The 55,782-nt window shown below is 45.9% G+C and carries 40 protein-coding genes (1 of these 40 running past the window's edge); 32 read left to right on the top strand and 8 right to left on the bottom strand.

Annotated features, from left to right (window positions below; genetic code table 11):
• From DW183_RS11115 to DW183_RS11105, 3 genes are all read left to right on the top strand, one after another.
• Positions 1-966 (top strand): putative PEP-binding protein (locus DW183_RS11115; protein WP_305793759.1); only part of this gene is annotated, 966 nt, incomplete at its 5' end.
• Positions 967-1,457: 491 nt separating this feature from the next.
• Positions 1,458-2,828, top strand: coding sequence for a TrpB-like pyridoxal phosphate-dependent enzyme (locus tag DW183_RS11110; RefSeq protein ID WP_118282094.1), 1,371 nt, complete (start codon positions 1,458-1,460; stop codon positions 2,826-2,828).
• A gap of 143 nt (positions 2,829-2,971) precedes the next feature.
• Positions 2,972-3,523, top strand: a complete 552-nt coding sequence (locus tag DW183_RS11105; RefSeq protein ID WP_118282091.1) for a GNAT family N-acetyltransferase — start codon at positions 2,972-2,974, stop codon at positions 3,521-3,523.
• 175 nt (positions 3,524-3,698) lie between these two features.
• Here DW183_RS11105 and DW183_RS12705 read toward each other — a convergent pair whose 3' ends face one another.
• Positions 3,699-4,568, bottom strand: a complete 870-nt coding sequence (locus DW183_RS12705; RefSeq protein WP_243069568.1) for a chaperonin — start codon at positions 4,566-4,568, stop codon at positions 3,699-3,701.
• A gap of 265 nt (positions 4,569-4,833) precedes the next feature.
• Here DW183_RS12705 and DW183_RS11090 point away from each other — a divergent pair, with 265 nt between their 5' ends.
• Both DW183_RS11090 and DW183_RS11085 read left to right on the top strand, forming a co-directional pair.
• Complete coding sequence (locus tag DW183_RS11090; RefSeq protein WP_118282088.1) at positions 4,834-7,512, top strand: glycoside hydrolase family 3 protein; 2,679 nt, start codon at positions 4,834-4,836, stop codon at positions 7,510-7,512.
• A 79-nt stretch (positions 7,513-7,591) separates the two neighbouring features.
• Positions 7,592-8,212: an ECF transporter S component gene (locus tag DW183_RS11085; RefSeq protein WP_118282085.1), complete on the top strand. Its 621-nt coding sequence runs from the start codon at positions 7,592-7,594 to the stop codon at positions 8,210-8,212.
• Positions 8,213-8,331: 119 nt separating this feature from the next.
• Here DW183_RS11085 and DW183_RS11080 read toward each other — a convergent pair whose 3' ends face one another.
• Positions 8,332-9,972: an ABC-F family ATP-binding cassette domain-containing protein gene (locus DW183_RS11080; RefSeq protein ID WP_118282082.1), complete on the bottom strand. Its 1,641-nt coding sequence runs from the start codon at positions 9,970-9,972 to the stop codon at positions 8,332-8,334.
• A 252-nt stretch (positions 9,973-10,224) separates the two neighbouring features.
• Between DW183_RS11080 and nifJ the strand changes: the two genes are divergently transcribed.
• From nifJ to DW183_RS11060, 4 genes are all read left to right on the top strand, one after another.
• A complete protein-coding gene (nifJ, locus tag DW183_RS11075; protein ID WP_118282080.1) occupies positions 10,225-13,773 on the top strand; it encodes a pyruvate:ferredoxin (flavodoxin) oxidoreductase in 3,549 nt (1,182 codons plus the stop codon).
• A gap of 167 nt (positions 13,774-13,940) precedes the next feature.
• On the top strand, positions 13,941-14,570 hold the full coding sequence (locus tag DW183_RS11070) for a hypothetical protein (RefSeq protein WP_118282077.1): 630 nt from the start codon (positions 13,941-13,943) through the stop codon (positions 14,568-14,570).
• A 72-nt stretch (positions 14,571-14,642) separates the two neighbouring features.
• Entirely contained in the window at positions 14,643-16,292 is a 1,650-nt protein-coding gene (locus DW183_RS11065) for a putative manganese-dependent inorganic diphosphatase (RefSeq protein WP_118282074.1), read from the top strand.
• A 19-nt stretch (positions 16,293-16,311) separates the two neighbouring features.
• Positions 16,312-16,878, top strand: a complete 567-nt coding sequence (locus tag DW183_RS11060) for a flavin reductase family protein (RefSeq protein ID WP_118282071.1) — start codon at positions 16,312-16,314, stop codon at positions 16,876-16,878.
• Between the two features lie 60 nt (positions 16,879-16,938).
• On the opposite strand, the gene DW183_RS11055 is transcribed toward DW183_RS11060, so the two are convergent.
• A complete protein-coding gene (locus tag DW183_RS11055; protein WP_158573076.1) occupies positions 16,939-17,454 on the bottom strand; it encodes a DUF4364 family protein in 516 nt (171 codons plus the stop codon).
• Positions 17,455-17,509: 55 nt separating this feature from the next.
• On the bottom strand, positions 17,510-18,664 hold the full coding sequence (locus tag DW183_RS11050; protein WP_118282066.1) for an NAD(P)-dependent malic enzyme: 1,155 nt from the start codon (positions 18,662-18,664) through the stop codon (positions 17,510-17,512).
• A gap of 218 nt (positions 18,665-18,882) precedes the next feature.
• On the opposite strand from DW183_RS11050, the gene rho reads away from it, so the two are divergent.
• The 14 genes from rho to DW183_RS10985 all read left to right on the top strand — a co-directional run bounded on the left by rho (position 18,883) and on the right by DW183_RS10985 (position 34,706).
• Entirely contained in the window at positions 18,883-20,343 is a 1,461-nt protein-coding gene (gene rho, locus DW183_RS11045) for a transcription termination factor Rho (RefSeq protein WP_118282063.1), read from the top strand.
• A gap of 153 nt (positions 20,344-20,496) precedes the next feature.
• Entirely contained in the window at positions 20,497-20,700 is a 204-nt protein-coding gene (gene rpmE / locus DW183_RS11040; protein WP_118282061.1) for a 50S ribosomal protein L31, read from the top strand.
• 90 nt (positions 20,701-20,790) lie between these two features.
• Entirely contained in the window at positions 20,791-21,717 is a 927-nt protein-coding gene (locus tag DW183_RS11035; RefSeq protein ID WP_118282058.1) for a DUF1385 domain-containing protein, read from the top strand.
• Entirely contained in the window at positions 21,707-22,543 is an 837-nt protein-coding gene (gene prmC, locus DW183_RS11030) for a peptide chain release factor N(5)-glutamine methyltransferase (RefSeq protein WP_118282056.1), read from the top strand. Before DW183_RS11035 ends, prmC begins: the two co-directional genes overlap by 11 nt.
• A 59-nt stretch (positions 22,544-22,602) precedes the next feature.
• Complete coding sequence (prfA, locus tag DW183_RS11025) at positions 22,603-23,679, top strand: peptide chain release factor 1 (protein WP_118282055.1); 1,077 nt, start codon at positions 22,603-22,605, stop codon at positions 23,677-23,679.
• 202 nt (positions 23,680-23,881) lie between these two features.
• Positions 23,882-24,142 (top strand): type II toxin-antitoxin system Phd/YefM family antitoxin, encoded by a 261-nt coding sequence (locus tag DW183_RS11020; protein WP_118282054.1) that lies wholly within the window; start codon positions 23,882-23,884, stop codon positions 24,140-24,142.
• On the top strand, positions 24,132-24,269 hold the full coding sequence (locus DW183_RS12550) for a hypothetical protein (protein WP_178010479.1): 138 nt from the start codon (positions 24,132-24,134) through the stop codon (positions 24,267-24,269). The genes DW183_RS11020 and DW183_RS12550 overlap by 11 nt, the downstream gene beginning before the upstream one ends.
• Positions 24,270-24,457: 188 nt before the next feature.
• Complete coding sequence (locus DW183_RS12930; RefSeq protein ID WP_243069571.1) at positions 24,458-24,724, top strand: restriction endonuclease; 267 nt, start codon at positions 24,458-24,460, stop codon at positions 24,722-24,724.
• A 54-nt stretch (positions 24,725-24,778) separates the two neighbouring features.
• The gene (locus DW183_RS11010) at positions 24,779-25,582 is read left to right on the top strand and encodes a DUF975 family protein (RefSeq protein ID WP_118282053.1); all 804 of its coding nucleotides are present in this window, start codon (positions 24,779-24,781) and stop codon (positions 25,580-25,582) included.
• 17 nt (positions 25,583-25,599) lie between these two features.
• The gene (locus DW183_RS11005; protein ID WP_118282052.1) at positions 25,600-29,106 is read left to right on the top strand and encodes a PD-(D/E)XK nuclease family protein; all 3,507 of its coding nucleotides are present in this window, start codon (positions 25,600-25,602) and stop codon (positions 29,104-29,106) included.
• Between the two features lies 1 nt (position 29,107).
• Positions 29,108-32,740, top strand: a complete 3,633-nt coding sequence (addA, locus tag DW183_RS11000) for a helicase-exonuclease AddAB subunit AddA (protein WP_158573075.1) — start codon at positions 29,108-29,110, stop codon at positions 32,738-32,740.
• A gap of 105 nt (positions 32,741-32,845) precedes the next feature.
• Positions 32,846-33,112, top strand: a complete 267-nt coding sequence (locus DW183_RS10995) for a glyoxalase (protein ID WP_118282050.1) — start codon at positions 32,846-32,848, stop codon at positions 33,110-33,112.
• Between the two features lie 4 nt (positions 33,113-33,116).
• On the top strand, positions 33,117-34,115 hold the full coding sequence (locus DW183_RS10990) for a peptidylprolyl isomerase (RefSeq protein ID WP_118282049.1): 999 nt from the start codon (positions 33,117-33,119) through the stop codon (positions 34,113-34,115).
• 78 nt (positions 34,116-34,193) lie between these two features.
• Positions 34,194-34,706 carry a DUF6465 family protein gene (locus tag DW183_RS10985; protein ID WP_118282048.1) on the top strand — a complete coding sequence of 171 codons (513 nt, stop codon included), beginning with the start codon at positions 34,194-34,196 and terminating at the stop codon, positions 34,704-34,706.
• Between the two features lie 84 nt (positions 34,707-34,790).
• On the opposite strand, the gene DW183_RS10980 is transcribed toward DW183_RS10985, so the two are convergent.
• The gene (locus DW183_RS10980) at positions 34,791-35,318 is read right to left on the bottom strand and encodes a TetR/AcrR family transcriptional regulator (RefSeq protein ID WP_158573074.1); all 528 of its coding nucleotides are present in this window, start codon (positions 35,316-35,318) and stop codon (positions 34,791-34,793) included.
• Between the two features lie 202 nt (positions 35,319-35,520).
• Here DW183_RS10980 and DW183_RS10975 point away from each other — a divergent pair, with 202 nt between their 5' ends.
• The 3 genes from DW183_RS10975 (at position 35,521) to DW183_RS10965 (ending at position 40,257) form a co-directional block, all read left to right on the top strand.
• Complete coding sequence (locus DW183_RS10975) at positions 35,521-36,852, top strand: MATE family efflux transporter (protein ID WP_118282046.1); 1,332 nt, start codon at positions 35,521-35,523, stop codon at positions 36,850-36,852.
• Positions 36,853-36,989: 137 nt separating this feature from the next.
• Positions 36,990-39,077 (top strand): molecular chaperone HtpG, encoded by a 2,088-nt coding sequence (gene htpG, locus DW183_RS10970; protein WP_118282045.1) that lies wholly within the window; start codon positions 36,990-36,992, stop codon positions 39,075-39,077.
• A gap of 139 nt (positions 39,078-39,216) precedes the next feature.
• Positions 39,217-40,257, top strand: coding sequence for a DUF2804 domain-containing protein (locus tag DW183_RS10965; RefSeq protein WP_118282044.1), 1,041 nt, complete (start codon positions 39,217-39,219; stop codon positions 40,255-40,257).
• A gap of 46 nt (positions 40,258-40,303) precedes the next feature.
• Here DW183_RS10965 and DW183_RS10960 read toward each other — a convergent pair whose 3' ends face one another.
• Positions 40,304-44,563 (bottom strand): 2-hydroxyacyl-CoA dehydratase, encoded by a 4,260-nt coding sequence (locus DW183_RS10960; protein ID WP_118282043.1) that lies wholly within the window; start codon positions 44,561-44,563, stop codon positions 40,304-40,306.
• 252 nt (positions 44,564-44,815) lie between these two features.
• On the opposite strand from DW183_RS10960, the gene DW183_RS10955 reads away from it, so the two are divergent.
• Genes DW183_RS10955 through DW183_RS10940 form a run of 4 tightly spaced genes read left to right on the top strand, consistent with a single transcriptional unit; the run spans position 44,816 to position 50,328 of the window.
• Positions 44,816-45,685, top strand: coding sequence for a hypothetical protein (locus DW183_RS10955; RefSeq protein WP_118282042.1), 870 nt, complete (start codon positions 44,816-44,818; stop codon positions 45,683-45,685).
• Between the two features lie 56 nt (positions 45,686-45,741).
• Positions 45,742-47,415: a glutamine--tRNA ligase/YqeY domain fusion protein gene (locus DW183_RS10950; protein WP_118282041.1), complete on the top strand. Its 1,674-nt coding sequence runs from the start codon at positions 45,742-45,744 to the stop codon at positions 47,413-47,415.
• Positions 47,416-47,442: 27 nt separating this feature from the next.
• Positions 47,443-48,303: a DUF2225 domain-containing protein gene (locus tag DW183_RS10945; protein WP_118282040.1), complete on the top strand. Its 861-nt coding sequence runs from the start codon at positions 47,443-47,445 to the stop codon at positions 48,301-48,303.
• A 51-nt stretch (positions 48,304-48,354) separates the two neighbouring features.
• Positions 48,355-50,328 carry a fructose-1,6-bisphosphatase gene (locus tag DW183_RS10940; protein ID WP_118282039.1) on the top strand — a complete coding sequence of 658 codons (1,974 nt, stop codon included), beginning with the start codon at positions 48,355-48,357 and terminating at the stop codon, positions 50,326-50,328.
• Here the strand turns inward: DW183_RS10940 and DW183_RS10935 are convergent, their stop codons facing one another.
• Positions 50,329-51,126: a helix-turn-helix domain-containing protein gene (locus DW183_RS10935; RefSeq protein WP_118282038.1), complete on the bottom strand. Its 798-nt coding sequence runs from the start codon at positions 51,124-51,126 to the stop codon at positions 50,329-50,331.
• A gap of 184 nt (positions 51,127-51,310) precedes the next feature.
• On the opposite strand from DW183_RS10935, the gene DW183_RS10930 reads away from it, so the two are divergent.
• Entirely contained in the window at positions 51,311-53,176 is a 1,866-nt protein-coding gene (locus DW183_RS10930) for a family 43 glycosylhydrolase (protein ID WP_118282037.1), read from the top strand.
• Positions 53,177-53,244: 68 nt separating this feature from the next.
• Here the strand turns inward: DW183_RS10930 and DW183_RS10925 are convergent, their stop codons facing one another.
• Positions 53,245-54,471: an argininosuccinate synthase gene (locus tag DW183_RS10925; protein ID WP_118282036.1), complete on the bottom strand. Its 1,227-nt coding sequence runs from the start codon at positions 54,469-54,471 to the stop codon at positions 53,245-53,247.
• Between the two features lie 313 nt (positions 54,472-54,784).
• Between DW183_RS10925 and argC the strand changes: the two genes are divergently transcribed.
• Positions 54,785-55,782 carry the 5' portion of an N-acetyl-gamma-glutamyl-phosphate reductase gene (gene argC / locus DW183_RS10920; RefSeq protein ID WP_118282035.1) on the top strand. The gene runs 70 nt beyond the window's last position, so the window shows 998 of its 1,068 coding nt (coding positions 1-998); the start codon lies at positions 54,785-54,787; the stop codon falls past the right edge of the window.

The raw sequence follows: 55,782 nt of genomic DNA, 5'->3' as shown, positions 1-55,782 counted from the left end.
GAAGGCATCGGACTCTGCCGTACAGAGCATATGTTCTTTGAAGAAGACAGAATCGCAGCATTCCGTGAGATGATCTGTTCTGATACAGTAGAAGAAAGAGAAGCAGCACTTGAGAAGATTCTTCCATATCAGCAGGGAGATTTCAAGGCTCTTTACGAAGCATTGGAAGGATGCCCGGTTACCATTCGTTTCTTGGATCCACCTCTTCATGAGTTCGTTCCTACAGAGGAAGCAGACATCAAGAAGTTAGCAGATGCTCAGGGCAAGACTGTAGAGCAGATCAAGACAATCATCGATGGACTCCATGAGTTCAACCCAATGATGGGTCACAGAGGATGCCGTCTTGCTGTTACTTATCCTGAAATCGCCAAGATGCAGACAAAGGCTGTTATCCGCGCAGCAATCGAAGTTCAGAAAGAGCATGCTGACTGGAACATTAAGCCTGAGATCATGATCCCACTTGTATGTGAAGTGGAAGAATTGAAGTATGTTAAGAAAGTCGTTGTTGAGACAGCAGACGCTGAAATTGCAGCAGCAGGCGTCACATTAGAATACGAAGTTGGTACTATGATTGAGATCCCAAGAGCAGCACTTACTGCTGACGAGATCGCTAAGGAAGCAGACTTCTTCTGCTTTGGTACAAACGATCTGACACAGATGACATTTGGATTCTCTCGTGATGATGCCGGTAAGTTCTTAGATGCTTACTATGACAAGAAGATCTTTGAGAACGATCCATTTGCTAAGTTAGACCAGACAGGTGTTGGTAAGTTGATGGAGACTGCTATCAAACTTGGTAAGCCAGTCAACCCGGCACTTCATGTTGGTATCTGTGGAGAGCATGGTGGAGATCCTTCTTCCGTTGAGTTCTGCCACAAGATCGGTCTTGACTATGTATCTTGCTCACCATTCCGTGTACCTATTGCACGTTTGGCAGCAGCACAGGCAGCTATTGCTAATAAGTAATTGCGGATTCATATGTAATTTATCTCCCTACCGTATGGTGGGGAGATATTTTTTTAGAAACCTCTTGACTTTACCGCACTAATGTATTATCCTGTCACTATATTAAAACCGATGATGCAGACGAGTATAGCATTTGGAAGTGCACAGAGAACTGTTGGTGGTGGGATAACAGTGGTGAAAGGGTGCTAGAATGGACTGCAGAGGGCGAACTGAAAGCACAGGCGAGTAGGGGAGACGTGGGATGCACGTTACAGCAGATTATGTATGTTGGTACATAAATGAGGGTATTCTGTCCGAAGCAGGATGAAATTAGGTGGCACCGCAGGAGTATAACTTCTGTCCTATGTATTTAGGACGGGAGTTTTTTTGTTATGGCAACGAGGAAAATACACGCATTTATATGGTGTATTTGACGACCGCTAATCAGATCAGGTAAGCGCACACTCTCATTCCATGTAAATAAATTTCGCAAAGCAAGGAAAGGAAGAAACATGAACAAGACAACAATTCCCTACAAGATTTATCTGGATGAACAGGAGATGCCAAAGCAATGGTATAACGTTAGAGCAGATATGAAGAAGAAACCTGCACCACTCTTAAACCCTGCAACCTTGCAGCCTATGACCGTTGAGGATCTGGAAGCGGTATTCTGCACGGAACTGGCAAAGCAGGAACTGGATGATACGACAGCGTATTTTGATATCCCGGAAGAGATCCGGAATTTTTATAAAATGTACCGCCCATCGCCTTTAGTAAGAGCCTATTGCCTGGAGGAAAAACTTGGCACACCGGCACATATTTACTATAAGTTTGAGGGCAACAATACATCCGGCAGTCACAAGTTGAACTCCGCCATAGCCCAGGCATATTATGCTAAGAAGCAGGGTCTGAAGGGCGTGACGACAGAGACCGGAGCCGGACAATGGGGAACAGCACTTTCCATGGCATGCTCTTATTTTGATCTGGATTGTCAGGTCTATATGGTGAAATGTTCTTATGAGCAAAAGCCATTCCGCCGGGAGGTAATGAGAACCTATGGTGCGACGGTAACACCTTCCCCTTCCATGACAACGGAGATCGGAAGAAAGATCAATGCAGAATTTCCGGGAACGACCGGAAGTCTGGGATGTGCTATTTCCGAAGCAGTCGAGGCTGAGACCAAGCAGGAAGGTTACCGATATGTGTTAGGCTCCGTTTTGGCACAGGTTTTGTTACATCAGTCTGTCATTGGTTTAGAGACCAAAACAGCTCTGGATAAATATGGCGTCAAAGCAGATGTTATCATCGGATGCGCCGGAGGCGGTTCCAATCTGGGCGGTCTGATCTCCCCATTTGTGGGCGAAATGTTAAGGGGCGAGAATGATTACCAGATCATCGCAGTGGAGCCGGCAAGTTGTCCGAGCCTGACAAGAGGTAAATATGCATATGACTTCTGCGATACCGGAAAGGTTACCCCGCTGGCAAAGATGTACACCTTGGGAAGTGAATTTATTCCGTCTGCCAACCATGCCGGTGGCCTGCGTTATCATGGCATGAGTTCCATCGTATCCGAATTATACGATCAGGGATTGTTGGAGGCCCGTTCCGTAGAGCAGACTGAAGTCTTTAAAGCAGCAGAGCAGTTTGCCAGAGTGGAGGGTATTTTACCGGCACCGGAAAGCAGCCACGCCATCAAGGTTGCTATTGATGAAGCCCTGCGCTGCAAGGAGACCGGAGAAGAAAAGAATATTGTCTTTGGCTTGACGGGAACCGGTTACTTTGATATGGTGGCATACCAGAAATACAATGACGGCGAGATGGGCGATTACATCCCGACCGATGAAGAACTGGCAAAATCATTGGCTGACTTACCACAGACCTAAAATATTTGTAGGAAAATCGTAAGATTTCACGGAGAAAAAACGAGGAAAAAGCATTGATGATCTTGATAAAATAGAGAACTCACCAATGCTTTTATTCTTTGTGTTATGATGGATAAAAAGTACATGACACGAAAGGAACAGGTATGCAATACAGAAAAAATTTGATCATGAAAAATGGACAGGCGGCAATTTTAAGAAGTGGAGTGGCTTCTGATGGGCAGGCAGCGCTGGAAGTTTTTAACCTTACGCATGAAGAAACAGATTTCCTTCTATCTTATCCGGATGAGTCCTCTATGGATGCTGAACAGGAAAGCGAGTTTTTGGAAAGAAAAACAGCAAGTGCAAATGAGGTGGAAATCCTTGCGTTGGTGGGAAATCAGGTGGTAGGAATGGCAGGGATCGATGCTGTGGGCGCATGTCACAAAGTCAGCCATCGGGCAGAATTTGGTATTTGCCTTGTAAAGGAATACTGGGGACTGGGGCTTGGAAAGGCTATGACAAAAGCCTGTATCAAGTGCGCCGAAGAGGCTGGCTACGCACAGTTAGAACTAAATGTGGTTGCGGACAATCAATCTGCCATCCGCTTATATAAAAAAATGGGATTTGTGGAATATGGACGCAATCCCAAAGGTTTTCGTTCGAGAAGGAGCGGCTATCAGGAACTGATCTATATGCGCCTAGATCTGGAGGGATAGGTTTTTTCATTAAGAACCAATCTGATCAATTTTTCTGTATTTGTTGTATGAGATGAGTAGAATATTACTATCGCAACTATTTCAAGGAGGTGCCAATATGAATATTCGTCCATCAGCAGCAATCCGCCAGAACTACAGTAGCCTCTGTCTACGCCGACATGGAATATCGGTAGATTTATAAATTCTCCGGTGCAATCCAGTTGTCATCGATCCCGTCATGCAGCCAGGTATTGTCTGCCTCTGCGTAATCATCGACCAGTAGGTATTGAAACTTGCTGGTCGTTTTTAGTGCGTCATAAACGTAGGATAGGGGAACGCGCGACCGGTTGTTGGTCGGAGATCCCGGGTCACCTAGGAGAATCGTGTCATCCGTGGGGTTATAGAGGCAGAGCGTCACATAGTGACCCGGAACTCTTTGCCAGAGTTTGTCATCATTGGCACTGCTGACGAGGGCGATGGTCATCTTGCTGGTCTTTACCTGCTTTTGAAAATCTGCATAGTCGTTCGCCTTATAATACACATCGCAGTCCATTCCCATATCTCGAAGAATGACTTTCATATTGCCCCAATCCAAAGCTGCGGATGCCTTGGTAGGAGCATAGCCGGTTTCCTTATAGGCATAATCGTAGACGTCAAGGGGAGAGCAAGTGTAAGGCGAAAGGGTACTATAGACATTGGCAACACAGCAGAAACCACAGCCAAAACCACTGAAATACTGTCCCTTGGCGTATTTCTGACACCATTGGCCAGACCATGTGGCACCGGCGCTCCAGGCACGGTGTCCCTGTAAAAAGGTGTAGACCTGGTCTTCGGAAAAAGGAGCAATATCATCGAGAGAAATCTCTCCGGTTATGATTTTGTGGTTGTATTGATAGGTCTGGGAAACAATGCCGGCATACAGTGAATCTGGCAAGAAATCCTCGGCAGCGTTTACATTTTGTGCATGCAGATGCGGTATTTTTTCTTCCAAATGCTCATGGAAAATAAGAGTAAGAGCGATGGTGGCGACGCAGAGAAGTATGCTGATTGTATTTTTTATCTTCATGTGTTTTTCTTTCTGTTAAAATGTGTTTTGGTTCAGTAATCTATGATAGCACAATGTGCATGGGAATACTACCGGGTCAATAGTGAATCATAAACATAGGGGCGTGCATGAGTGCTTATGATGATATTTTCCGATGCAGATAATCCCGGATAGAGTCTTTAAGTATACATTATGTTTATTAAGTAAATCAATCATATAAAATGAATATTCTTTTTGTATCTTTAAGATGTTAAAATAATAAAAAAACAGGCAGGAGGTTTTTATTATGGATATTCGACAGGCGATTGGCTTTATCACCGGAAAAGCAGCAAAACATCCATATCCGGAGCATATGCAGGATGCAAGAAAGATCGCAGCAGACGGTATTGTGCTGTTGAAGAATGAGGGGGATCTATTGCCGCTGGCTGAAAAAGAACTGGCACTTTTTGGGGCGGGCGCAGTGGATACCATTGTGTGCGGATCCGGCTCTGGTTATGTTATGGCACCTTATACGATAAATGTCATGCAGGGATTGGAAAATGCAGGCATTCAAATTACATCAAAAAACTGGTTAAAGCGTTATCAGGAGGCCAGTAAAAAAGCAAATAAGGAAGATAAGACTTTGTCCAAACTGGATCGGTCATGGTCTGGCCTTAGCATTCTGATTGATGATATTGAAGTGACAGATGCAGATATCAAAGAAAGTAGTAGTGCAAAGACGGCGCTTTATGTTGTCCGAAGAAATGCCGGAGAGAATCATGATCGACGTGCAAAAAAAGGGGATTATTATCTGTCTGATCGGGAAATGGATAACATAAAAAAGATTGCAGCATCCTTTGAACATACCATTATCGTACTGAATACCTGTGTGATTGACGCTAATTTTATCGAGGAGATCGAAGGAATTGATGCGGCACTTCTTTTAGGACAGGCAGGTATGGAGGCCGGAAATGCGCTGGCAGATATTCTGACAGGAAAAAGCAGTCCATCCGGTCATCTGACCGATACCTGGGCCAAAAATTACCAGGATAATCCGGCAAGTGCTACTTTTGGTTCCAATGACGGCAACAATCTGCAGGAAGATTACGTGGAGGATATCTTTGTCGGTTACCGCTATTTTGACAGTTTTGGCGTAGAGCCGCTTTATCCGTTTGGCTATGGACTTTCTTATGGCAAACCGGAGTATGAACTGGTGGAGATCGCAGCAGATTGGAAAGAGGTCACATTAAAGGTTAAGGTAAAAAATGTTGGCCCTATAAGATCACGTTTTGTGGCACAGGTCTATGTGAGTGCACCAAATGGTAAACTTTGCAAACCATATCAGGAATTAAAAACTTATGGTAAGACGAAAGCACTTGCAGTAGGAGAAGCAGAGGAACTTACCCTTAAAATTCCAACGGAATCTTTAGCAAGTTATGATATGGAAACCGCAGCTTTTATCATGGAAGCCGGAGATTATCTGATCCGTCTGGGAAGCGATTCTAAGAATACGGCAGTGGTGGCATTACTTTGCCTAGATGCGACAGCAAGACTGCGTCAGGTAAGCAATCAATTGCAGGCAGATCATGAGATGGATGTCCTTACGACACCACAGGCATGTATAGAACGTGTACAAAAGGAAGCGGCAGAAGCAAGAACACGGGCAGAGAGCGGAAACTTGAAAATGATCCAACTATCAGCGGCAGATTGTCAGACTGTTGACGGTGCAGCCAAGCCGGTTGCAAAACGCGTTTCCGGCAAAGGCAATGCCAAGGCTACTTTTATCGATGTTGTGGAAAAACGTGTGCCTATGGCTGATTTTGTGGATTCCTTGGACGAGGAAGTGCTTTTTCGTCTGGTAGCAGGTGCAGCTGACGAAGTGCCACATTCTGTTCCAAAGAGAACCAACAGAAAGTATAAGCCGGTAGGTGGTCCGACTTCTTCCGGCTCTACCACGGCATTGTATGTAGATTCTCTTGGTATTCCAAACTGGAAAGTGACGGATGGTCCGGCGGGCTGTCATCTGCCGTTTATGGGCGTGACAGGATATCCGGTAGGTATGGTTCTAGCACAGACATGGGACAACGACCTGTCAGATCTGATGGGAAGTGGCATTGGAAAAGAGTTGGAAGCATACAGCCATAGCATTATTTTAGGTCCTGGTATGAACATTCACAGAGATCCTTTAGGCGGTCGTGCCTTTGAATATTTTTCTGAAGATCCGCTTCTTTCCGGTAAAATGGCTGCTGCCATGACGATCGGTGTGCAGAAGACACCGGGTGCAGGTGTTTCCATCAAACACTTTGCAACAAACAATCAGGAGGAGGATCGAACGCAGGAAAACAACACGGTGACAGAGCGGGCGCTGCGTGAGATTTATCTCCGTGGTTTTGAAATCTGCGTGCGCGAAGCAGATCCAAAGACAGTGATGACCAGTTACAACTGCTTAAATGGCACGCACACATCATCAAGTTATGAACTGATCACAAATGTGCTGCGCGGTGAGTGGGGATTCCGAGGACTGGTTATGACAGACTGGGGTTCAAAGAGTCAAAAACATCTTGACCTTGCAGCAGGAAATGATCTGATCATGGGAGGATACCGCAGCCAGTTTTTAAAGGTAGCCGTACACGGAACGCCGGCAGAGTTTGCAGACAACGGCTATGTGCGTGAACAGGAATTTAAGGTCTATGGTGGATTCTTTAAAAATGTAGTTGAGTTCTGGAATGCCTTTGAACCGGATGCACAAGGCCCAGACTGGGTCGCAACGACGGTTGCTCCTGGTGTGGAACTTTCCGACAAAGTGCAGAAAAAAATAGAAGAAGGAATCGCTACGGTGACAGAAAATGCAGACGGAAGTAAGACGGTTACTTATCGCGGTTACAACAGAGGACAGTATCTGGATATGGAGGATGTCAAGACCTGTGCTACAAGAACTTTAGAGCAGTTGGCGGATTCGGTATCTTATCGTCTGATGACCAAATAAAGTTCTTCCTTGCGGTGTGCCTTGTGCTGTGGTACTATCTCTATGGTAAATATTAACATTCAGCATAAGGGATAGAGAAATGAAAACAAAAAAATTATCAACAAAACAGTTGACGGTATTAGGACTCATGATCGCAGTTTTGGTACTTATGTCATACACGCCGCTAGGATATCTTAATATCGGACCACTTGCGATCACATTTAATATGATTCCGGTGGCAATCGCAGCCATTGCCTGTGGCCCATTGGGCGGAGCCGTGCTTGGAGCCGTATTTGGACTGACCAGTTTTGGACAGTGTATCGGTATCGGTGGTGTCAGTGCCATGGGGGCAACACTTTTTAGTATTAGCCCGGTACTTGCTTTTATCCAGCGTTTTGTACCAAGATTTTTAGATGGCTGGCTTTTGGGCTATCTGTTCCGTTGGCTTCGTAAAGCAACCAAGAATACGACACTGGCCGGCTATATCACAGGTTTTTTGTCCGCCTTTTTAAACACGGTATTTTTCATGGTGGCATTGGTTGTTCTGTTCGGAAATACAGACTATGTGAAGAATCTGATCGGTGGACGTAACATCATCGTATTTATCTGTGCTTTTGTAGGTGTCAATGCCATCTGTGAGATGATCTCTGCAACCATTTTAACAGGTGTGATCTCCGTAGCACTCAAAAAAGCGCGGCTGATCTTACAGGAAGAAAAATAGCGCATAAAGTGTGTCACAATTGAAAAAAGTTATTGGAAAAAGCCATCCAGTGTCGATTTTGTAATCGTGGCACTGGATGGCTTTTGGCATACAAGGGCTAGAAAGCATGTTAAAATCTATTAGTTGTCGGCAGCGTCATCATCGCTCATGGCGTAGACCTGACGTTTACGTGCCATCTCATCACTTTCGAGATATTCGTCGTAGGTTGTGATCTTATCGATGATCTGACCATTTGGCATGATCTCGATGATACGGTTTGCGGTAGTCTCTACAAACTGATGATCGCGGGAAGAAAAGATTACAACACCCGGGAACTTGATGAGACCGTTATTTAAAGCTGTAATGGACTCCATATCCAGGTGGTCTGTCGGCTCGTCGAGCATGAGGACGTTGGATGCTTCGATCATCATGCGGGAGAGAAGAACACGCACCTTTTCACCACCGGAGAGGACGCGCATCTTCTTGACACCATCTTCACCGGCAAAAAGCATTCTGCCAAGGAAACCGCGGACATAAGTCGCATCCTTGATCTCGGAGAACTGTGTCAGCCAGTCTACGATGACATCATCGGTATCAAAGATCTCTGTATTATCCTTCGGGAAGTAGGACTGTGAAGTGGTCACGCCCCACTTATAAGAACCTTCATCCGGTTCCATCTCACCGGCAAGAATCTTGAAGAGGACGGTCTTTGCATGCTCATTTGCACCAACAAGAGCAACCTTGTCTTCACGGCGCAGGTTAAAGGAAATATGATCTAAAACAACTTCGCCGTCAATCGTCTTTGTCAGATTTTCAACGCTTAAGACTTCGTTACCGATCTCACGCTGTGGGCGGAAATCAATGTAAGGATATTTGCGGCTGGAAGGCTTGATCTCATCCAGTTCGATTTTTTCCAAAGCACGTTTTCTGGAAGTAGCCTGCTTTGACTTGGAAGCGTTGGCAGAGAAGCGGGAGATAAAGTCCTGTAATTCCTTGATCTTTTCTTCTTTTTTCTTGTTTGCTTCTTTCATCTGCTTCATCAGAAGCTGACTGGATTCATACCAGAAGTCATAGTTCCCGGCATACAACTGAATCTTGCCATAATCGATATCCGCGGTATTGGTACATACCTTATTTAAGAAATAACGGTCGTGGGATACAACGATAACGGTATTGTCAAAGTTGATCAAAAACTCTTCCAACCATGCGATTGCATCCAGATCCAAGTGGTTTGTAGGCTCATCCAAAAGCAGGATGTCAGGATTTCCGAAAAGTGCCTTTGCAAGAAGAACCTTGACCTTCTGGGCACCGGTCAGATCTGCCATGACAGAGTAGTGGAACTCCGGATCAATGCCCAGACCATTTAATAAGGTAGCGGCATCGCTTTCGGCATTCCATCCGTCCATGTCTGCAAACTCAGCCTCAAGTTCGCTGGCGCGGATACCGTCTTCGTCGGTGAAATCTTCCTTCATATAAATAGCATCTTTTTCCTTCATAATGTCATAAAGACGCTGGTTTCCCATGATGACAGTATCTAAGACCGTAAACTCATCATATTTAAAGTGATCCTGCTCCAGGAAAGAAAGACGCTGTCCCGGCGTGATGATGACATCGCCGCTGGTCGGCTCCAACTGTCCGGATAAGATCTTTAAGAATGTTGACTTGCCGGCTCCGTTGGCACCGATCAGTCCATAACAGTTACCTTCCGTAAATTTGATATTTACATCTTCAAAGAGTGCCTTTTTCCCTAGACGCAGGGTGATATTACTTGCCTGTATCATTTTTTACACCTCATAAATTTGCTAAATTTAAACACCGTCTACTATTGTATCGTACTTTCCTTATTTTGCAAGGATTTTCGGGATAAAATGTGCAGGAATGTACTTGATTTTAAACAGTGGGAAGTATTGATTTTTTTTTGTCAAAATCTTATATTATTGAATTAGAGACATTACGCATTTACTGCGCCCTTTTTGGTGCCCGGCAAATGCTTATGTACATATTAAGAAAAGAGTCTTTTAGGAGGAAACGACATGGGAAGATCAAAACAATCTATGGATGGTAATACCGCCGCAGCTCATGTAGCATACGCCTACACAGAAGTAGCAGGTATCTATCCGATCACCCCTTCTAGTCCAATGGCTGATATGGTAGACCAGTGGTCTGCAGCAGGACAGAAGAACATTTTTGGAAGCACTGTTAAAGTAGTAGAGATGGAATCAGAAGCCGGTGCAGCAGGTACTGTACATGGTTCACTTGCAGCTGGTGCACTCACCACTACATTTACCGCTTCTCAGGGACTTTTACTTATGATCCCTAACATGTACAAGATCGCTGGTGAGCAGTTGCCATGTGTATTTGATGTATCTGCTCGTACAGTATCATCACACGCACTGAACATCTTCGGTGACCACAGTGATGTTTACGCTTGTCGTCAGACAGGTTTTGCAATGTTATGTGAGACAAACCCACAGGAAGTTATGGACTTAAGCCCGGTTGCTCATTTGGCAGCATTGGAAGGCAAGGTTCCATTCCTTAACTTCTTTGATGGTTTCCGTACATCTCATGAGATCCAGAAGATCGAGAAATGGGATTATGAAGATCTGAAAGAAATGTGTCCAATGGATGCAGTAGAAGAGTTCAGAGCACACGCTTTGAATCCTAACCACCCAGCAGCTCGTGGTTCTCATGAAAACGGAGATGTATTCTTCCAGCATAGAGAAGCATGTAACACAGCATACGATGAGTTACCTGCAGTTGTAGAGAAGTACATGAACAAGGTAAACGAAAAACTTGGTACAAACTACGGCTTATTCAACTACTATGGTGCTCCGGATGCAGAGCGTGTTATCGTAGCAATGGGATCTATCAATGATGTTGCTGAAGAAGTTATCGATTACTTGACAGCAGCAGGCGAGAAGGTTGGTCTTGTTAAGGTTCGTCTGTATCGTCCATGGTCATCAGAAGCATTACTTAAGGTTATCCCTAAGACAGCAAAGAAGATCGCTGTACTTGACAGAACAAAAGAGCCAGGATCTCTTGGCGAGCCATTATACCTTGATGTTGCTACCACACTTCGTGAAGCAGGTATGAATGACGTTGTATTAGTTGGCGGACGTTATGGTCTTGGATCAAAGGATACACCTCCATCATCTGTATTTGCAGTATATAAGGAATTAGAGAAGGATGCTCCTAAGCATCGTTTCACAATCGGTATCGAAGATGATGTTACACATCTTTCACTTCCAGAGGTTAAGCCGGCTCCGATCACTTCTGCTCCTGGTACAAAGGAATGCAAGTTCTGGGGTCTTGGTGGAGATGGTACTGTAGGTGCTAACAAGAACTCTACAAAGATCATCGGTGACCATACAGACAAGTACATCCAGGCATACTTCCAGTATGACTCTAAGAAGACCGGTGGTGTTACAATTTCTCACTTGAGATTTGGTGACAACCCAATCAGAAGCCCATACTACATCAACCAGGCTGACTTCGTTGCATGTCACAACCCAGCATACGTTACACAGGGTATGAAGATGGTTCAGGATGTTAAGCCGGGCGGAGTATTCATGATCAACTGCCAGTGGTCTGATGAAGAATTAGGACATCATCTGAACGCTGAAGCAAAGAAGTATATCGCTGATAACAACATTCAGTTATACACGATCAACGCTATCGATAAGGCTATCGAAATCGGAATGGGTAAGAGAACCAACACGATCTTACAGTCAGCATTCTTCAAGTTAGCTGATGTTATGCCGATCGACGAGGCTGTTGAATTTATGAAGCAGGCTGCTAAGAAGTCCTACAGCAAGAAGGGTGACGCAGTCGTAGAAATGAACTACAAGGCAATCGACGCCGGTGTAGACGCTGTACATAAGGTAGAAGTTCCTGCATCTTGGGCTAACCCAGAAGCAGATGCTCCTAAGGCAGAGCGTACAGGTCGTCCGGAAGTTGTTAAACTTGTCAATGATTTACTTGATCCGATCGCAAAGATGGATGGTGACAGCCTTCCGGTATCTGCATTTACAGATTGCGTAGATGGTCAGTTCGTAACAGGTGCTTCTGCATACGAGAAGCGTGGTACAGCCGTTATGGTTCCAGAGTGGGATGCAGAGAAGTGTATTCAGTGTAACAACTGTGCATTTGTATGTTCACATGCAACCATCCGTCCATTCTTACTGAGTGACGACGAAGTTAAGGCTGCACCTTCAAATATCAAACTTGCTGATATGAAGCCTAAGGGTGGAGATTACAAGTACACCATGAGCGTATCTCCTCTTGACTGTATGGGATGCGGCGAATGTGTTACTGTATGTCCTACAGCAGCAATCGCTATGGTTCCACAGGAATCACAGGCAGATGAGCAGCCGGTATTTGACTACTTAGTTGCAAACGTTGGTAAGAAGGATGTTGGATTATCAGACATCACTCCTAAGGGATCACAGTTCAACCAGCCACTCCTTGAGTTCTCTGGTTCTTGTGCAGGATGTGCTGAGACATCTTACGCTAGACTGATCACACAGCTCTATGGTGAGCAGATGTTCATCTCTAACGCAACAGGATGTTCTTCTATCTGGGGTAACCCGGCAGCTACATCACCATACACAGTAAATAAGGACTCTAAGAAGGGACCAGCATGGTCTAACTCATTGTTCGAAGACAACGCTGAGCATGGTCTTGGTATGTACGTTGGACAGAAATATATCCGTGATATGGCTATCGAGTCAGCAAAGGCTTGCGCTGAAAGCGACAAGGCATCCGCAGAACTTAAGGCTGCATTTGCTAAGTTCGAAGAGACTAAGGATGATACAAAGGCAAATACTCCTGCAACAGAAGCACTTGTAGTTGAGCTTGAAAAAGCAGCAGCTGCTGGATGCCCGGATGCTAAGGAAGCACTTGCTAAGAAAGATTACCTCGCTAAGAAGTCTGTATGGATCTTCGGTGGTGACGGTTGGGCATACGATATCGGATTCGGCGGATTGGATCACGTTCTTGCTTCTGGTGAGAATGTTAACGTTATGGTATTCGATACAGAGATGTACTCTAACACAGGTGGACAGGCTTCTAAGGCTTCTAACATCGGTGAAGTATGTCAGTTCGCTGCAGCTGGTAAGGAAATCGGCAAGAAGTCTCTTGCAGAAATCGCTATGAGTTACGGTTATGTATACGTTGCACAGATCGCACTTGGTGCTAACCCTGCACAGGCTGTTAAGGCTATCGCAGAGGCTGAGGCATACAACGGACCTTCACTTATCATCGGCTATGCTCCATGTGAGTTGCACGGTATCGCTAAGGGTGGTATGAACCACTGCCAGGATGAAATGAAGAAGGCAGTAGCTGCTGGTTACTGGAACCTGTTCTCATTTGACCCTGCTAAGAAGGCAGAAGGAAAGAATCCATTCACTTTGACATCAAAGGCTGGAGACGGTTCTTACCAAGACTTCTTGAACAACGAGGCTCGTTATACTCGTCTGATCAAGCCATTCCCAGAGCGTGCTGAAAGACTCTTTGCTAAGTCTGAAGAAGCTGCTAAGGAACGTTACGATCACTTACAGAAGTTAGTTGATCTTTACAGCTAAAATAAAGAGGTGCTGATGCGCTTCTGATAAATCCCGTCGGGGCATTTGCTCCGGCGGGATTTTTTTGCCCTGTGCCTGCTTGATCCAGCGACTACCATATTTAGTGTGTTTACAAAGGGGCCATGCAATGGTAAAATAAACTTTAGATTAAAGAAGGGACATGTATCATGGAAGAGATTAAGGTAGAAAATCAGGTAGACGAGATGTTGGAGGAGCCGAGTGGTGAAGATATGCTCCTTGCTCAGATTGATGCATTTCGAGATAAGGCAAAGCAATTACAGACCCTGATCAGTGCCAAGGAGCGCAAGGTCAAGGAATTAGAGGCGATGGTTCGCGCCAAGGAAGAACGCAACAACCAGTTGCAGGAAGAACTTGCCAAGAAGCAGGCAGAGGCTGACGGGATTGCCGCAGATGTCGAGACACAGGTGGATCGCATGATGCAGACCCTGCGCGGAAGCGTAGATGATTTAGAGCAGCGCATTCAGCAGCAAGTGGCGGACAATCAGGAGAATGCAGCCGTTCAGACACAGGCAGTCAAGGACACCTTGGAGGATATGACATCCGGCTTGGATGCGATCAAGGGAGAACTGTCTGAGAAGGTACACTCTGAGAATGTACTGCAATATCGCAATATTCAGGATCTTTTAAAGGAATTGGATAATCGCGAGGAAACAGCCAAGAAGAGCGAGGAGGAGTTCTCTGTTGTCAAGAAGCGCATTACTTTAGTGACAGTTGTTTCTATCGTCAATGTCGTTGCAGTTGTGACACTGATCTTGGCAACTTTTGGCATTATCTAATATCATACATAGTATCAGTATTTTGACAGGATGGGGCTTCTTTTTAGGAGCCCTTTTTCTAAGGAGGGTATTATGGCAAAACAGGAAAGATGTGTTTGGGTCGTAGGGCATAAGAACCCGGATACCGATTCCATATGTGCGGCTATTTCATATGCATATTTGAAAAATCAGACCGAGGACGGTCATTTTATCGCAAAGAGAGCGGGGAGCATCAACAATGAGACGCGTTATGTGCTGGAGCGTTTTGGGGCAAAAGAACCGGGAATGATCACGGATGCCGGTGCCCAGATCAAGGATATTGACTATCGTCAGACCGAGGGTGTCAGTGGTCATTTCTCGTTGAAAAAGGCATGGGAACTCATGCGTTCTCTGGATGTTGTTACCCTGCCGGTCGTGGATGAGAGCAAACGTCTGACTGGTCTGATCGTCAATGGAGATATCGCATATTCCTATATGGATGTCTTGGATAACCGTATTTTGGGACGTGCCAAGACCCAGTATCGCAATATCATCGAGACCATCAACGGCTGCATGGTGACAGGCAACGATCATGCCTATTTTACCAAGGGCAAGGTCGTCGTGGCATCCGGCAACCGGGAGACCATGCGTGATGAGATCGAGGATGATGATCTGGTCATCGTGGGAAATATCACGGCGCGCCAACTTATCGCCATCGAGCAAAATGCAAGTTGTGTAATCATCTGTGGGGAGACCAAGGTCAACCCGGGCGTGATTGAGCGGGCGCAGAAGAAGGAATGTGTGCTGATCACAACACCGTATGATTCCTTTACAACGGCGCGTCTGATCCATCAGAGTATGCCGATTCGCTATTTTATGACCAAAGAAAATCTCATCACTTTTGAGCCGGATGACTATGTGGATGACGTCAAGGAGACTATGTCAAAGATCCGCCATCGCGACTTCCCGATCTTGGATGAGCAGCGTCATCTGGTTGGTATGATGTCGCGCAGAAACTTGCTCAATATGAAAAAGAAACAACTGATCCTTGTGGATCATAATGAAAGGACGCAGGCGGTCGATGGGATCGAACAGGCGGACATCCTGGAGATCATTGACCACCATAGATTAGGCAGTCTGGAGACCATTTCGCCGATCTTTTTCAGAAACCAGCCGCTGGGCTGTACGGCGACCATCATTTATCAGATGTATCAGGAAAAGGGCGTGGAGATCAATTCGCAGATCGCAGGACTTTTGTGCTCTGCTATCCTTTCAGATACCCTGATGTTCCGATCACCGACCTGCACCGCTATAGACAAGATGGTAGCAGAGCAGTTGGCGCAGATCGCAGAGGTCGATGTGGAAGAATTGGCGACCGCCATGTTTGAAGCAGGATCCGATTTCAGCGCCAAGACGACCGAAGAGATCTTTTATCAGGATTTCAAGATCTTTGATTCAGATGATATTACCTTTGGCGTGGCACAGGTCAGCGCGGTCAGCCGCAGACAGTTGAATTCGATCAAGCCGGAATTGCAGGCATATCTGGAAAAGGTATTGGCAGAGAAGGGGCTCAAGATGGTCTTTGTCATGCTGACCGATATTTTTCAGGAGGAGACCGAACTCATCTATGCCGGAGGCATGGCAAAAGGGGTGATCGAACAGGCTTTTGGCGTGTCAGAGGAAAATGGCGGCTTTATGCTTGCAAATGTCGTATCGCGTAAAAAACAGTTGATTCCGCCTATGATGCAGGCAATGCAGTCATAGGGGAAAGAGAAGGAGAAAAATGGCAAAACAGTCATGGAAACCTGGAAATATGGTCTATCCACTGCCGGCAGTTATGGTGTCGGTGCGGGATCAGGCAGGGCAGGATAATATCATCACCGTGGCGTGGACAGGAACCATCTGTACCAATCCGCCCATGGCATATATTTCTGTGCGGCCGGAGCGCTATTCTTATCATATGATAAAAGAATCGGGCGAGTTCGTGATCAATCTGACGACTAGGGATCTGGCATGGGCGACCGATTATTGTGGCGTGACATCGGGACGGGATGTCGATAAATTTGCCAAGTGTCATCTGACAAAGGAAGCCGCAGACGAGGTTTCGGCACCGCTGATCGCAGAAAGCCCGGTCAATATCGAGTGCAAGGTGCGCGAGATCAAGGAACTTGGCTCCCATCATATGTTTCTTGCAGATGTGGTGGCAGTTCATGCAGATGAAAAATATATGGATGAGACAGGCAGATTTTGTCTGGATCAGGCGGAACCGATCGCCTATTCCCATGGCACATACTATAGTCTGGGAGAAAAGTTAGGGACATTTGGCTATTCGGTAAAGAAGAAAAAGTAAAAAGACCGCAGGGTGCATATCATAGGGCATCCTGCGGCTTTTTGATTTTTGGTACAAAAATTATTGGATCAAAGTATCCATGAGACTCATATAGACATCCTCATGGCGGACTTTCCAGTTATTGCAGATGGTCTCTGCCTGCTCGCTGGTAGAAGCGTGTAGTGACAGATCCAGCATAGTGTGTCCGTCCTGTGTGAATTTACAATGGACAATGTAACCACCGCCGGTTGCAAGGTCATAGTTGGCGGTTAGGGCATTGTCTTTTTTTATTTCAAATTTGTGGTTGGACAGATACTCGACCATATCCGCCTCAATGGCAGAACTGACCTTGTCACGCATGAGAGACAGGGTCTGACTTCCCTCATCTGTCAGGGAGTACAGGGTATTGTTGTGAGACTGAGAAAGACTCACAAGATGGGCTTCCTCCAAGTCACTGATGACCTGTTGGATGGTAAAATAGTCTGTGTATTCTTTATCTAAAAAAAACTGAACGATCTGAGCGTTGCTCAGAGGAATATCTACTTTAGAGAGAAGAAGCAGCACTGAAATTTTGTAGATCATATTAGGCTCGGCCATAAATTTCTCCTTTCTTTTTGCAGAGCCACAGGAACGTCCCGGTGGCATGCGGCATTTATCTTACAATGTGATCTTTGACGGCTTGGGATACCACCTGAGCCACTCTTGGATCAAAAGCCTCCGGTAAAATGAAGTCTTCGTTTAATTGATCAGGATCCACAAGGTTTGCCAGCGCATTTGCGGCAGCCAGTTTCATGTCTTCTGTGATCTGTGTCGCACGGCCTTCCAGCGCACCCTTAAAGATACCCGGGAAAGCAACAACATTGTTGACCTGATTTGGAAAATCACTGCGTCCGGTACCAACGACCTTGGCTCCGGCAGCCTTTGCCACATCCGGCATGATCTCCGGTGTAGGGTTTGCCATAGCAAAGATGATGGCATCGCGGTTCATGGAAGCGACCATCTCGGCGGAAACAATGTTTGGAGCAGAAACGCCGACAAAGATATCAGCACCGACTAAGGCATCAGCAAGAGATCCTTTTTTATTTTCCAAATTGGTGACCTCGGTCATTTCCTTTTGCATCCAGTTCAGATTTGGATAATCTTTGCCGATGATGCCCTCGCGGTCACACATGGTCACATGCTTGAAACCGTAGCGGAGCAGTAACTTGGTAATGGCGATTCCGGCAGAACCGGCACCGTTTACCACTACCTGACAGTCTTCTTTGTCTTTGCCGACAACCTTAAGACCATTGATGATGCCGGCAAGAACGACGATCGCCGTGCCATGCTGGTCATCATGGAAGACCGGAATATTTAATTCTTTTTTCAGACGTTCCTCGATTTCAAAACATCTGGGAGCGGAAATGTCCTCTAAGTTAATGCCACCAAAGGTCGGTGCGATCGCCTTGACTGCGGCAACAATCTCGTCGGGATCCTGCGTTGACAGGCAGATAGGAAAAGCATTGATATCGCCAAACTCTTTGAAGAGGACACACTTGCCCTCCATAACAGGCATGGCAGCCTCAGGTCCGATATTGCCCAGACCAAGCACAGCACTGCCGTCAGAGACAACGGCAACGGTATTTGCCTTGAGGGTGTAAGTATATACGGCTTCTTTATCCTTTGCAATGATGCGGCAAGGGGCTGCTACGCCCGGGGTATAAGCAATGGCAAGATCCTCACGGCTCTTGACCGGAGCCTTTGCACAGGTCTTGATCTTTCCATTCCATTGTTTGTGTAAAAAAACGGCTTTTTCGTCAATACTCATGATGTTTTATCCTATCCTTCCTGTAAAAATATGAATTTATTTGTTTCCTTATTATAGCATAAAGGGGGGCAATCTAAAATAGGGTATTCCCATTTTGCCGCAAATAAGATATACTATATGCAATCGTGATGATCTAGGTCATTTCAGACAGGTTACCCATTGGATTAGAGATAAAGACAAAGAGTTTATCATAAATGAAGTAGGACAAGGAGTAGGGCATGAGAGAAAAATACGAAAGTTTATCTGCCAGTGTATTGCGTGAACTTGCAAAGTCAAGAGGCATTAAGGGAACTTCGACCATGAAGAAGGCACAACTTGTAGAAGCCATGCTTGCACTCGATGAGAGCGAGGCAGAAAGCAAGAAAGCGGAAGAAGCCGCAAAGCCAAAGACCGCTGCTAAGGCAGAGTCAGAAAAAACAGAGAAAACAGAGCGTACGACCAGCGTGCATCATGGCCGTGGCAGTGCAGAGGGCAGAAGAGAGCATAGAAGCGAGCATCATGATAATGTGCGCGCAGAACATGGTGAGGAAAACGCAGAAGCACCTGTACTGGAAGAACCGAGAGACTGCGCCGGTATCTTAGAGATCATGCAGGACGGCTTTGGATTTATCCGCAGTGACAATTACCTGCCGGGTGATAACGATGTTTATGTGGCACCATTGCAGATTCGCAAACTCAACTTAAAGACGGGCGACATTCTGGTAGGCAAGACTAGACGTAACAATCCGACAGACAAGTTTGGAGCCCTGGTACATTTGGAGACCATCAATGGATTTGCACCGGAAGAAGCTGCAAAGCGTAAGAATTTTGAAGATCTGACACCGATCTTCCCGAACGAGCGTATCCGTCTGGAACAGCCGGGATCTTCCGTTGCTATGCGTATCGTAGACCTGGTTTCTCCGATCGGTAAAGGACAGCGTGGTATGATCGTTTCCCAGCCAAAAGCCGGAAAGACAACCCTTTTAAAGGAGATCGCAAAGTCTGTCACAACTTCTTACCCGGATATGCATCTGATCATCTTACTGATCGATGAACGCCCGGAGGAAGTAACGGATATCCGGGAAGCCATTCAGGGCAAAAATGTAGAAGTGATCTATTCTACCTTTGATGAATTGCCGGAACACCACAAGCGTGTGTCTGAGATGGTCATGGAAAGAGCCAAGAGACTGGTTGAGCACAAACAGGATGTCATGATCCTGATGGATAGCATCACACGTCTGGCACGTGCCTACAACCTGACGGTTCCACCAAGTGGACGTACTTTATCCGGTGGTCTGGATCCGGCTGCTTTGCATATGCCAAAGAAGTTCTTTGGTGCAGCCAGAAATATGCGTGAGGGCGGAAGCCTTACCATTCTTGCAACGGCACTGGTAGATACAGGAAGCAAGATGGATGATGTTGTATTTGAGGAATTCAAGGGAACCGGTAACATGGAAGTGATCCTGGATCGTAAACTTTCTGAGAAGCGCGTATTCCCTGCTATTGATATTGCAAAATCCGGTACACGCCGTGACGATTTGCTTCTGGATAAGGAAGAGCAGAATGCAATGGAGATCATGCGCCGTGGCTTAAACGGCATGCGCAAGGATGAAGCAGTGGAGAGCATCTTAAATATGTTTGCCCACACCAGAAACAATAAAGAATATATCGCCAAGGTACTCCGTAGCCGTATGTTCTAAAATTTCTAATAAAAAATGCGCATACATCTTGCAATCTGACAGACCCTATGCTACAATAATGGAGCTGTTTATCGGGATGTAAATAGTATCGTGTATGTCTTCGGACATAAAACATGCAATACAATAGATTATGTTTTTAGAGAGGTGTAAGTAATGAGACAAGGTATTCATCCAGATTATTATCAGGCTACTGTAACATGTAACTGTGGTAACACATTTGTAACAGGATCTACAAAGGAAGATATCCACGTAGAAATCTGTTCTAAGTGTCATCCTTTCTACACAGGACAGCAGAAGGCTACAAAGGCTCGTGGACGTATTGACAAGTTCAACAAGAAGTACGGTATTGAGCAGTAGGACACAGTCGCTTACAGGGGTCAGATCTTTCGGGTCTGACCCTATTCTTTTATGTCATGAGAAATGGCAAATAATATAGGGGATTTGCACATGAAATTTTCCGGTATTGGCGGTCAGGCGGTCATGGAAGGTGTGATGATGCGCAATGGCAATGATTATGCGATTGCGGTCCGCTTAAATGACGGCTCGATCCATGTAGATAAGAAAAAGACAAAAGGGCAGGACGGCATCTGGTATAAGATCCCGATCATCCGGGGTATCTGTAGTTTCGTTTCCTCCCTTGTGATCGGTATGTCAACACTGATGGATTCGGCATCCTATTTTGAGGAGGAAGAACCAAAGGCCTTGACGGAGGAAGAAAAGAAAAAGAAAGAAAAACAGGACAAGGCAGAAATGACGGGAACACTTTTGTTTTCCATTGTTCTGGCGCTGGTCATTTTTCTTTTGATCCCATATTATTTTTCCCGTTTTGTGGGAAGATTTGTAGATTCGACAACGCTGATGGCTTTGATCGAGGGCATATTCCGCATACTGATCTTTGTGGTCTATGTGAAGGCGATCTCCTGCATGGAAGACATCAAGCGGGTCTTTATGTATCATGGGGCGGAACACAAGTGCATCAACTGTATTGAGCATGGTCTGCCACTGACGGTGGAAAATGTGCGCAAGAGTTCGCGCCAGCACAAACGCTGCGGAACCAGTTTCTTACTCTTTGTGCTCATCATCAGTGTGGTCGTATTTATGTTTATCCGCTTTGACTCACCGGTCTTGCAACTGGTATGCCGTCTGCTCTTGATTCCTTTGATCGCCGGCGTTTCTTATGAGTTTATCCGTCTGGCGGGACGCAGTGAAAATCCTCTGGTGCAGATCCTCAGTAAGCCGGGCTTGTGGCTGCAAAATCTGACGACCAGTGAGCCGGACGATGCCATGATCGAAGTAGGGATGGCATCGGTAGAAGCGGTCTTTGACTGGAAAAAGTTCCAGAAAGAAAATAAGGAGTGCTTCGATGAAGTATAGAGAACTCTTAAAAGAGGGCATGGAAGAACTGAAAAAAGCAGGGATCACAGATGCACAGATCGATGCAGAGTACCTCTTGGAATATGTTTCCGGAATGAACCGGGCGTCTTATCTTATGTGTATGATGGAGCAGGCGCCGGAAGATGTGATAGAGCGCTATCGCGAGTTTATAAAAATGCGCGCGGCGCATGAACCTTTGCAGTATATCACTGGGGAACAGGAATTTATGGGACTGTCCTTTGCAGTTTCGCCGGAGGTTTTGATTCCAAGACAAGACACTGAGTCCTTGGTGGAAGAGACACTGTCTGTCCTTAAAGACGGCGATCTTATTCTTGATATGTGCACCGGAAGCGGCTGTATTTTGATCAGTCTTTTACATGAAAAAAAGACTTGTCAGGGTATAGGCGTTGATGTGGCAGCGACTTCTATTGCACTCGCCAGGGAAAATGCCGTGCACAATCAGGTGGAGGCAGAGTGGCTGGTCAGTGATCTTTTTACAGAAGTGAAGGGCGAGTTTGATGTCATTGTTTCCAATCCGCCTTATATTGCGACGCGTGATCTGGAAGAACTCATGCCGGAGGTTATCTGCCATGAGCCAAAGCGGGCATTGGACGGTCACGAGGATGGCTTGTATTTTTATCGCAAGATCATTGAACAGGCACCGTTTTATCTCAAACCGGGCGGTCGGCTTTTGTTCGAGATCGGCTACGATCAGGGCGAGAGCGTCCCGGATCTGCTGGCGCAGGCAGGCTTTTGTGACATCGCCGTCATAAAAGATTATGCCGGTAATGACCGCGTTGTCCGCGCCCGCCTGCACGACTTGTAGCGGATACTGATATGAAGCTGAACATCTGCCTAGAAAGATTATATAAGGAGTGAACCAATATGTTTGATAAATTAGACGACCTGATTCTTCGCTACGAAGAAGTCATGAACCTATTAAGCGAACCGGATGTTGCCAACGACACCAACCGTTTCCGCAATCTGATGAAGGAACAGGCAAATCTGGCACCGATCGTAGATGCCTATAAAGAATACAAGGCATGCAAAGAGACGGTTGACGATTCTCTTGCCATGCTGGAAGAAGAATCCGATGAAGAAATGCGTGATATGTTAAAAGAGGAACTTTCCACAGCAAGAAAGCGCATTGAGGAATTAGAGACACAGTTAAAAATCCTGCTTTTGCCAAAGGATCCGAATGATGATAAGAACGTTATCGTAGAAATCCGTGCAGGCGCAGGTGGAGAGGAAGCAGCCCTTTTTGCGGCAGAGATGTATCGTCTTTATGTACATTATGTGGAAAGCCGTGGCTGGAAAGTGGAACTTCTGGAAGCAGACGAGACAGGCATCGGTGGTATGAAGTCAGTCAACTTTATGGTAAAGGGCGAGGGCGCTTATTCCGTGCTCAAGTATGAATCCGGGGTACATCGTGTACAGCGTGTACCGGAGACTGAGTCCCAGGGACGTATCCAGACTTCGACCTGTTCCGTGGCTGTTATGCCGGAGGCAGAGGAAGTAGACGTACAGATCGATGAAAAGGATATCCGTATTGATGTTATGAGAGCGTCCGGAAACGGTGGACAGTGTGTCAACACGACGGACTCTGCGGTGCGTTTGACTCATTATCCGACCGGTATTGTTATTTATTCCCAGACAGAAAAATCCCAACTGCAGAATAAGGCAAAGGCATTTGCCCTCTTACGTGCCAAGTTATACGATCTGGAAATGCAGAAAAAGCAGGATGCAGAAGCGGAGGAAAGACGAAGCCAGATCGGTACGGGAGATCGTTCTGAGAAGATCCGTACCTATAACTTCCCACAGGGACGTGTGACCGACCATAGGATCAACCTGACTCTCTATAAGTTGGACAAGATCATGAACGGAGACATCCAGGAGATCATCGATGCCTGTATCGCAGCCGACCAGGCAAAGAAATTAGCAAAAATGAACGAGGAAGCGTAAAACATTGATTTTGCTGGATTTTCTGAATAATATCGGTTCTTTTAAACTAAATAAAATCGTAAGAAAAACGGTCTTTGACACAGTCAAAAGACCGTTTTTCTTATATAGGCTAAGTTTTTTTACATGTTTTACTGTATAAAAGAAATTGAAAAAGGATATAATTATGGTATAATTATACCATATAGATGAGGAGGTGTTTATTATGCCACAAATAATCCCAATTAAAGATTTGAAAAATACGTCAGAGATTTCTGATATGTGCCACAAGACAGAAGAGCCGATTTATGTAACAAAAAATGGTTATGGCGATATGGTTATCATGAGCATGGAGATTTATGAGTCAACGATGAAACAAATCACTATGTATAGAGATATTGAAATATCTGAAAAGCAGATAGAGGCAGGACAGGTAAAAGATGCCAGAACAGCACTGAAAGAAACGAGGGCAAAGTATGGCTTATAAATTGAACGTTACTGAGCATGCCGATGAACTGCTTGATAATCTTGTATATCATCTGGTTAATCGTTTAAAGAATAAACAGGCAGCAAGACATCTGTTGGATAGCATAGATATTGTATATGACAGGTAGAAATTGATCCATATCAGTATCCGGAGTGTAGGGACACATATCTTGCCAAGAAAGGATATCGTGAGGCAGTAGTGCCACAGATGAATTATATTGTCATATTTGATGTGAGAGTGGATGTTGTGAATGTAGTTGGTATATTCCACCAGTTAGAGAATTATCAGAGCAAATTATAATATGTTTTGGGGTAGATCAGAGTCGGTCGAAAGGCTGGCTCTAATTTTTGCACTTTTTCATTTTATAAGAAACCATATGGAAATTATAGTCCTGACTGGGCGGTAGTTTGTCGCAAGGAGGCACTTGCAAATGTTGATGTTGGCATCTATTTTATAGTGGAGACAAAAACTGGTAAGACAGAGGCAACCCAGACAAATGTAATAAAAAGCGGTCTTTGCCATGCAGGCAGGACCGCTTTCTTAAACTTCCTTAATTTGCAGGATATACTACCACGCAAATGAAAAATTGTGTATAATGAATATAACTTATTTTTTACACAGGAAAGGAGCAGGCTTATGTGGGATAACAAAGTCTTGAAACAAAAAGCAAAGGAGCGTATGAAGGTCAACTACTGGAAGATGCTCTTGGTTGGACTTATCATTGCCTTGGTATCAGGAGGTACAGGAGCATCCTCCAGTGCCAGAAATTATGTCACAGGGGATAAAGAGACGACACAGTATGATGATTACGATGAGGATGCATTCTTTTCCGGAGGAGATATTGATCCGGACATGATGGTGGATTCCCTTGGCTTCTGGGGTCTTTTTGGCGGAATGATGCTTGGTGTGGTGGTAGTTGCCGTTATCATTGGTATCTGCCTTGCTATTTTTGTATTGAATCCACTGGAAATTGGAGCACGTCGCTTCTTCTATCGCAATATAAATGAGAAGGCTGAATTAAAAGAAGTGGGATTTGGTTTTGACCGTAATTATCTCGGAAATGTGAAAACTATGTTCCTGCGCGATTTATATACGGTTTTATGGACGTTGTTATTTATCATTCCGGGAATTGTAAAAAGCTATGAATATCGTATGATGCCATATCTTTTGGCAGAACATCCGGACATGAGTACAGATGAGGCTTTTGCCACCAGTAAACGTATGATGGATGGCAACAAACTGGATGCGTTCTGGTTTGACCTTACCTTTATCGGATGGAATATCTTAGGTGCTATCACCTTTGGTATTGTTGATGTATTCTGGGTCAATGGTTACTACAACCAGTCAGCCGCTATGCTTTATGATGCGATCAAGATCGGTGATCAGAACCGCAGAATGCAGCAGGAGACGACAGCAGATCAGGAATTTGACCAGTACTAAAAAGGCGGGAATACAAGATGTCATTACAGTTTGTGATTGGAAATGCCGGCAGCGGTAAATCCACGTATCTGTATCAACGTGTGATTGAGGAAGCCATTGCACATCCGCAAAAAAATTATCTGGTTATCGTGCCGGAACAGTTTACCATGCACACGCAGGAACAGCTGGTGGCAATGCATCCCAAACATGCCATTATGAATATTGATGTGCTTAGCTTTGATCGTATGGCATATCGTATTTTTGATGAACTGGGGACGGATACCTTAGAGGTCTTAGAGGAGACCGGAAAGAATCTGCTCTTGCGCAAAGTGGCACAGGAGCAGGAAACAGAATTACATGCACTTGGAAAGAATATGAAACGACCTGGGTATATTGCCCAGGTCAAGTCTTTAATATCGGAATTTGCGCAGTATAATATCACACCGGACGCTCTGGATGAGATCATGCAGCGACCGGAACTCAGCCAGAGTTTCCGATACAAGGGAGCAGATCTGGTCACCATGTACCGGGCATTTGAGGAAAAGATTGCAGGCTCCTACATCACGACGGAACAGATCCTGCAAAAATTTTTGGATGTGGCGAAAGACTCTAAGATCCTGCGTGGATCGACCATCGTTTTTGATGGCTTTACGGGCTTTACACCCATCCAAAATCAGGTATTGGAAATGCTTCTGCGCATTGCGGACAAGATCATGGTAACGATCACCTGTGATACAAAAGAAGAATTCTTTGGCAGGATTCATGATGAGGAACTTTTTGCCATGAGTAAAAAGACCATGGCAAAACTTGTAGATCTTTGCAGGCAGACAGGCTGTCTCTTGGAGAATCCGGTCTTACTTGACAATGCGCAGGAAAGACGTTTTGTGGCAGGAGGAAGACTGGCGCATCTTGAGGCAAATCTTTTCCGCCCGTCGGCGCATGCCTGGAAACAGAAAGAAGCATCGGAAGATGCCATCCGCATCGTCAGTCTGAAAAATCCAAGGCAGGAACTGGCATATGCTGCCGGTGAGATCACGCGCGCCGTGCGGCAAGAGGGGCGCAGATATCGCGATTTTGCCATCGTGTGTGCAGATCTGGATACCTATCGTTACAGTGCTCCGGCAGTCATGGAAGACTACCATTTACCGTATTTTTTGGATGTCAAGGCGGAGATCGTCTTTCATCCTATGATCGAGTTTATCTATGGGCTTCTTATGGTGCTGGAAGAAAATTTTTCCTATGAAAGCATCATGCGCCTGCTCCGTACCGGACTGAGCGATCTGAGCATGGATGAGATCGACCGACTGGAAAATTATCTGCTGGCATCCGGTATACGGGGGCGAAAGAAGTACAGTGAACCTTTTACGATCGCGCCAAGAGGCTATAGCCCGGAAGACATGGTTGCCTTAAATGAGATTCGTTTGCGCCTGTTTGCCCCGATTGAGCACTTTGTGCAGACGGTCTTTGCACAGGATGAAAGGACCCAGGGAAAAAAGGCTGGGGCATGGCTGACACCGGCAAAAAGCCTATCGGTACGAGCCCTTTCCTATGGGCTTTATGAGTATCTGGTTTTTTATCATGTGCAGGAAAAACTGGAAAATAAGGCAGAGGACTATGAAGCCGCAGGGCATGTGGTAAAGAGTCAAGAATATCGACAGATCTATGGCGAGTGCATGGATCTTTTAGATAAACTGGTCGCCATTTTAGGACAGGAAGCGATGACGGTAAGCGAGTATCGGGAGATCCTGTCTTCCGGTTTTGAGTCGATCGCGGTGGGCATGATCCCGCCGGATCAGGATTGTGTCGTTATTGGGGATATGGAGCGTACCCGTCTTTCGGATATCCATACCATGTATCTGATCGGGGCAAATGATGGTGCCATTCCAAAAGCACTTGGCAATGGCGGTATTTTGTCCCAACTGGATCGGGAACAACTGATGGCACTGGATGTAGAGGTGGCACCGTCAGACCGGCAAAAAGCCTTTATGCAGCGCTTTTATCTGTATTTTGTCATGACAAAGCCGTCAAGAGAACTGGTCGTGACCTATACGCGTGTGGATGGCGACAGTAAGGCGGTGCGCAGGTCTTATCTGATCCAGACCCTTTTACAACTTTTCCCGGATATCCGGGTGGAAGAATTAGAAGAACTTCCGGCAAGAAACCGCATCCTGACTGCGGAGACCGCCCGGGACTATTATGTAGATCTCTTGCGTCAGTATGTGGAGGAGGGCAGGACAGAGGATGCCTTTCTGGCATGCCTTGCATGGGAAGAAGCAAAGGACCAAGTGACTTTCCGCCGTCTACGGGATGCAGCCTTTTATGAGCACAAGGAAGAAAGACTGTCAAAAGCCGCGCTGGATGCTTTGTATGGCACATCCATCACAGAGAGCGTCAGCCGGTTGGAACAGTATGCCAGATGCGCTTATGCGTATTTTCTGCGTTATGGTCTGGGGCTGCTTCCACGCCCGGAACATGCCTTTGAAGTGGCAGACATGGGAAATCTCTACCATGAAGCCTTGGAGGAGTATTCCAAGCGGCTTTTAAAAAGAGAGGATGTCAACTGGTACACGATCAGCAGGGAGCAAAGTGATGCTCTTTTGGCAGAATCCATTGCCTACACCTATCAGAACATGGCAAAGACAGAGGTTTTGGAAGAAGGACGGGATCGTTATATCCTACGGCGTATGGAAAAGACCCTGCAACAGACCGTGCATGCCCTGACCGAACAGGTGCGAAAGGGTTCTTTTGTGCCGAGTGCTTTTGAGGTGGATTTCCGTCAGGTTTCCGATCTGGATGCTTTGCGTTTTCAACTGGATGAGATGCACACCATGCGCCTGCGGGGAAAAGTGGACCGTGTGGATCTATATCAGGACGGACCTTCTGTTTATGTCAAGATCGTAGACTACAAATCCGGTGCCAAAGATATAGACTTTGCAAAATTATACCAGGGACTACAAGTGCAGTTGGTCCTTTATATGGATGCGACGGCGGAGGGATTAAAAGAACGCTATCCGCAAAAGAAGATCAGCCCCGGCGCCATGTTTTACTACCATATCGACCGTCCGCTGCTACTGGCAGGAGATCGTACAGAGCAGGAAAAAGAGCAGGCGCTTTTAAAAGAATTGCAGATGAAAGGTGTCGTCAATGCAGATCTGCATGTGATCGAGGCATTGCATCACGGACTGGAAGGGCGGTCGGATGTCATTCCGGCGGGGATCAATAAGGATGGATCTTTATCTAAGACCTCAAGTGCGCTTTCCGAAGATGAATTTGCCCTGGTGTCATCCTATGTCCGTATGCTGATACAAAAGACCGGCAAACAGATCGTGGACGGCAGGATCGATTGTGTGCCTTACCACATGGGACAGGAAAACGGATGTACCTATTGCGAATACCATGGCATTTGTGGTTTTGATGCCCGAATGGATGGTTTTGCCTATCGCAGGCTTTCCGACAAAGCAGATCGGGAGGAGATTTTGGCGCGCATGGAGGAGGATCTGCAAAAGGATCGTTACAGAGAAGAAAGAAAAGAAGGAGAGAAGTAAGGTGCCACAGTGGACAGACGACCAGCAGCAGGTCATTGATAGCAGAGAAAAGAATATGTTGGTTTCTGCGGCAGCAGGCTCCGGTAAGACGGCAGTTTTGGTGGAGCGTATCATTCAGCGTATCCTGGATGAAGAAAAACCGATCGACGTAGACCGTATTGTAGTCGTGACCTTTACCAAGGCGGCGGCAGCGGAGATGCGTGAGAGGATCCTCTTGGCAATCAACGGCAAATTGGAAGAAGATCCCGGAAATGTGCATCTGATGCGGCAGGCGACTTTGGTCCATAATGCCCAGATTACCACGATCGACAGTTTTTGTAATTATATCGTGCGCAATCATTTCCATGAGATCGATCTGGAGCCGGACTATCGTATCGGGGATGAGGGAGAAATGCTGCTCATGCGAAGAAGCGTTATGGATGCCATGATGCAAAAAGAGTATGAGGCGGCAGAAGAAGCAGGACAGGATACCTTTTTCTATTCTTTTATGAATGCCTATGTCCGGGGCAATTCGGATCAGGCGGTAACAGATATGATCCTGCGCCTCTTTGATAAGGCACAGTCCTATCCGTGGCCGAAGGAATGGCTGCAATCCCTGGTGGATGCCTATGAGGTCACCTCGACACAGGATTTGCAGGAAAGTGCATGGTTTGCCTTTTTACTGGACAGACTACGCATACAGGTGGAGGAGGCAAAGGCTAAGACCGAGCGTCTGATCGATCTGTGCAGGCAACCGGAGGGACCTATTTTTTACGAAAAGGGCTTGCAGCAGGATCTCTTATTATATGAGGACATCCTGGCATTTGACGAAAAGATGCGTTTTTACGATGCCTTCCGGGATTTAAAATATGGTGCGATCGGGCGCAAGCCGCGCGGCTATGACGGCGATGAGGTCCTCCTCAATCGAGTAAAGGATGGACGGGATGCCATCAAAAAAAGCATGGAAAAAGCAAAGAGTGATTATGGCGCATTCTCTTTGGAGGAGATCGTCCGACAGATGCAGCAGATACAGCCCTTTGTTCGGGAATTGGTGCGTCTGACCATACATTTCATGGATGATTTTGCCGCCTACAAGCGGAACAAAAATGTCATGGATTTTAATGACATAGAACACTTTGCCCTGCAGATCTTAAAAGATCAAAGGAACAAGCAGACCACGCCGACTGCCAGAGAATTTCAGGCATACTATCAGGAGATCATGATCGACGAATATCAGGACAGCAACTATATTCAGGAAGAGATCCTAAGCAGTGTATCAAAGGAAGAGATCGGCGGGCATAATATGTTTATGGTGGGGGATGTTAAGCAGAGCATCTATAGTTTCCGTCAGGCATGCCCGGAGATCTTTATGGATAAATACGAGAGGTTCCACGGCAGGGAAGAAGGCAGCATTGCCATTGATCTGCACCAGAATTTCCGCAGCAGAAATGAAGTGCTGACCCTGACCAATGATGTCTTTTACCAGCTCATGCATGCGGATATCGGCAATGTGGAATATGACGATCTGGCGGCACTTTATCCCGGTGCGATCTATCCCGGGATTTTAAAATCGGAGGATTTCTTTGCGTCGGAAGATTATGATACTGACTTTCAGGGGGAGATCCTGATCGCAGACCAGGACAGTGACCTTATGGAGGATGCGGGGATCGAAGACCGCATCGCCTTTGAGGCAAAGATCATTGCAGAAAAGATCCGGGCAATGAAAAAGACGCAGTTTGTCACGGATAAAGCGTCGGGGAAACTCCGTCCTATGCGCTACCGCGATGTCGTTATCTTGTTGCGCAGTCCCGGAAGCATGGCAGAGAGCATGATCGCTGTCTTGGAAGAAAACGGCATACCGGCTTTTGCGGAAAATAAGACCGGTTATTTTGATACCATGGAAGTACAGACTGTCCTAAATCTGCTCCGCATCATTGACAATCCAAGGCAGGATATCCCTTTTGCGGCAGTCCTACATTCCGCCATGTTTACTTTTTCCAGTGACCAGATCGCTCTGATCCGTATGACAGAGCCCAAACGGACCCTTTATGAAGCCATGCAGGCTTATGAAAAAGAGCACCCACAGGAGAAAAAGGTGGGAGATTTTCTGAACTTTTTGGAGGATATGCGCTCTAAAGTGGCAGATACGCCTATTCATTCTTTTATCGAGATGCTTTTGCAAAAGACAGGCTATCTGACCTATGTAAGTGCTATGCCGCGTGGCGAGAGCCGGCGAGCCAACCTGGAAAAACTCATGGCACAGGCAGTGGTTTATGAGAATACCAGTTATAAAGGTCTCTTTCATTTCATAAACTATATCGGGCAGTTACAAAAGTATCAGGTGGATATGGGCGAGGCGGAACTCATAAACGACAATGATGATGCCGTGGCGATCCTGAGTATCCATAAAAGTAAGGGATTGGAATTTCCGGTCGTTTTTGTATCCGGTATGGGCAAGCAGTTCAATGAAACGGACCAAAAGGGTTCTATGATCCTGCACGGTGATCTGGGTGTGGGACTGGATCTGGTCGATTATGAAGAACAGACCAAGATGACACCGCTTTACAAACAGGTGGTTGCACGCAGGCTGCATGAAGATGCCTGTGGCGAGGAAATGCGTATCCTTTATGTCGCACTCACCAGAGCCAAAGAGAAACTTATCTTGACGGGCACACTCAAAAAAGCAGAGGAGACCCTGGAAAAATGGCAGGAAAACCGCGGAAAACTGACCTTTTTTGAAAGGGCGGGAGCCAGGTCTTATCTAGAGTGGATCGTGCGTGCGACAGCATCCATGCGGGAAAAATATCCGATACAGGTCATTTCGCCGGAAGAAGTCGTTGTGGCAGAAGTTGCCGGACAGATGGATAAAGCGGCAAAAAAAGAGGCACTGGAGGCTTTGAGCGGACAGGCTAAACCGTCCTGGGTAAAGGCGTTAGAAGACGAGATGGCTTATGTTTATCCCTATGCATCCGTCGGAAAGTACAAAAATAAATATTCCGTATCGGAGATCAAGCATGACCGGATGGAAAAGGCATTTGCAGACGACCAGAGTGTGCGTCCGGACTTTTTGAAGGAGGAGACAAAAGAGATCGTTCCAGCATTTATCGCAGAGAAAAAGACCCAGGAGGTCTCACGCGGAGCCCTGCGGGGAACTGCCATGCACAGGTTTATGGAGTGCTTTGATTTTTGCAATTATACAGGCAGAGTCAGTCTGGAGGAGCAGGCAGAGCGGATGCTTCATGAGGGACGCATGGACCCGGAGCAAAAGGAACTTTTGCAGATGGACCGCCTTTATACCTTTATGGAGACCGGGGTGGCAAAGCGCATGATGCAGGCGGCTGGTAGGCATGAACTATACGTGGAAAAGCCTTTTGTCATGAGCGTTTTTCCGCAGGAACTCTTTGACGAAGAGGAATCCGACAGCCGGAGTGATACGGTCTTGGTGCAGGGGATCATTGACGTATTTTTTGTGGAAGAGGACGGCATTGTACTGTTGGATTACAAGACAGACCGTGTGCAGCAGGCAGAGGAACTCGTCAAGCGTTATCAGGCACAGTTGCAGCTTTATGCACTGGCATTGGGGCGTACCATGGATCTGCCGGTCAAAGAAATTTTGATCTATTCCTTTTATCTGGAAAAAATGATTGCATTGTGAGGAGCAAGTATTTATACTATACATTGTTTCGTAGGAAATGAGATCGTGACACAGACCACCAGATCTGTGACATAGGAAGAAATAATAAGTAGGAGGACTTTTGAAATGAGCAGTTACGAATACGATGAGGCATGTATTCAGGCATTTCTTGAGCAGCAGTTGAAATTATTCCCGGAGGAGGTAGCCGAGACACCGGAGGAGGCAGAAGCCTTCTTAGAAGATTGTATGGCTATGGTCTGTGACAACAAGGACGAGGTCATCGAATACTTGGAAGATGAGATGGATATCGTAGGCATGGAAGAAGAGGAGATCTTGGAGGCGGAGGAAGTCTTTGCCATCGGAGACGGACGATATCTGGTAGTAGAAGGATAGTTGTATGAGACAGTATAAGAAGAGAATACCGGCACTTTTGCTGGTCCTGATCTTAGGGATTGGTCTGCTTTTTACAGGCTGTTCCATCGGAGACCGGCAGGTGTATTTTGCCTCCAAGAGCGGGGGACACACGGTATTTAAGATTGGTCGGATGGCGTGTTCGCGTGAAGAGGCAAAGGTCTATCTGGCAAATTATAAAAATCTGTATGGAAAGATCTATGACACAGATCTGTGGTCGGAGGATTATGATACCAAGACCATGGAGGAAAGCATCAAGGATGCGGTCATCAGTCATCTGACCAAGGTCTATTCGCTGGATATGTATGCCCAGACTAAAGAGATCGAACTTTCCGAGGAGGAAAAGGACAAGGTGACGCAGGCGGCGGAGACCTATTACAAGTCTTTGAATCGGACAGAGCGCAAATACACCGGGGCGTCCAAAAAGGACATTACAAAGATGTATGAGCATTATGCGCTGGCGGAAAAGGTCTACAAGCAGTTGATGAGTGGTGTCGATGAGAATGTCAGCGAGGATGAGGCGCGTATCATGGAGGCAAATGTTATCTATGTGACGGATGAGACTCTGGCAAAGGATATTGCGACCCAGTTAAAGAACGGGGCTTCTTTTGACCGGCTGGCAAGTTCTTACAGTCAGGCAGACAGCATCCATGTGACCTTTGGCAGAAATACTTATGAGACTGCCGTAGAGGATGTGGTCTTCCAGTTGGATGATGGTGATATTTCCGATATGATCCAGGGGAAGGATGGCTACTACTTTTTTGAATGTGTCAGCAAATATAACGAAGAACTCTCAGAACAGAACAAGGTTGCCATTGTCAGCCAGCGACAGGAACAGGCGATGGAAGATGTGATCTCTGCGATCGAGACGGATTATTATTCGGATTTTAACCGGAAACTGTGGGATAAGATCACAATCGACAAGAACGACAAGATTACGACCGATTCTTTTTTTACTACTTTAGATGATAAAATAACCTTTTAAATTGGATATTATGGAAAGAATGTGTATAATAAAAGTTAGTAACAGATAAAAGTTATCAGAGGAAAAGGAGTGTTTGTTATGGCAGATACAAAAAAAGTTGATATGAAGAAAATGGCTGAGGAAGCAAAGAAAGCCACAGAGAGCGTAAAAGTTGCAGCAACAAAGGCAGCATCTTCTGTAAAGGCTGGTGCTGAGAAAGCAAAGAAGGCGACAGAGGCAGCCGCAACCGAGACCAAGAAGCAGGCAGAAAACGTGGCTACTGAAGTCAAGAAAGAGGCAGAAAAGCAGGCTGAGGCTGTGGTTACCGAGACCAAGAAAGCAAGCGAGACTGTAAAGAAGACAGCCAAAAAGGCTACGACCAGAAAGACTAGCAAGAAAAAGCCGGAAATGACCAAGTCAGCAGTATTACAGTTTGGCGGAGAAGATTTTAAGGTAGATGAGATCATCGCCAATGCACAGGCTGCATTCAAGGCAGAGAACAAGAGAAAGGCTATCTCTGATATCAAGGTATATATCAAGCCGGAAGAAAGAGCGGCTTATTATGTAGTGACTTCAGGAGAAAGCGAATACGCAGGCAGAATCGACTTATAATTTTATCATACATACGGACATCTTATAGTGATATAGAAGAACCTATAGACAGGTGTAAACTTGTCTATAGGTTCTTTTTTGATCTTATAAAGACCGCACGCCGTTTTCAAAAAAGTTGGCAAGTTTTTCTAAGTCTTCATCATTGATGGCGGGCTCTTTGACCTTGTGCAGGGCAATGATGCCGTTGATGGTAAAGGTGAGCAGGGCACCGACATAGTGGTAGTTGTCCGGCTGTAAGCCCTGTTCGATGGCTTTTGCATTTAGGGCGGCGGACAGTTGCTGGCTGAACTTCATATTGCCACTGCTAAAGGGCTGGATGTTATCATTTTGGCAGATGGAAAGTGCATCGTACATGTCTAAGAAAAAGGCATGGGGATCCTCAAACATATTGGCAAGATAGTGCATGGCGGATACCACACTGGATATGGCATCGTTGGAAAGGGCATCCATGAGATCATAGATGTCGCGATAATGGGCGTAAAAGGTAGATTTGTTGATCTGTGCCTCTGTTACGATATCGGTTACCGTGATCTTTTCGATCGGCTTTTTGCCAGCCATGCGAAGAAAGGCGTCGGCGATGGCTTTTTTTGTTTTTTGTACGCGGATATCCATAGAAATCCTCCTTTGCATTGCAGAAAAACAACGGATCGGACAGAAAGCGTTGCTTAACCAACGATACGGTGTCTATCTGCTGATTGTTTTACCCTTGTTTTGTCCTTATAATAACAACTGTAAGTTGGAAATGCAACTATGAGTTGGAAAAACAACCTATAGTTGAAAATATTTTATCAGGATAGAAAAGGAGTGGATCAAGATGAAGAATGAAGAAATGATGAAAAGCGGGTCTGTCTGGAAAGCCATTGCGTCTATGGCAATCCCGTCCGCGGTGATCATGATACTCATGATCTTTTACAATATCGCAGATATGTTTTTTATCGCAAGATTGGGGGACAACGCACAGGTGGCGGCAGTTTCTGTGGTATCTCCGGTATTTTCCATTATGTCAGCCATTGCCATGATGCTTGGAAACGGAGGCTGTACCATGATTGCCAAAGCCTTTGGGGCGGGAGATAAGGATAAGGCCAAGACGTATTCCAGCCTGTGTATGTGGACCGCCATTGTGCTTACTGTCGTATTTATCGTATTGGCACTGACCTTCGTCGATCCCCTGCTTGCCTTTTTGGGGGCGAAAGGTGACGTTGCCCTTTATGCCAAAAAGTATATGATCCCGATCGTCTTAGGATCCCCCTTTATGATGCTCTCTACATCCGTTGCGCTTTTGCTTCGTGCGGAAGGTGCTGTCATGGAAGGTTTTTGCGGAAACCTCATTGGTACAGTGGTAAATCTGATTCTAGATCCCATTTTTATTCTTGTATTTCACTGGGGTGTTGCAGGAGCAGCGCTGGCGTCTGTAGCAGGAAATGCTTTGGCAACTTTTTACTATAGTTATGTCATTAGCAAAAAATCGCAGGCAATGTCATTTTCCTTAAAATATGCCAGAAAGGACGTAGGTGCGATCGGCCATATCTTGATCCTGGGACTTCCAAATGCCATTGCCAGTATCTTATCCGGTTTTGCATCCACCTTTAGCAACCAGATCTTGAGCGGTTACGGCACGGATGCCCTTGCCGCCATGGCTGCGGCTGGCAAATGTACCATGATCGCTACTACCCTTGTCATGGCAGTAGGAATGGGCTGTCAGGCACTGATCTCCTATAATTATGGGGCACAGAATATTCCGCGTCTCAAGGAAGTGGTGCGCAAATTATCTATTCTGGTCTTTGCTATCAGTATTGTGGCAGGTGCCTTTTGCTTTCTCTTCCGAAAAGTCATTATGGCACAGTTCTTAACGACGGATGTCTTAGACCTAGGCGTTCATATGGTGACCATCCTGCTTTTGACCAGTCCTATCATAGGCGTAGTCTATCTGGTGTCAGGCTATTTTCAGGCAATCGACCGGCCTATGGAATCTCTGGTCGTATCCATCCTTCGTCAGGGGCTCCTCCTGATCCCGGCACTCTATATCTGCAACCGTCTGTCGGGTCTGGATGGCGTTGTCTGGGCATATGTGGTCGCAGATGTCATCAGTACGATCGTTGCCCTGATCGTTTATCTAATGCGAAAAAACCTTTGTATTATAAGGTAAAAATAAAATTATTAGCACTCATTTTGAATGAGTGCTAATTTTTTGTTGACTTTTGCATTTGGCTGTCTTATTATATTTTCTAGAACGTGAGAGATGGTGACATCCGTTCTATTTTATAGAAAGAAGGAATGATAGAAATGGAAAACAAACGTGGAAGTTTATCAATTACAAGCGAAAATATTTTTCCGGTAATCAAGAAATGGTTGTATTCAGATCATGACATTTTTTATAGAGAATTGATCTCCAATGGCTGTGATGCCATTACTAAGTTAAAGAAACTGGACATGATGGGAGAATACGAACTCCCGGAAGACTATAAGGCAAAGATCCAGGTTATCGTCAGCCCGGAGGACAAGACCCTTACCTTTATCGATAACGGTCTTGGTATGACGGCAGAAGAAGTAGAGGAATACATCAATCAGATCGCTTTTTCCGGTGCTACCGACTTCTTGGAGAAGTACAAGGACAAGGCAAGTGAGGAGCAGATCATCGGTCATTTCGGATTGGGATTTTATTCTGCCTTCATGGTTGCGGATGAGGTACATATCGATACCTTATCTTATAAGGAAAGCGCCAAGGCTGTACATTGGGAATGTGACGGCGGTACCGAGTTTGAGATGGGTGACGGAGACAAGACGGAAGTCGGAACCAAGATTACTTTGTTCCTAAACGAGGATTGCTTGGAATTTGCCAATGAATACCGTGCAAGAGAAGTCATTGAAAAGTATTGCTCATTCATGCCGACGGAGATCTATCTTTCAAAGAAAGATGCACCGGAAGAATATGAGACCATCGATGTAGCAGACAAGCGCGACACCGATACCGTGATCGAGGAAATCCATACCGATGCCAAGATGGAAGAAAAGGAAAAAGAGGATGGCAGCAAGGAGATGGTCGAGGTAGAGCCTGCCAAAGACCAACTCAAGATCGTAAAGCGTCCGGTTCCTTTGAACGATACCAACCCACTTTGGACAAAGAACCCGAGCGAATGTACAGATGAAGATTATATCGCCTTTTACCGGAAGGTATTTATGGATTACAAGGAGCCGCTTTTCTGGATCCATCTGAATATGGATTATCCATTCAACCTGAAAGGTATCTTGTACTTCCCGAAGATCAACACCGAGTACGATTCGATCGAGGGTACGATCAAGTTATACAACAATCAGGTATTTATCGCGGACAACATCAAGGAAGTTATTCCGGAATTTCTGATGCTCTTAAAGGGTGTCATCGACTGCCCGGACCTGCCGTTGAACGTATCCCGTTCCGCTTTGCAGAATGATGGATTTGTTACCAAGATTTCTGAGTACATTACCAAGAAGGTGGCTGACAAACTCATTGGTATGTGCAAGACCGACAAGGAAAATTATGAGAAATATTGGGATGACATCAGCCCATTTATCAAGTTTGGCTGCTTAAAGGACAATAAGTTCTGTGACAAGATGAATGACTATATCCTCTTTAAGGATATTGACGGCAAGTACACGACCTTACCGGAACTCCTTGTTGCGGAAGAAAAGACCGAGGAAAAGGCAACGGATGAAAACGGCGAGACCGTGGATGTCGAGGAAGTAAAGGAAGATGCCGGTGCGGCTGAAGGTGAGCCGGAAGATAAGAGAAAGACCATCTTCTATGTGACTGATATGCAGCAGCAGAGCCAGTATATCAACCTGTTCCGTGAGCAGGGCATGAATGCGGTTGTTCTGGACCACACGATCGACAATTCCTTTATCACACAGTTAGAGCAGCGCAATCAAGACTACAAGTTCTTGCGAATCGATGCAGATCTGACAGAAAACTTGGTTGAGGAGGCTTCTGAGGAAGACTTGAAGGCTGCACAGGATGCCCTTTCTGCACTCTTTAAGAAGGCATGCGGCAAGGACAATCTGACCGTAAAGGTAGAGAAGTTCAAGAACAAGGACATTTCTTCTATGCTGACAGTTTCTGAGGAAAGCAGACGTATGCAGGAAATGATGAAGATGTACAATATGTACGGCATGGATCCGTCTATGTTTGGCGGAGACGAGACGCTGGTACTCAATGTGGACAACGACCTTGTCAAATACATGTTTGAGCATGCAGATGGCGAGAATGTAGAGATGTTCGCACAGCAGTTGTACGATCTGGCATGTCTGGCAAATAAGCCACTTGCACCGGAAGCCATGACAGCATTTGTTGCCCGTAGCAACAAGATCATGATGCTTTTGGCACAGGATAAGTAAGATATAAAATAAAAATGTACCGGATACAGAGAAAGGTCTGTATCCGGTCTTTTTTTATATTGACAGAAAAGAAATGCGTATTATGATGAAAGTAAGAGAAGTTTTTCATGGATGTGCATAAAAACAGGGGGATCAGATTATGGCAGAAAGAAATCATGAAGTGACAAAAAGACAGCCGCTCTTAGATGCCAGGGGAAACATCGCAGAGCCGGGCTGGTCGAGAAGACAGTTGCAGGTCTATGACCGGACAAAGATCAAGGCAGCCAGGTTCCGTATCAAGGAATGGGACTATTATCTGGTGGTAGGGGATGCATGTGCCGTGGCATTTACCCTATCGGATGATGGCTATGTGGGCTTACAGTCGGTATCTTTGCTGGAATTGGGAGAGCATCCTTGGGAGCACACAGAGACCATTTTGGATGCTTTTCCTATGGGAAAGTTTCACTTGCCGGGCAATTCTTCCGCCGGAGATATTGTCTATGATAAGGGCAGGCTGCAATTATCTTATTGTCTGGAAGAAATAGAGGGCAAGCGGGTGCGGCATATCCGGGGCAATTTTGCAGACTTTTATCAGAAGAAGCCTTTTTCCTGTGATATTGTCTTGGAAGAACCGGACATGGATACCATGGTCATTGCGACCCCTTGGGATAAGGACGGACATTTTTACTACAATCAAAAGATCAACTGTATGCGGGCGAGCGGCTGGGCAGACTATGACGGCAAACGCTATGTCTTTGATCCGGCAAGGCATTTTGGAACGCTGGATTGGGGCAGGGGAGTCTGGACTTATGACAATACCTGGTATTGGGGATCCGGCAACTGTGACTTAGATGGGCATGCCTTTGGCTTCAATATCGGCTACGGATTTGGCAATACCAAGGCGGCGACTGAAAATGTCATCTTTTATGATGGCGTGGCACACAAGATCGATGATGTGACCTTCCACATCCCACAGGACGATTATTGCAAGCCTTGGACTTTTTCTTCCAGCGATGGACGCTTTGAGATGGAGTTTATGCCAATTCTTGACCGCAGTGCCTGTATGGACTACAAACTGATCGTCTCCGATCAGCACCAGGTCTTTGGCAAAATGAGCGGCGTGGCGGTCTTAGATGACGGCACGCATCTTCATATAAAAGATGTCTTATGTTTTGCGGAAAAAGTGCATAACCGCTATTAAAAAAACAGGTCAGTCTCTTGTGAGGCTGACCTGCTTTTATGTAAGTTTATTTGGAAGCAATTTCTTTTTTTAAGTTCTTGTGCGCCGTAGAAAGCATAAGTTTGATACGGTTGAGCTGGTTTACTTCCGATGCGCCCGGATCATAGTCAATGGCAACGATATTTGCCTTTGGATATTCGTGGCGCAATTCTTTGATAACACCCTTTCCGACAATGTGGTTTGGCAGACATGCAAACGGCTGGGCACAAATGATATTCGGCACGCCCTGATGCATGAGTTCTAACATTTCACCGGTTAAGAACCAGCCTTCACCGGTCTGGTTACCAATGGATACGATGGACTCAGCATTTTTGGCTGTGTCTTCGATATAGCAGGTCGGTTCAAAGTGCTTGCTCTTTGCCAGTTCGTCTCTGGCATCTTTTCGCATCCATTCAAAGAAACGGATGAGCATCTTATTGAGGCGGGCTGTCTTTTTGGACTCGCCCAGATTGTCTGCCTTGTAGATCTGGTTGTAGCAGCAGTAGAGCAGGAAGTCTGTCAGATCCGGTACAACGGCTTCTGCACCTTCAGATTCCAAAAGCGTTACTACGTCATTGTTGGCTGCCGGATGGTATTTTACCAGAATTTCGCCGACAACGCCGACACGCGGTTTCTTCTCATCTGTGATCGGCAGACAGTCGAAATCGCGGATGATCTGGCGGCACATCTGCTTGTACTTGCGATGGGAAAGGAAGCCGTCCTGGGTTACAAAGGCAATGACGCGCTCTTTCCATTTTTCATGCAGGGCATTGGCAGAACCCGGTGTCACTTCATATGGACGCATGCGGTATAAGCAGCGCAGGAAGATGTCGCCAAATTCCAAGGCGTATAGGCCATGCTGGATCAGAGCCGGTGTGATCTTAAATCCCGGATTCTTTTCCAATCCGACCATATTTAAGGATACGACCGGAACATCCGGGTAACCTGCCTTGGCAAGGGCACGACGGATAAAGGCGATATAGTTGGTCGCACGGCATCCGCCACCGGTCTGGGTGATGAGGATTGCTGTCTTGTTCATGTCGTAATTGCCGGAAGCAATGGCAGCCATGATCTGACCGACAACGATCAGAGACGGATAGCAGGCATCGTTATTTACATATTTCAGACCGACATCTACACATTCTCTGGCAGAGATCTGTGGGATGGATAAATGGTATCCTGCGGCAACAAATGCTGGTTCCAAAAGTTCAAAATGGATCGGCGACATTTGCGGACAGATGATGGTGTAATCCTTGCGCATTTCCTCGGTAAAGATGACACGCTCAAAGTTTGCCGGTTTGATCTCGCGCTTTTCGGCTTTCTTTTCTCTGACACGGATGGCAGAGAGGAGAGAGCGGATACGGATCCTTGCAGCACCCAAGTTATTTACTTCATCGATCTTTAAGCAGGTATAGATCTTGCCGGAGCCTGTCAAAATATCACTGACCATATCGGTTGTTACGGCATCGACACCGCAGCCGAAAGAGTTGAGTTGGATCATATCCAGATCGTCTCTGGTCTTGACAAAGTTGGCGGCAGAGTAAAGTCTGGAATGATACATCCACTGATCCATAACCAGGATCGGACGCTCCAGATTACCCAGATGTGACACAGAATCCTCGGTCAAAACACAGATGCCGTAAGAGTTGATCAGTTCCGGGATACCATGGTTGATCTCAGGATCGACATGGTATGGACGACCTGCCAGAACGATACCGCGTCTACCGGTTTCCTTCATATATTTGAGGACTTCTTCACCCTTTTTCATCATTTCCAGACGGGTCACTTCCTGCTCTTTCCAGGCATCGGTGACAGCCTCGCGCACTTCGGATTCTGGGATGTCAAATTCTTCCTTGAAGCATTTGACCAGTGTCAGGCTTGCCTTCTCCTCGCTGCCAAAGGACATGAAAGGATTGATAAAACGCACCTTGCCGGAAGTGATCTCGTCCACATTATTCTTGATGTTTTCCGAATAAGAGGTAACGATCGGACAGTTGTAGTGGTTACCGGCATCCGGGAACTCGTTTCTTTCATAGAAGAGTGCCGGATAGAAGATAAAGTCTACATTGCCCTCATCAATGAGCCACTGGATATGTCCGTGTGCCAACTTAGCAGGATAACATTCGGATTCACTTGGAATGGATTCAATGCCCATCTCATAGATCTTTCTGGAAGAAGAAGGAGATAAGACAACGGAAAATCCGAGTTTTTTAAAGAAAGTTGCCCAGAATGGGTAGTTTTCGTACATATTCAAAACTCTCGGAAGTCCGACCGTGCCACGTTTTGCTTCTTCTCTTGGCAGTGGTTCGTAATCAAAGATACGCTTGTTCTTGTATTCAAAAAGGTTCGGAATATTTTCTTTGTTCTTTTCCTTGCCCAGACCCTTTTCACAACGGTTACCGGTAATGTAACTGCGGTTGCCGGAGAAACGGTTGATGGTCAAAAGACAGTGGTTGGTGCATCCCTGACAACGGGCAAGTTTGGTCGTATAGGTCAGTTCATTGATCTGGTCAATGGTCAGCATAGTGGTCTGATAGTCTTCTTCGTGGCGTTCTCTGGCAATCAGGGCACAACCGAAAGCACCCATGATACCGGCGATGTCAGGTCTTACTGCCTGGCAGCCGGAAATGCGCTCGAAAGAACGAAGCACGGCGTCATTGTAAAAAGTACCGCCCTGTACGACAACGTGTTCTCCGAGTTCTTTCGGATCGGAGAGTTTGATAACCTTAAAGAGGGCATTTTTGATCACGGAATAAGCAAGACCGGCAGAAATATCAGCCACGGTCGCACCTTCCTTTTGCGCCTGCTTTACCTTGGAGTTCATAAATACCGTACATCTTGTACCAAGATCAATCGGATTCTTGGCAAACAAGGCTTCCTTAGCAAAATCCGCAACGGTAAAGTTCAAAGATTTTGCAAAAGTCTCGATAAAGGATCCGCAACCGGAAGAACATGCCTCATTCAACTGCACGCTGTCAACGGTCTGGTTCTTGATCTTGATGCATTTCATATCCTGTCCGCCGATGTCTAAGATACAATCGACCTCCGGGTTAAAGAAGGCAGCAGCATAGTAGTGTGCCACGGTCTCGACTTCGCCCTCGTCAAGCATGAGTGCGGACTTTAAGAGTGCCTCGCCGTATCCTGTGGAGCAGGAATGAACGATGTGGGCATCCTCCGGCAACTTGCTGTAGATGTCTTTGATGGCACCGATGGCGGTAGCAAGCGGGCTGCCGTTGTTGTTGCTGTAGAAAGAGTAGAGTAGTGAGCCGTCCTCATCTACCAGTGCAATCTTGGTCGTGGTCGAACCGGCATCGATACCCAGATAGCAGTTGCCGTGGTAAGAGGCAAGGTCAGCGGTACGGACATGGTTGTTGCCGTGGCGCTTGATAAAGGCATCGTATTCTTCTTCTGAGGCAAAGAGCGGCTCCATGCGGGCTACTTCAAATTCCATATGAATATTGGAAGACAATTTTGCCATAATATCGGTGATGGCAAACTGCTTTTCTTCCTTATAATTAAGGGCTGAACCGATCGCGGCGAACAGATGTGAGTTCTCCGGTGTGATGGCATGCTCATCATCCAGATTTAAGGTACGGATGAAGGTCATTTTTAACTGATCCAGGAAATGCAAAGGACCTCCTAAAAAGGCAACATGACCGCGGATCGGCTTACCGCAGGCAAGACCGGAAATGGTCTGGTTGACAACCGCCTGGAAAATGGAGGCAGACAGGTCTTCCTTGGTGGCTCCTTCGTTGATGAGGGGCTGGATATCTGTCTTGGCAAATACACCACATCTGGCTGCGATCGGGTAGATCGCCTTGTAATTCTTGGCATATTCGTTCAGACCGGAGGCATCTGTCTGGATCAGAGAAGCCATCTGGTCGATAAAGGAACCGGTACCACCGGCACAGATACCGTTCATACGCTGTTCTACGTTACCGTTTTCAAAGTAGATGATCTTGGCATCCTCACCACCAAGTTCAATGGCAACGTCTGTCTGTGGTGCATAGTGGGTCAGGGCAGTAGAGACTGCGATAACCTCCTGGACAAAATCAATGCCCAGATGCTTGGCAAGTGTCAGACCGCCGGAACCGGTGATCATCGGAGATACCATGATCTCGCCGGTGCTGTCAAATGCTTTATGTAACAGGTTACTTAAGGTTTCCTGAATGTTGGCAAAATGGCGTTCGTAATCAGAAAAGATAAGATTGTCCTGCTCATCAAGGATTGCAATTTTGACGGTTGTAGAACCGATGTCGATTCCTAACTTGTACAATTTTTCATTCATAATGATGTAAACCCTTTCTAAAAACTTATATGATAACTGTTTACTCCCGTTAATCCCATAGATTGAAGTCTGTCTTTTCCTATTTATTATATAGAAAACAAACAGAGTTATTATACGACACAAATCGACAAAAAACAAGAAGCGGATTCGTTGACAAAAAGTGGGAAGCACCCTATAATTAAAATAATTATGCAATATCGTCGGTGACTATACCATTTCTTAAGATATTGCGAGAGTGAGGAGAATACTTTTATGCTAAATAAGTTAGAACGTGCTCTGGGTAAATATGCCATTCCGAATCTGATGCGTTATTTGATCGGGGGCTATGTGCTGGGGTATTTTTTGATGTTGGGAAGCCGCATTACCAGTGTAAACTTTCTGACCTATATGACCTTAGAGCCTTATTATATTATCCATAAGTTCCAGATCTGGCGTATCTTTACCTGGATCATGATCCCGGAGACTCCCAATATCCTGTTCTTTGCGATCATGCTCCTTTTGTATTATCAGTTGGGAACGGCGCTGGAGAATGCATGGGGGACATTTCGCTTTAATGCCTATATCATTGGAGGCATGCTTGCGACTCTGATCGGTGCTTTTGTTTTGTATTTTATTTACGGTGCGGTGACCGGCAGTCCGGTAGCAGGTGTTGGCGGTTATTTTAGTATGCAGTACATCAATCTGTCGATCTTTTTAGCATTTGCCGTATGCTTCCCGGATATGGAAGTGCTTTTGTACTTTATCATTCCGATCAAGATGAAGTGGATGGCAGTGGTTTATGCCGTTATGATCGCGATCAGTCTGGTGGGATCCTCCTGGTCAGGTCGTGTGGCGATCATCTGCTCCCTGCTCAACTTCCTGATCTTTTATCTGTCATCCCGCAATTACAGACGTGTGGATCCGCGTGAGATCCACCGCAAGCAGGAATATAAGCGCAAGGCGGCAGCCGGTGCAGGACCAAGGAGAGACAGGAGCGGCGCACCGATCGCAAGACACAAGTGTGCGGTATGCGGCAGGACAGAACTGACAAACCCGGAACTGGAATTCCGTTTCTGCTCAAAATGCAACGGCAATTATGAATATTGTCAGGATCATCTGTTTACACACAAACACATCCAGTAGGCAATACCAAAGAGGAATATAAGTGGATAAGTCCACAGATGGAGAGGAATAGATCAATGGAGAACGAAAAAGAAGTAGTATCAAAGAATTTTATCGAGATGGAGATCGACAAGGACCTGGCAGAGGGGGTTTACGACACCGTATGTACCCGTTTCCCGCCGGAGCCAAATGGTTATCTGCATATCGGTCATGCCAAGTCCATCCTGTTAAACTATGGTCTGGCAAAAAAATACAATGGCGAATTTCACATGCGTTTTGACGACACCAACCCAACCAAGGAACGTGAGGAATTTGTAGAGTCCATCAAAAAAGATATTCAGTGGCTGGGCGCAGACTGGGGCGACCATCTGTATTTTGCATCCAACTATTTTGACCAGATGTATGAAGCAGCTATTACTCTGATCAAAAAGGGCAGGGCATACTGCTCTGACTTAAATGCAGACCAGATCCGTGAGTACCGCGGTACTTTGACAGAGCCTGGCAAGGAAGATCCGAATGCAGGCCGTAGCATCGAAGAAAATTTACAGATCTTTGAAGATATGAAAAACGGCAAATACGAGGACGGCTCCATGGTACTGCGTGCCAAGATCGATATGACATCACCGAATATCAATATGAGAGATCCGATTCTCTACCGTGTGGCACATATGCATCATCACAACACCGGTGATAAGTGGTGCATTTATCCTATGTATGATTTCGCACATCCGATCGAGGATGCGATCGAGGGCATCACACATTCTATCTGCACACTGGAATTTGAAGACCACAGACCACTCTATGACTGGGTCGTTCGTGAGGTCGGTTTTGCACATCCGCCAAGACAGATCGAATTTGCCAAGATGTATCTGACCAATGTCGTTACCGGCAAGCGTTACATCAAGCGTCTGGTAGAAGAAGGCATCGTAGACGGCTGGGATGATCCGCGTCTGGTATCCATTGCAGCCCTGCGCCGCCGTGGCTTCACACCGGAGTCCATTGCAAAGTTCGTAGAACTCTGTGGCGTGTCAAAGAGCAATTCTTCTGTAGATTATGCCATGCTTGAGTATTGTATCCGTGAGGACTTAAAGAACAAAAAGAGCCGTGTGATGGCAGTGCTTGATCCAATCAAGGTTGTGATCGACAATTATCCGGAAGGACAGATCGAGTATCTGGAAGCACCGAATAACCTGGAAAATCCGGAACTTGGCACCCGTCAGGTACCATTTTCCAGAGAGATCTATATTGAGCGCAATGATTTTATGGAAGAACCGCCACGCAAGTATTTCCGTATGTTCCCGGGCAATGAAGTGCGCCTGATGAATGCTTACTTCGTGACCTGTAATTCTTTTGAAAAGGACGAAAATGGCAATATCACAGAGATCCATTGTACCTATGATCCGGCATCCAGAGGCGGTAACAGCCCGGATGGACGAAAGGTAAAGGGCACTATCCACTGGGTATCCTGCGAGACAGCCGTTCCGGCAACCATCCGCCTCTATGAGAATATCGTAGATGAGGAAGCCGGCGTTTACAATGAGGATGGTAGCCTCAACTTAAATCCAAATTCTCTGACGGTTTTGGAGAATTGTTATGTGGAGCCATCCATCGCAGAGGCAGAGGCGTATGACAGTTTCCAGTTTGTACGTCAGGGCTTCTTCTGCGTAGATGCAAAGGATTCTTCCAAGGAGCATCTGGTATTCAACCGGATCGTATCTTTGAAGTCTTCCTACAAATTGCCGACAGCCTAAGTTGGTTTTAGCAGAAAGTGTGAAATAATGAATTTATTATCTGGATTAGAGAAATTTGGCCTGAAAGGCGATGGCGAGTTAGACATCTTAAATGATGGCAGCGAGGCGAAAAAGAAACAGACCGAAAAGGCAAAGGCAGAAGTGGTAGAATTGACTGAAAAGGATTTCCTTTTGGATCACAAGATGAAGTGCCCGATCTGCGACAAGGAATTTGTTGTCAAAGGGGTAAAGAGTTCCAAGGTCAAGAGAAAGGAACCGGATGCGGATCTTCGTCCAAACCATGAGTATGTCGATACCTTAAAGTACGGTGTATGTGCCTGCCCGTCCTGCGGATATGCAGCCCTGCGCCGAAATTTTGAACATTTGTCACCGACACAGCGCAAATGGATCCGTGAGCAGATCTCAGCCAATTTTAAGCCGGTCGAAGAGCCAAAGATGGAAGTCTACACCTATGATTATGCGGTAGAAAAGTACAAACTGGCGCTGGTTTCCGCTATGGCAAAAAAGGCAAAACTGAGTGAGAAGGCATACATATGCTTAAACATCGCGTGGCTGCGCCGTGCCGAGATTAAGACCATACCGGATGATACGCCGATGAATAAGAAACGTATCGAAAACTGCCAGAAAGAATATGAGGGATTTTACCGTCAGGCATACGATGGCTTTATGAAAGTGACCAGCACAGAGATGCCGCCTTACAATGGTATGGATGCCAATACGGTCGATTATATTCTGGCAAACATGGCAGTCCACTATAAAGATTATGACATTGCGTCCAAACTGATCAGTCGTCTGATCACATCTTCCGGCACATCCAAGCGCATGAAGGATAAGTGTCTGGAGTTAAAGGAACAGATCGTAGCAGACTTGAAGGCAAAGGCAAATTAGTATAAGACCGGGCAGAGTTTTTCTGTCCGGTTTGGAAGTTAAGAGGAGAAGATGGAGCAGGAAATTCGTTTTTACAAGGGTTTAGCAAAGCAGTATCCGAATGTCGCGTCTGCGGCAACGGAGATCATCAACTTACAGGCAATCCTAAATCTGCCAAAGGGGACAGAGCATTTTATCACCGATGTGCATGGCGAATATTTACAATTCCGTCACATCCTGCGTAATGCATCCGGGGCGATCCGAAGAAAGATCGATGATGTATTCGGACCGACACTGCGCATGGAAGAAAAAAAGGAACTGGCAGCGCTTATCTATTATCCGCGGGAAAAGTTAGAGCAGGTGGAGGCCAAGGAAAAGGACATCGAGGAATGGTATCAGGTGACCATCCACCGTATGATCCTGCTCTGCCGGAGTGCGGCATCCAAGTACACGCGTTCCAAGGTACGAAAAGCAATGCCGACGGATTTTGCCTATGTGATCGAGGAGTTGATGAGCGGCAGACCGGATGAGGCAGACCAGGAGGCTTATTACAATGAGATCATCCATTCGGTCATCACGACAGGCAGGGCAAGAGAGATGATCGTGGCATGTGCAGACCTGATCCGCCGTATGGTCGTCGATCATCTGCATGTGGTGGGTGATATTTATGACAGGGGACCAAGCCCACACCTGATCCTGGATTCTCTTATGAACCATCATTCCGTGGATATCCAGTGGGGCAATCATGACATCCTGTGGATGGGAGCAGCGGCAGGAAGCAGACCTTGCATTTGCAATGTCATCCGTATTGCGGCGCGCTACGGCAATCTGGCGACCTTGGAGGAGGGCTATGGCATCAATCTTTTGCCGCTTGCCAAACTGGCGATGGAATATTATGGGGATGATCCATGTCTCTGTTTCCGTGAGCAGAGTGCTTATCAGAATTTAGACCAGGCGAAGCATCTGACCTTAGATACCAGTCTGGAAGAAAAGATGCACAAGGCAATTACCCTCATGCAGTTTAAGATCGAGGGACAGATGATCTTATCCCATCCGGATTTTGGCATGGAAGACCGTCTGCTGCTGGATAAGATCGATCTTTCCCAGGGCAGTGTGACGATCGATGGCATTTCTTATCCGATGAAGGATAAGCATTTTCCGACATTAGATCCTGAGCATCCATATCTTTTGACCGAGCAGGAACAGGAAGTGATCGACCAGATCCAGCAATCCTTTATGCATTGCGAGAAATTGCAGCAGCACATACAGTTTTTGTACTCTCATGGAAGCCTTTACAAGGTCTACAATGGCAACCTTTTGTATCATGGCTGTATTCCGCTGACCAAGGATGGCAAGTTCTTACCGGTCCGCTTATTCGGAAAGACTTATACGGGCAGAGCCCTGTATGATGTATTGGATTCCTATGCCAGGAAAGGCTATTATGCGACGGACGACAGGGAAAGAATACGCGGGCAGGCGATCCTCTGGTATTTGTGGGAGAATCCGGATTCACCGGTATTCGGCAAGGAAAAGATGGCGACCTTTGAACGCTATTTCGTGGCAGACAAAGCCTTGCATGTAGAGCCGAAGAACCCATACTATCAGATGCTCAATGATGAAAAGATGGCAGATGCCGTCTTAAAGGAATTTGGTTTGTCGGGCGCAGATGCCCACATTATTAACGGACACATCCCGGTCGAGGCAAAGGCGGGAGAATCGCCGGTCAAATGTAACGGCAAACTGCTCATCATTGACGGTGGTCTGTCTAAAGCCTATCAGCCAAAGACCGGTATTGCCGGATATACACTGATCTACAATTCCTATGGACTGGTCTTGGCAGCCCATGAGCCTTTTACATCGGTAGCCAAGGCAGTAGAGCAGGGAAGTGATATCCATTCCGACCGTATTCTGGTCCAGCAGGTCTTGAAGCGCAAGCGCGTGGCAGATACGGATATCGGGCGGGAATTAAAAGAAAATGTTGCGGATTTGCAAGGGCTTTTGGAAGCCTATCGCACAGGGCTGATCCCTGAGCGGCATGAACGTTGATTATCTGTGTCTTTTTCTATATTGCATAGGTGTCATATACATTTGTTTTTTAAATAATTTTGTAAAGTAATTAGAGTCGTTGATGCCAACAGAGGCTGCAATATCAGCAATACTGGATGTCGTGCAACGCAGGAGCAAACAGGCTTCAGAGATACGACGGCAGAGCAGATATTGGGTTATTGTCTTTCCTACTTCTTTTTTAAAGAGCGTAGAAAGGTAGTTTGGTGTCAACGACAATTCTTTTGCAAGATGTTCTACGGAAATTTCTTCATTCATGTGCAGTTCTAAATAGAGGATACAATCTTGAATTGGTCTGGTGTAGGCAGCAAGGGAAAATGTGTTGGATAGCATACAATAGGTATCAATCATTTTTTCAATGATCTGTCCGACTTCATCAAAACTACCTGCTATCTCGATTAGATAGGTAAAGCGTGAGGCGTAGTGATTGATGTAGATATTGGGTACATAATTTTGCTCAATATCCTTGCGGAAAAGTGTATTCATTGAAAGGGCAGAATCTTTAAACTGACGCAGTGGGGAAATGGGAATAGAACAAATATGTCCATCACTATGTTGGAGCGTCTGCTTTGTTAAACGGAGTTCATGCTTGGCTTTTGCGGCATTCCCTTCCACGATCGCCTGATGCAGACGTTGTTCTGACGCATTGCGCTCGTTAATAAAACGAAGTTCTGCATAAAAGTCATCCATCTTATAATTCTGTGGAAAATTCTCCTTTGTTACATCATAAAAATTGTTATGGGTAGAAAAAATATCCTCTAGTAGGGAATCCAGATACATTTTTTTGCGCACTCCTTTTTGATAAAAAGATAATTCAATGATAATTTGGATAATAGCATAGAACTTTACTGTTTTTCAAGAGTTATCTTCTATTCCTTAGACTCCTTTACAAGTACAATGGATATCATCTTGGAACTATACATAATGCTTCTGGAATAAAAGGTAAAAAGAGGAGGAGAAAAGGATGTATTATTGCAATCCGATCAATATACCCTATCGCTATCAGTATGTAAAAAAAGACGATCGGGCGGTCATTTATAGAGAGGCGGCAGATCCGTCACTGGTAGTATTTCATGGAAAATACTATATGTTTCCATCCATGACAAAAGGATATTTAGTCAGCGAGGATATGGTAAATTGGCAAGTGAAAAAATTGCAGGGATTACCGGTTTATGATTATGCCCCGGATGTGCGCGTGATGGGGGAATACTTGTATTTCAGTGCATCCCGCAGAGATGCCAATTGTGATTTTTACCGGACAAAAGATCCGGAATCAGGTGTCTTTGAAAAAATAGAGGGGACTTTTGATTTTTGGGATCCGAATCTCTTTGTGGATGATGACGGACGTGTCTATTTTTACTGGGGATGTTCCTCTGTGGAACCGATTTACGGTGTGGAACTTGATCCAAAGACTATGAAACAGATTGGCCAGCCGATGGCTTTATTTGATAATCATAAGAATGATTATGGCTATGAACGTGTGGGAGAGGATCATAATGAACAGAAGCGGAGAGATATGGCATTTGAGCAAATGCTTATTCAGGGGTTGAGTGCACAGTTTGGGAAAAATCCGAGTGAGGTAGCAGACGTATATGAACTGATAGAACTTTTGCCAGAGGAAAGACGCCTTTTTATGGAACGCTTATTAGGTCCAACACCGAATATGGAAGGGGCGTGGATGACCAAATATCAGGGGAAATACTATCTGCAATATGCAGCAGCAGGAACAGAGTACAATATTTACCCGGATGGAGTTTATGAAGCAGACCACCCATTGGGACCTTTTACCTTGGCAAAAAACAATCCGTATTCATATAGCCCGGGAGGGTTTATGCCGGGAGCAGGACATGGATCAACAATGCAGGATCTAAAAAATAATTGGTGGCATACAGCAACGATGCGCATTTCCTGCAATCATGAATTTGAACGACGTCTTGGCCTCTGGCCGGCAGGATTTGATAGGGATGGAGAACTTTTCTGCAATCAACGTTACGGAGATTGGCCGATTCTTCTGGATGAAAATAAGGAGCAAGATCCGTGGAGAGAACCGGATTGGATGCTTTTATCCTATGGAAAACAGGTTAAAGCATCGAGTCAGAAAGAAGCAGGAAAATCTGCCGCCAATGTGGTTGACGAAAATTGTCAGACTTGGTGGAAAGCCTTGGATGAAGACAGCCAACCGTGGATTATGGTTGATCTGGGGAAAGCAATGGATATTCATGCTATCCAACTTAATTTTATGGATGATCATAAGGAAGTGGACATGCCGCAAGAGAGGATGGAGAAAGAGAATCCGGAGGAGTTGACCGAGCGTATCAAGGGAAGTCGATATATTGAAGATGAACTGGATCCGATCAATTATCTGTTAGAGGGCTCAGAAGATGGAAAAAACTGGGAGACACTGGCAGATAAAGAACAGGTAACAACAAGTTTGCCACACGATTTTTTGGTATGGGAGCAGGGAATTATGTATAGATTTATCCGGGTTACGGTCGTAAGTCAGCCACATGAACCGAGTGCCTGCATGGCAGGGATCCGTATTTTTGGACTTGGTGATGGGCAAGCCCCGGCGCCGGTTACGGATGTAACGGCGGAGAGAATAAGCGGCACAGATATGAATCTGGCATGGAAGGGGAGTGCAGTTGGGTATGAGATTCTCTGGGGACATGAAAAAGATAAATTGTATCACAGTTATCGGGTTTTTGGAGATAAGGAAAAAACCATACGTGCATTAGTTTCGCAGATGTCACAGTATTATGTGCGCATTGATGCTTTTAACGAAAATGGCATCACCCATGGTAAATGCCTGCCTGTTAAAAATAAAATGTAATCATTAAAAATACCCATCACAGTTTGTTTTTACTGTGATGGGTATTCTTATCATAGGCACCTTTTAGGTTATTTTGCCTTATTCTTTTCTAATTCCTGCATCTTCATAGCACGAACCTTGAGCGGAAGACCAAAGAGTGTGATAAAGCCTTCAGCATCATGGTGATCGTAGAGATCTCCGGTCGTGAAACTTGCAAGTGACTCACTGTAGAGTGAGTATGGAGAAGTAGTACCGGCTTTGATGATGTTGCCCTTGTATAACTGGAACTTGACTTCGCCTGTTACGTATTCCTGGGTAGAAGTAACGAAAGCCTGGATGGCTTCGCGCAGTGGGGTAAACCATTTACCTTCGTAAACGACCTGTGCTAATTTGTTGCCCATGTCTTTCTTGACTTCCATGGTAGCACGGTCAAGTACCAGTTCCTCTAACTGAGAATGTGCTTCCATGAGGATGGTTCCGCCCGGTGTTTCATATACGCCACGGCTCTTCATACCAACAACACGGTTTTCTACGATATCTACGATACCGATACCATGTTTGCCGCCCAGGCGGTTCAATTCACGGATGATGTCGGAAACTTTCATCTTTTTACCATTGACAGAAGTAGGAATACCCTTTTCAAAAGTCATAGTAACATATTCGCCCTGGTCAGGAGCCTTCTGTGGTGTAACGCCCAGAACTAACATATGATCGTAATTTGGCTCTAAAGAAGGATCTTCGAGTTCCAGACCTTCGTGACTGATATGCCATAAGTTACGGTCACGGCTGTAAGACTGGTCGGTAGAGAATGGAAGATCAATGCCGTGAGCCTTGCAGTATTCAATCTCGGATTCGCGGGAATCCATCTTCCACTTGTCATCACGCCAAGGAGCGATAACCTTGATGTCAGGGGCAAGAGCCTTGATACCGAGTTCAAAACGGATCTGGTCATTTCCCTTACCGGTAGCACCGTGACAGATGGCAACGGCTCCCTCTTTGCGGGCAACTTCCACTAATTTCTTTGCGATGCCCGGACGAGCCATGGAAGTACCGAGCAGATATTTATTCTCATAAACCGCACCTGCCTGCACACAAGGAATGATATAATCATCACAAAATTCATCCGTGATATCTTCGATATATAACTTGGAAGCACCGGATAATCTGGCACGTTCTTCCAATCCGTCCAATTCTTCGCCCTGACCGCAGTCGATACAGCAACATACGACATCGTATCCGTAATTCTCCTTGAGCCATGGGATAATGGCTGTGGTGTCCAGCCCGCCTGAGTAGGCTAATACTACTTTTTCTTTCATAATGAAATGTTCCTCCTTATTGATAGGCACGCGATCGTGCAATTTGTATCTGAAATATCGTCTTTTCTCTTACATCAGACCTAGAAATAATATACAACAAATACTTTGGCAGTGCAAGTGTAAAAATATACATTTTAAAAGAATAAATAAACATGGCAATGTACAAAAACTCACAAACTAAACAAAGAATAAAAAACGTGGTGCATAAATATTCATTAAAATTGTCAAAAACTTACATTTTCCTCTTTACGAACAGGGGAGAATGTACTAATATGAAAAAAGAGATTTTTCGATTAAGAAAAGAGGGCGAAAGATGATAAAAGCAGGAATTATTGGAGCAACCGGTTATGCAGGCGGTGAACTGGTCCGCCTTTTGCTAGGACATAAAGAAGTAGAGATTGTGTGGTATGGTTCCCGTTCTTATGTGGACGAGAAATATGCACATGTCTATCGTAATATGTTTGATATTGTGGATGCAACCTGTCTGGACGATAATCTGCAGGAACTGGCAAGACAGGTGGATGTGATCTTTACGGCAACACCGCAGGGTTATCTGGCATCCATATTGACAGAGGAGATCCTGAGTCAGGTTAAGATCATAGATCTGAGCGCGGACTACCGCATCAAAGATGTCGCTACTTATGAAAAGTGGTATGGTATCACACATAAGAGCCCACAGTTTATAGAGGAAGCGGTTTACGGTCTGTGTGAGATCAATCGCGACAAGATGCAGGGTGTGCGTCTGGTAGCCAATCCGGGCTGTTATACGACCTGTTCTATTCTGACGACCTATCCATTTGTCAAAGAGGGACTGATCGATCATCACACCCTGATCGTAGATGCTAAGTCCGGTACATCCGGCGCGGGCAGAGGGGCAAAGGTACAAAACCTTTTCTGTGAAGTCAATGAGAATATGAAGGCATACGGTGTAGCGACACACCGCCATACCCCGGAGATCGAGGAACAGTTGGGCTATGCCTGTGGGGAGGACGTGACCATTTCCTTTACACCGCATCTTGTGCCTATGAACCGTGGCATCTTGGTAACGGCATACGCTTCCTTAAAAAAGGTGGCTTACCCAGATGGGCATGTTGACTATCCGACCGAGGACATGCTGCTGGATGTTTATCACAAGTATTATGATAAGGAATATTTTGTGCGTGTTTTAGAGGCTGGCATGACACCGGAGACCAAGTGGGTAGAAGGTTCTAATTTTGTGGATGTCTGCCTGAAAGTGGATCCGAGAACGCACCGCGTGATCCTTATGGGCGCACTGGACAATCTGGTCAAGGGCGCAGCAGGACAAGCCGT

This window comes from Roseburia sp. AM16-25, assembly GCF_003473825.1.
GTDB classification, from domain to species: Bacteria; Bacillota; Clostridia; order Lachnospirales; family Lachnospiraceae; genus Pararoseburia; species Pararoseburia lenta.
The sequence above is the reverse complement of the archived record's forward strand: the minus strand, read 5'-3'. Positions and strand labels throughout refer to the sequence as shown.

Bases quoted from the DNA above. Each gene is read 5' to 3' on its own strand.
- DW183_RS11110 (WP_118282094.1), top strand. From the start codon at position 1,458: ATGAACAAGACAACAATTCCCTACAAGATTTATCTGGATGAACAGGAG.
- DW183_RS11105 (WP_118282091.1), top strand. From the start codon at position 2,972: ATGCAATACAGAAAAAATTTGATCATGAAAAATGGACAGGCGGCAATT.
- DW183_RS12705 (WP_243069568.1), bottom strand. From the start codon at position 4,568: ATGAAGATAAAAAATACAATCAGCATACTTCTCTGCGTCGCCACCATC.
- DW183_RS11090 (WP_118282088.1), top strand. From the start codon at position 4,834: ATGGATATTCGACAGGCGATTGGCTTTATCACCGGAAAAGCAGCAAAA.
- DW183_RS11085 (WP_118282085.1), top strand. From the start codon at position 7,592: ATGAAAACAAAAAAATTATCAACAAAACAGTTGACGGTATTAGGACTC.
- DW183_RS11080 (WP_118282082.1), bottom strand. From the start codon at position 9,972: ATGATACAGGCAAGTAATATCACCCTGCGTCTAGGGAAAAAGGCACTC.
- nifJ (WP_118282080.1), top strand. From the start codon at position 10,225: ATGGGAAGATCAAAACAATCTATGGATGGTAATACCGCCGCAGCTCAT.
- DW183_RS11070 (WP_118282077.1), top strand. From the start codon at position 13,941: ATGGAAGAGATTAAGGTAGAAAATCAGGTAGACGAGATGTTGGAGGAG.
- DW183_RS11065 (WP_118282074.1), top strand. From the start codon at position 14,643: ATGGCAAAACAGGAAAGATGTGTTTGGGTCGTAGGGCATAAGAACCCG.
- DW183_RS11060 (WP_118282071.1), top strand. From the start codon at position 16,312: ATGGCAAAACAGTCATGGAAACCTGGAAATATGGTCTATCCACTGCCG.
- DW183_RS11055 (WP_158573076.1), bottom strand. From the start codon at position 17,454: ATGGCCGAGCCTAATATGATCTACAAAATTTCAGTGCTGCTTCTTCTC.
- DW183_RS11050 (WP_118282066.1), bottom strand. From the start codon at position 18,664: ATGAGTATTGACGAAAAAGCCGTTTTTTTACACAAACAATGGAATGGA.
- rho (WP_118282063.1), top strand. From the start codon at position 18,883: ATGAGAGAAAAATACGAAAGTTTATCTGCCAGTGTATTGCGTGAACTT.
- rpmE (WP_118282061.1), top strand. From the start codon at position 20,497: ATGAGACAAGGTATTCATCCAGATTATTATCAGGCTACTGTAACATGT.
- DW183_RS11035 (WP_118282058.1), top strand. From the start codon at position 20,791: ATGAAATTTTCCGGTATTGGCGGTCAGGCGGTCATGGAAGGTGTGATG.
- prmC (WP_118282056.1), top strand. From the start codon at position 21,707: ATGAAGTATAGAGAACTCTTAAAAGAGGGCATGGAAGAACTGAAAAAA.
- prfA (WP_118282055.1), top strand. From the start codon at position 22,603: ATGTTTGATAAATTAGACGACCTGATTCTTCGCTACGAAGAAGTCATG.
- DW183_RS11020 (WP_118282054.1), top strand. From the start codon at position 23,882: ATGCCACAAATAATCCCAATTAAAGATTTGAAAAATACGTCAGAGATT.
- DW183_RS12550 (WP_178010479.1), top strand. From the start codon at position 24,132: ATGGCTTATAAATTGAACGTTACTGAGCATGCCGATGAACTGCTTGAT.
- DW183_RS11010 (WP_118282053.1), top strand. From the start codon at position 24,779: ATGTGGGATAACAAAGTCTTGAAACAAAAAGCAAAGGAGCGTATGAAG.
- DW183_RS11005 (WP_118282052.1), top strand. From the start codon at position 25,600: ATGTCATTACAGTTTGTGATTGGAAATGCCGGCAGCGGTAAATCCACG.
- DW183_RS10995 (WP_118282050.1), top strand. From the start codon at position 32,846: ATGAGCAGTTACGAATACGATGAGGCATGTATTCAGGCATTTCTTGAG.
- DW183_RS10990 (WP_118282049.1), top strand. From the start codon at position 33,117: ATGAGACAGTATAAGAAGAGAATACCGGCACTTTTGCTGGTCCTGATC.
- DW183_RS10985 (WP_118282048.1), top strand. From the start codon at position 34,194: ATGGCAGATACAAAAAAAGTTGATATGAAGAAAATGGCTGAGGAAGCA.
- DW183_RS10980 (WP_158573074.1), bottom strand. From the start codon at position 35,318: ATGGATATCCGCGTACAAAAAACAAAAAAAGCCATCGCCGACGCCTTT.
- DW183_RS10975 (WP_118282046.1), top strand. From the start codon at position 35,521: ATGAAGAATGAAGAAATGATGAAAAGCGGGTCTGTCTGGAAAGCCATT.
- htpG (WP_118282045.1), top strand. From the start codon at position 36,990: ATGGAAAACAAACGTGGAAGTTTATCAATTACAAGCGAAAATATTTTT.
- DW183_RS10965 (WP_118282044.1), top strand. From the start codon at position 39,217: ATGGCAGAAAGAAATCATGAAGTGACAAAAAGACAGCCGCTCTTAGAT.
- DW183_RS10960 (WP_118282043.1), bottom strand. From the start codon at position 44,563: ATGAATGAAAAATTGTACAAGTTAGGAATCGACATCGGTTCTACAACC.
- DW183_RS10955 (WP_118282042.1), top strand. From the start codon at position 44,816: ATGCTAAATAAGTTAGAACGTGCTCTGGGTAAATATGCCATTCCGAAT.
- DW183_RS10950 (WP_118282041.1), top strand. From the start codon at position 45,742: ATGGAGAACGAAAAAGAAGTAGTATCAAAGAATTTTATCGAGATGGAG.
- DW183_RS10945 (WP_118282040.1), top strand. From the start codon at position 47,443: ATGAATTTATTATCTGGATTAGAGAAATTTGGCCTGAAAGGCGATGGC.
- DW183_RS10940 (WP_118282039.1), top strand. From the start codon at position 48,355: ATGGAGCAGGAAATTCGTTTTTACAAGGGTTTAGCAAAGCAGTATCCG.
- DW183_RS10935 (WP_118282038.1), bottom strand. From the start codon at position 51,126: ATGTATCTGGATTCCCTACTAGAGGATATTTTTTCTACCCATAACAAT.
- DW183_RS10930 (WP_118282037.1), top strand. From the start codon at position 51,311: ATGTATTATTGCAATCCGATCAATATACCCTATCGCTATCAGTATGTA.
- DW183_RS10925 (WP_118282036.1), bottom strand. From the start codon at position 54,471: ATGAAAGAAAAAGTAGTATTAGCCTACTCAGGCGGGCTGGACACCACA.